At 32.3% G+C, this 57,671-nt stretch carries 56 protein-coding genes and 1 other annotated feature (2 of these 57 only partly in view); of the genes, 45 read left to right on the plus strand and 11 right to left on the minus strand.

All coding sequences use genetic code 11. The features are described from left to right. Both P8V03_RS04235 and P8V03_RS04240 read left to right on the plus strand, forming a co-directional pair. Positions 1–667, plus strand: the final stretch of a protein-coding gene (locus tag P8V03_RS04235; protein ID WP_318796926.1) for a PAS domain S-box protein. 1,643 nt of this gene lie to the left of the window's left edge; the window shows 667 of its 2,310 coding nt (coding positions 1,644–2,310); its start codon lies beyond the left edge, outside the window; its stop codon occupies positions 665–667. A gap of 174 nt (positions 668–841) precedes the next feature. Beyond that, positions 842–1,396 carry a hypothetical protein gene (locus P8V03_RS04240; protein WP_318796893.1) on the plus strand — a complete coding sequence of 185 codons (555 nt, stop codon included), beginning with the start codon at positions 842–844 and terminating at the stop codon, positions 1,394–1,396. A gap of 153 nt (positions 1,397–1,549) precedes the next feature. Here P8V03_RS04240 and P8V03_RS04245 read toward each other — a convergent pair whose 3' ends face one another. Continuing rightward, on the minus strand, positions 1,550–3,091 hold the full coding sequence (locus P8V03_RS04245; RefSeq protein WP_318796894.1) for a hypothetical protein: 1,542 nt from the start codon (positions 3,089–3,091) through the stop codon (positions 1,550–1,552). A gap of 312 nt (positions 3,092–3,403) precedes the next feature. On the opposite strand from P8V03_RS04245, the gene P8V03_RS04250 reads away from it, so the two are divergent. The 4 genes from P8V03_RS04250 to P8V03_RS04265 all read left to right on the plus strand — a co-directional run bounded on the left by P8V03_RS04250 (position 3,404) and on the right by P8V03_RS04265 (position 7,468). Then, on the plus strand, positions 3,404–3,784 hold the full coding sequence (locus tag P8V03_RS04250; RefSeq protein ID WP_318796895.1) for a hypothetical protein: 381 nt from the start codon (positions 3,404–3,406) through the stop codon (positions 3,782–3,784). Positions 3,785–3,953: 169 nt separating this feature from the next. Then, positions 3,954–4,181 (plus strand) — a binding site (T-box leader). 121 nt (positions 4,182–4,302) lie between these two features. After that, a complete protein-coding gene (gene argS / locus P8V03_RS04255; RefSeq protein ID WP_318796896.1) occupies positions 4,303–5,994 on the plus strand; it encodes an arginine--tRNA ligase in 1,692 nt (563 codons plus the stop codon). Positions 5,995–6,125: 131 nt separating this feature from the next. Further along, positions 6,126–6,923 carry a ribonuclease H-like domain-containing protein gene (locus P8V03_RS04260; protein ID WP_261672394.1) on the plus strand — a complete coding sequence of 266 codons (798 nt, stop codon included), beginning with the start codon at positions 6,126–6,128 and terminating at the stop codon, positions 6,921–6,923. 161 nt (positions 6,924–7,084) lie between these two features. Beyond that, the gene (locus tag P8V03_RS04265; RefSeq protein ID WP_261672393.1) at positions 7,085–7,468 is read left to right on the plus strand and encodes a CBS domain-containing protein; all 384 of its coding nucleotides are present in this window, start codon (positions 7,085–7,087) and stop codon (positions 7,466–7,468) included. A gap of 45 nt (positions 7,469–7,513) precedes the next feature. On the opposite strand, the gene P8V03_RS04270 is transcribed toward P8V03_RS04265, so the two are convergent. The 3 genes from P8V03_RS04270 to P8V03_RS04280 all read right to left on the minus strand — a co-directional run bounded on the left by P8V03_RS04270 (position 7,514) and on the right by P8V03_RS04280 (position 9,746). Next, positions 7,514–7,654 (minus strand): FeoB-associated Cys-rich membrane protein, encoded by a 141-nt coding sequence (locus tag P8V03_RS04270; protein WP_318796897.1) that lies wholly within the window; start codon positions 7,652–7,654, stop codon positions 7,514–7,516. Between the two features lie 19 nt (positions 7,655–7,673). Next, on the minus strand, positions 7,674–9,437 hold the full coding sequence (gene feoB / locus P8V03_RS04275; RefSeq protein ID WP_318796898.1) for a ferrous iron transport protein B: 1,764 nt from the start codon (positions 9,435–9,437) through the stop codon (positions 7,674–7,676). 90 nt (positions 9,438–9,527) lie between these two features. After that, complete coding sequence (locus P8V03_RS04280) at positions 9,528–9,746, minus strand: FeoA family protein (protein ID WP_261672461.1); 219 nt, start codon at positions 9,744–9,746, stop codon at positions 9,528–9,530. 280 nt (positions 9,747–10,026) lie between these two features. On the opposite strand from P8V03_RS04280, the gene P8V03_RS04285 reads away from it, so the two are divergent. The 19 genes from P8V03_RS04285 to def all read left to right on the plus strand — a co-directional run bounded on the left by P8V03_RS04285 (position 10,027) and on the right by def (position 25,641). Then, entirely contained in the window at positions 10,027–10,419 is a 393-nt protein-coding gene (locus tag P8V03_RS04285) for a PilZ domain-containing protein (protein ID WP_318796899.1), read from the plus strand. 260 nt (positions 10,420–10,679) lie between these two features. Beyond that, entirely contained in the window at positions 10,680–11,405 is a 726-nt protein-coding gene (locus P8V03_RS04290; RefSeq protein WP_261672460.1) for an HAD-IB family hydrolase, read from the plus strand. Between the two features lie 137 nt (positions 11,406–11,542). Then, the gene (locus P8V03_RS04295; protein ID WP_318796927.1) at positions 11,543–12,232 is read left to right on the plus strand and encodes a ribonuclease H-like domain-containing protein; all 690 of its coding nucleotides are present in this window, start codon (positions 11,543–11,545) and stop codon (positions 12,230–12,232) included. A gap of 146 nt (positions 12,233–12,378) precedes the next feature. Further along, entirely contained in the window at positions 12,379–13,071 is a 693-nt protein-coding gene (locus P8V03_RS04300; protein WP_261672388.1) for a FadR/GntR family transcriptional regulator, read from the plus strand. Positions 13,072–13,277: 206 nt separating this feature from the next. Further along, positions 13,278–13,604, plus strand: a complete 327-nt coding sequence (locus P8V03_RS04305; protein WP_261672387.1) for an FAD-dependent oxidoreductase — start codon at positions 13,278–13,280, stop codon at positions 13,602–13,604. 298 nt (positions 13,605–13,902) lie between these two features. Further along, entirely contained in the window at positions 13,903–15,426 is a 1,524-nt protein-coding gene (locus P8V03_RS04310; protein WP_318796900.1) for an L-lactate permease, read from the plus strand. 74 nt (positions 15,427–15,500) lie between these two features. Next, on the plus strand, positions 15,501–16,775 hold the full coding sequence (gene larA, locus P8V03_RS04315) for a nickel-dependent lactate racemase (protein ID WP_318796901.1): 1,275 nt from the start codon (positions 15,501–15,503) through the stop codon (positions 16,773–16,775). Between the two features lie 30 nt (positions 16,776–16,805). Then, the gene (locus P8V03_RS04320) at positions 16,806–17,594 is read left to right on the plus strand and encodes an electron transfer flavoprotein subunit beta/FixA family protein (protein ID WP_318796902.1); all 789 of its coding nucleotides are present in this window, start codon (positions 16,806–16,808) and stop codon (positions 17,592–17,594) included. 76 nt (positions 17,595–17,670) lie between these two features. Beyond that, a complete protein-coding gene (locus P8V03_RS04325) occupies positions 17,671–18,870 on the plus strand; it encodes an FAD-binding protein (protein WP_261672383.1) in 1,200 nt (399 codons plus the stop codon). 13 nt (positions 18,871–18,883) lie between these two features. Beyond that, entirely contained in the window at positions 18,884–20,290 is a 1,407-nt protein-coding gene (locus P8V03_RS04330; RefSeq protein WP_261672382.1) for an FAD-binding oxidoreductase, read from the plus strand. A gap of 154 nt (positions 20,291–20,444) precedes the next feature. Then, entirely contained in the window at positions 20,445–20,651 is a 207-nt protein-coding gene (locus tag P8V03_RS04335; protein WP_261672381.1) for a DUF1657 domain-containing protein, read from the plus strand. 12 nt (positions 20,652–20,663) lie between these two features. Further along, positions 20,664–21,524 (plus strand): DUF421 domain-containing protein, encoded by an 861-nt coding sequence (locus P8V03_RS04340; protein ID WP_318796903.1) that lies wholly within the window; start codon positions 20,664–20,666, stop codon positions 21,522–21,524. Positions 21,525–21,536: 12 nt separating this feature from the next. Beyond that, positions 21,537–22,016: a stage V sporulation protein AC gene (gene spoVAC, locus P8V03_RS04345; protein WP_261672379.1), complete on the plus strand. Its 480-nt coding sequence runs from the start codon at positions 21,537–21,539 to the stop codon at positions 22,014–22,016. Further along, the gene (gene spoVAD / locus P8V03_RS04350; RefSeq protein ID WP_318796904.1) at positions 22,017–23,018 is read left to right on the plus strand and encodes a stage V sporulation protein AD; all 1,002 of its coding nucleotides are present in this window, start codon (positions 22,017–22,019) and stop codon (positions 23,016–23,018) included. 20 nt (positions 23,019–23,038) lie between these two features. After that, entirely contained in the window at positions 23,039–23,392 is a 354-nt protein-coding gene (spoVAE, locus tag P8V03_RS04355; RefSeq protein WP_318796905.1) for a stage V sporulation protein AE, read from the plus strand. A gap of 82 nt (positions 23,393–23,474) precedes the next feature. After that, positions 23,475–23,681 carry a DUF1657 domain-containing protein gene (locus P8V03_RS04360; RefSeq protein WP_261672376.1) on the plus strand — a complete coding sequence of 69 codons (207 nt, stop codon included), beginning with the start codon at positions 23,475–23,477 and terminating at the stop codon, positions 23,679–23,681. 163 nt (positions 23,682–23,844) lie between these two features. Then, positions 23,845–24,546 carry a DUF421 domain-containing protein gene (locus tag P8V03_RS04365; RefSeq protein ID WP_318796906.1) on the plus strand — a complete coding sequence of 234 codons (702 nt, stop codon included), beginning with the start codon at positions 23,845–23,847 and terminating at the stop codon, positions 24,544–24,546. A gap of 80 nt (positions 24,547–24,626) precedes the next feature. Beyond that, complete coding sequence (locus P8V03_RS04370; RefSeq protein WP_261672374.1) at positions 24,627–24,992, plus strand: DUF4363 family protein; 366 nt, start codon at positions 24,627–24,629, stop codon at positions 24,990–24,992. Positions 24,993–25,173: 181 nt separating this feature from the next. Beyond that, on the plus strand, positions 25,174–25,641 hold the full coding sequence (gene def, locus P8V03_RS04375; RefSeq protein WP_318796907.1) for a peptide deformylase: 468 nt from the start codon (positions 25,174–25,176) through the stop codon (positions 25,639–25,641). Positions 25,642–25,932: 291 nt separating this feature from the next. Here def and P8V03_RS04380 read toward each other — a convergent pair whose 3' ends face one another. Then, positions 25,933–26,232: a hypothetical protein gene (locus P8V03_RS04380; protein ID WP_261672372.1), complete on the minus strand. Its 300-nt coding sequence runs from the start codon at positions 26,230–26,232 to the stop codon at positions 25,933–25,935. Positions 26,233–26,399: 167 nt separating this feature from the next. Here P8V03_RS04380 and P8V03_RS04385 point away from each other — a divergent pair, with 167 nt between their 5' ends. The 5 genes from P8V03_RS04385 to P8V03_RS04405 all read left to right on the plus strand — a co-directional run bounded on the left by P8V03_RS04385 (position 26,400) and on the right by P8V03_RS04405 (position 33,832). Continuing rightward, positions 26,400–27,971, plus strand: coding sequence for a sigma 54-interacting transcriptional regulator (locus P8V03_RS04385; RefSeq protein ID WP_318796908.1), 1,572 nt, complete (start codon positions 26,400–26,402; stop codon positions 27,969–27,971). 153 nt (positions 27,972–28,124) lie between these two features. After that, positions 28,125–29,327, plus strand: a complete 1,203-nt coding sequence (megL, locus tag P8V03_RS04390) for a methionine gamma-lyase (RefSeq protein WP_261672370.1) — start codon at positions 28,125–28,127, stop codon at positions 29,325–29,327. A gap of 200 nt (positions 29,328–29,527) precedes the next feature. Further along, a complete protein-coding gene (locus P8V03_RS04395) occupies positions 29,528–30,028 on the plus strand; it encodes an ECF transporter S component (RefSeq protein WP_261672369.1) in 501 nt (166 codons plus the stop codon). Positions 30,029–30,177: 149 nt separating this feature from the next. Then, the gene (gene helD, locus P8V03_RS04400; protein ID WP_318796909.1) at positions 30,178–32,472 is read left to right on the plus strand and encodes an RNA polymerase recycling motor HelD; all 2,295 of its coding nucleotides are present in this window, start codon (positions 30,178–30,180) and stop codon (positions 32,470–32,472) included. Between the two features lie 187 nt (positions 32,473–32,659). After that, positions 32,660–33,832: an FprA family A-type flavoprotein gene (locus tag P8V03_RS04405; RefSeq protein WP_261672367.1), complete on the plus strand. Its 1,173-nt coding sequence runs from the start codon at positions 32,660–32,662 to the stop codon at positions 33,830–33,832. Between the two features lie 42 nt (positions 33,833–33,874). On the opposite strand, the gene rocF is transcribed toward P8V03_RS04405, so the two are convergent. After that, positions 33,875–34,789: an arginase gene (gene rocF / locus P8V03_RS04410; protein ID WP_261672366.1), complete on the minus strand. Its 915-nt coding sequence runs from the start codon at positions 34,787–34,789 to the stop codon at positions 33,875–33,877. 634 nt (positions 34,790–35,423) lie between these two features. Between rocF and P8V03_RS04415 the strand changes: the two genes are divergently transcribed. Next, on the plus strand, positions 35,424–35,819 hold the full coding sequence (locus P8V03_RS04415; protein WP_261672365.1) for a hypothetical protein: 396 nt from the start codon (positions 35,424–35,426) through the stop codon (positions 35,817–35,819). Between the two features lie 117 nt (positions 35,820–35,936). Here the strand turns inward: P8V03_RS04415 and P8V03_RS04420 are convergent, their stop codons facing one another. Continuing rightward, positions 35,937–36,104, minus strand: a complete 168-nt coding sequence (locus P8V03_RS04420) for an aspartyl-phosphate phosphatase Spo0E family protein (protein WP_261672364.1) — start codon at positions 36,102–36,104, stop codon at positions 35,937–35,939. Between the two features lie 604 nt (positions 36,105–36,708). Between P8V03_RS04420 and glpX the strand changes: the two genes are divergently transcribed. From glpX to P8V03_RS04475, 11 genes are all read left to right on the plus strand, one after another. After that, positions 36,709–37,683: a class II fructose-bisphosphatase gene (gene glpX / locus P8V03_RS04425; RefSeq protein ID WP_261672363.1), complete on the plus strand. Its 975-nt coding sequence runs from the start codon at positions 36,709–36,711 to the stop codon at positions 37,681–37,683. A gap of 332 nt (positions 37,684–38,015) precedes the next feature. Then, a complete protein-coding gene (locus tag P8V03_RS04430) occupies positions 38,016–38,690 on the plus strand; it encodes a TIGR04283 family arsenosugar biosynthesis glycosyltransferase (RefSeq protein WP_318796910.1) in 675 nt (224 codons plus the stop codon). Then, entirely contained in the window at positions 38,690–39,403 is a 714-nt protein-coding gene (locus P8V03_RS04435; protein WP_318796911.1) for a TIGR04282 family arsenosugar biosynthesis glycosyltransferase, read from the plus strand. Before P8V03_RS04430 ends, P8V03_RS04435 begins: the two co-directional genes overlap by 1 nt. 16 nt (positions 39,404–39,419) lie before the next feature. After that, entirely contained in the window at positions 39,420–40,424 is a 1,005-nt protein-coding gene (locus P8V03_RS04440) for a phosphotransferase (RefSeq protein WP_318796912.1), read from the plus strand. Between the two features lie 74 nt (positions 40,425–40,498). Beyond that, positions 40,499–41,635 (plus strand): (Fe-S)-binding protein, encoded by a 1,137-nt coding sequence (locus P8V03_RS04445; RefSeq protein ID WP_261672359.1) that lies wholly within the window; start codon positions 40,499–40,501, stop codon positions 41,633–41,635. Between the two features lie 101 nt (positions 41,636–41,736). Further along, positions 41,737–41,910, plus strand: coding sequence for a DUF896 domain-containing protein (locus P8V03_RS04450; protein WP_261672358.1), 174 nt, complete (start codon positions 41,737–41,739; stop codon positions 41,908–41,910). A gap of 26 nt (positions 41,911–41,936) precedes the next feature. Then, entirely contained in the window at positions 41,937–42,866 is a 930-nt protein-coding gene (gene hprK, locus P8V03_RS04455) for an HPr(Ser) kinase/phosphatase (protein WP_261672357.1), read from the plus strand. Beyond that, positions 42,856–43,404, plus strand: a complete 549-nt coding sequence (locus tag P8V03_RS04460; RefSeq protein WP_318796913.1) for a 5-formyltetrahydrofolate cyclo-ligase — start codon at positions 42,856–42,858, stop codon at positions 43,402–43,404. The genes hprK and P8V03_RS04460 overlap by 11 nt, the downstream gene beginning before the upstream one ends. A gap of 129 nt (positions 43,405–43,533) precedes the next feature. Next, complete coding sequence (locus P8V03_RS04465) at positions 43,534–44,472, plus strand: magnesium transporter CorA family protein (protein ID WP_261672355.1); 939 nt, start codon at positions 43,534–43,536, stop codon at positions 44,470–44,472. Positions 44,473–44,510: 38 nt separating this feature from the next. Continuing rightward, positions 44,511–45,911, plus strand: coding sequence for an aminopeptidase (locus P8V03_RS04470; protein ID WP_318796914.1), 1,401 nt, complete (start codon positions 44,511–44,513; stop codon positions 45,909–45,911). Between the two features lie 137 nt (positions 45,912–46,048). Further along, entirely contained in the window at positions 46,049–46,264 is a 216-nt protein-coding gene (locus P8V03_RS04475) for a holin (RefSeq protein WP_261672353.1), read from the plus strand. A 91-nt stretch (positions 46,265–46,355) separates the two neighbouring features. Here the strand turns inward: P8V03_RS04475 and P8V03_RS04480 are convergent, their stop codons facing one another. After that, a complete protein-coding gene (locus P8V03_RS04480; RefSeq protein WP_261672352.1) occupies positions 46,356–47,195 on the minus strand; it encodes a PHP domain-containing protein in 840 nt (279 codons plus the stop codon). Positions 47,196–47,506: 311 nt separating this feature from the next. Here P8V03_RS04480 and P8V03_RS04485 point away from each other — a divergent pair, with 311 nt between their 5' ends. After that, positions 47,507–47,986: a ferritin family protein gene (locus P8V03_RS04485; RefSeq protein ID WP_261672351.1), complete on the plus strand. Its 480-nt coding sequence runs from the start codon at positions 47,507–47,509 to the stop codon at positions 47,984–47,986. A 46-nt stretch (positions 47,987–48,032) separates the two neighbouring features. Here the strand turns inward: P8V03_RS04485 and P8V03_RS04490 are convergent, their stop codons facing one another. Genes P8V03_RS04490 through P8V03_RS04500 form a run of 3 tightly spaced genes read right to left on the minus strand, consistent with a single transcriptional unit; the run spans position 48,033 to position 55,266 of the window. Continuing rightward, positions 48,033–49,085: a flavodoxin family protein gene (locus P8V03_RS04490; RefSeq protein WP_318796915.1), complete on the minus strand. Its 1,053-nt coding sequence runs from the start codon at positions 49,083–49,085 to the stop codon at positions 48,033–48,035. 23 nt (positions 49,086–49,108) lie between these two features. Beyond that, entirely contained in the window at positions 49,109–50,377 is a 1,269-nt protein-coding gene (locus P8V03_RS04495) for a lactate/malate family dehydrogenase (protein ID WP_318796916.1), read from the minus strand. A 29-nt stretch (positions 50,378–50,406) separates the two neighbouring features. Beyond that, complete coding sequence (locus P8V03_RS04500) at positions 50,407–55,266, minus strand: nucleotidyl transferase family protein (protein ID WP_318796917.1); 4,860 nt, start codon at positions 55,264–55,266, stop codon at positions 50,407–50,409. A gap of 234 nt (positions 55,267–55,500) precedes the next feature. Between P8V03_RS04500 and P8V03_RS04505 the strand changes: the two genes are divergently transcribed. Then, positions 55,501–57,036, plus strand: a complete 1,536-nt coding sequence (locus tag P8V03_RS04505) for a DNRLRE domain-containing protein (protein WP_318796918.1) — start codon at positions 55,501–55,503, stop codon at positions 57,034–57,036. A gap of 207 nt (positions 57,037–57,243) precedes the next feature. Next, positions 57,244–57,671: the 5' portion of a phage head spike fiber domain-containing protein gene (locus P8V03_RS04510; protein WP_318796919.1), read on the plus strand. The gene runs 4,117 nt beyond the window's last position; only the first 428 of its 4,545 coding nucleotides appear in the window; it begins with the start codon at positions 57,244–57,246; the stop codon falls past the right edge of the window.

The raw sequence follows: 57,671 nt of genomic DNA on the forward strand, positions 1-57,671 counted from the left end.
CTCTATAGAAGATACAGGAATAGGCATTAAAAGTGAAGATATACCAAAACTATTTAACTATTTTACTCAACTAGAAAATTTTTTAACAAAACGATTTAAGGGTACAGGTTTAGGTCTTGCTATTTCTAAAAGGCTTGTTGAACTAATGGGGGGAGAAATTTCCGTAGAAAGTGAATATGGTAGAGGTAGTACTTTTTATTTTACTTGCGTGGTTGATGTACCTAAAAAGGAATCAGATAACTTTACTTTAGAAGAAAGCTTCACTACTCACAATTCAGCTAAGGGTTTAAATATACTCCTTGTTGAAGATGATTATGTAAGCCAGTTAACTATAAAGCTAATGTGTAAGCAAAATAATTGGAATGTAGAGGTATCTGATAATGGTAAAAAGGCATTAGAAATGATGGAAAAGGTGCAATACGATTTAGTGTTAATGGATATTCAGCTGCCTGAAATAAGTGGATTTGATCTAACAAGGATTATTAGAGAAAAGGAAAAGTTAACTGATACTCACCTGCCAATAATTGCTACAACCGCTTATGCAATGGGCGAGGATAAAGAAAAAAGTTTAAGTTCTGGAATGGATGATTTCATTGGTAAGCCGATAGACATGGAAAAACTACAGGAAATTGTAGAAAAGTGGTCAAAGAAGGGTTATAAGAGATAGTTTTGCTAATATAGCTTCAAGTGTTTATAAATCTGTATTTGAAGCTATGACAAAGTAAATTTACAGTTATGAATAAACGTGTACATAATAGGTACTTAGAATAGCATCCTAGTATTTTGGAATAATAAGTCTATATAATTTTATGTTGGCAAAATACTATAAGGAGGCTAAACTTTGGAAAAATTAGGGAAGGAAATTGATAAGGTTTCAAATTATTTATTACAATTAAGATTGGAAATTTGGAGAAAGTATACACTTTTTACCTGGCAATGGTGGACCTTTGTTGCCATATGTATTATATTTTTAGTGTTGTTTTTTGTCATGATAGACAAAAAAGACTATTTAAAAGCAATTGCTTACTTTGGAATAGTGTACATACTAAACAAAAATTTAGATGATACTGCTACTGCACTAGATTGGTATGATTACCGCATGCAGTTAGAACCGATAATTCCAACCTTTTTGCCTGCTAATCTTTTTGTAATTCCAGTAAGTTTAAGTATAGTATATGAACGGTGTAAAAGCTGGGGGAATTTTACTATAATCACAGCATTATTTGCAGGGTTTGTTTCTTATGGTGCACTTCCCTTAGCCAAAGTTGCAGGTATATATAAAACAAAGTTATGGAACTCACATCTGTCATTTATAAGCTTGTTCTTAATTGCAACTATAGCCAAACTACTGATAGATAAAGCAGAAATCCTTTATGAAAAAGGAAGACAATATTAATTATAAAGTATATAAAAATATACCTCACCGGAATATTAAAAAATTTAAAGGTTTAAATAGAAAAAGAAGACATACCTCTATTTCTGGCTGCTATAATTTCGTTAAGAGGTATGTCCTAGATCAGCAGGCTTCTTCATTATTTATAGACTTATACTATTGTTCATCATCGTTAGTAAATCTATGATAATTATTTTTTTGTATAAATTCAAGAATCACTGGCATGTTTTCACTTACAATACCGTAATTTTCACTTATTACTTTTTCAGCTTTCTTTAGGCATCTAAAATACATTTCATCACAGGATTCTAAGGAGGAGCTTTCAATATTGCAGGCTTTGAAAACTTCACAGCCCTGGAATGGGTTAGCTGTTCCGATATATAATTGATCACAGCTGTCTACATAGAGTATTCTTCCGCCATAGTTATTTGGGTTGTAAATTCCCCTAAGAACTACAGGCTTAAAGTGAACCCCGTCTTCAGATACATATAAATCGAATCCAATAGGATATTTAATGGCTCTCAATATTTCTACTACGCTCCTATATACATCTATTAATTTATTTACTACTCTGGCACCTATTAGATATTCTAAAGCAAGTCTGTTTGCTAAAAGTGTATTTAGTATTACTTCCATATTACTAGAATCATCAAAAGTACTTATCAGCAGCTTATTTTCATATTCTTGTATCTGCCAAGCGTATACATTGAAAGGATTGTTAAAACCAGATCCAAGCCCCGATAGGCTTCTACGTTGTTCTGCTTCTGGTGAAGTTAAAGATATTAGTGGATTTCCACCTACTATCAGTTGCCAGTTATCATGTTTATCAATTCTTATAATATCGCATCCCATAGGAATAAACCAAGCCAATGGCAATTGTTTTGTGCCGCTTACATAAAGATAATCTTTAAATACACCAATACTTAGAGAATACTTATTTGCAGGATTTCCAAAACCTTTATTAACTATAAGTGTCCAGTCATTTAATTTTGGCTCTGCTCCATTTGTTCTCCAAACTTGAACTCCATCGGAATTACTTGTAGCAACATATATTTTGTTGTTAAATACTGCCATATTGCTTATTGATCCTCTTGGATTTTTGTCAGGATCAAAGCCTGGTGCATTATAGTCTATAACAGGCTCCCAAGGATAAAACTCGGGATCTTCACTGCTATATAACAGAGGGATTGGACTTGGGCTTGACTCATTTATAGTAGCTACATATACTTTCCCCTTTTGTACTATCATTGCTCTTGAGGAAGTACCTTGCAAAACACTATCAGGCAATATAGACCAGTTAACACCGTTAGTACTTTTTAGTATTTGCACTCTTCTTCCGAAGGCTGCAGCATAGATGCAGGGGCTTCCGCAAAAAGGTTTATGCTGAATCATAAATCTAAAACCGGAAATGTCGGAACCTATTGGAGCTTTATAAACCTTTTGCCATGGAAGTTTTCCATCCTTTTTATATCTCCATATTTCAGCTAGGTTATCCACAGGGTCTGGATTTATTAATACAGGAATTTGGGTGTTCTCATTAATAGATTTGATAACATTCAATAGTATATTCCTGCCAGTGCCTACATAAATATAGTCTCCTAACTCACTCATGGACCATGCATAATTGTTTTGTCTTGCATTATTAAGATTGTCATAATCAAAACCATTTACTTTGGTTAAGTTGTAAAAGCTAGGCATTTTAATTCCCCCGTTTACTTTTATTAAAGCCTTATTTCACTAATAACATATGTATAATTAATAACAGTGTTACTAAATTTCAAATGATTTCTTAGGGAAAATGCACCGCTAATTTCAATTAAAGTAAGTTCCACTTAAGTTAGGGGAAGCATGTAATGGTATAGTATTAATATGTAATTTACTCATTTAACTATAGGAATAATATCCCTGTTAATGATATAGTTGAAATATAAATAAAATGACTTAGTTTATTTTATATTGGAGTGAAATGTAAAGATTTTTTATAAAATTTAAGAAAAGGAGATTTACCAGATGATTTATAATATGGATTTTAAACCGGTGGTAAAGGAAATTTCTTTGCAGCAGGGAGATGGGGTACAGTATGCCTCTCATGTTTCAGAAATAATTGATGAAGTAATTACTAATTTTATTATTCATTTAAGTGAGGTTCAAGAAACTAAAATTGATGACGAAGAATTACTTTATAACCAGGCATCTAAAGTAATAGAACAGTGGTTGAACTTTATGAGAGAAGAGGTTAACAATAAAAATCAGTCTGTTACCTGGGCGAAAAATGTCCTTATTCTTTTAGCTAAAACCTTAGACTCAGTGAAAGGTTGGCATCCTCATATTATGATATTAGATAAGCAGCTAAAGTCTATACTGCCAAAGCATTATAAATTTGATAAATAGTATAATAACCTTCATCAATTTAAAACTATAGCCTACTAAAGGCCTAGTGGGCTGCAGTGCTTTGCTGAAAATTATGTTAATAGTATAGTTAAGTCTAATAATGAAAAGTTATGGAATAAAATATTGACAAAAGCAAAAATTAGTAATATAATCTGTGGTAAACTAAATAACAAATTCATTGAAAAGAAGAGTACTTTTTAAAAGACCTTAATATTTCAGCGAGCAGGGATGGTGGAAGCCTGTAGGGTATATAAAAAGGAAGAGAGCCTTGGAGAAGCCTGTGAAAAAATTTATTATTAAATCACAAGCAGGACGTTAACTGCGTTAAAGTTTTGAGTGGATTAAGGATATAACCTTATCAAAAAGAGTGGTACCGCGGATATAACCCGTCTCTGTATTTAACAGAAGGCAGGTTTTTTTGTTTTTAAACAAATACTAAAGACAAAATTAATAACTGAAAGTTAGCAAATAAATTACAAGCTGTTAGCTATTCGTAATTTTTAAATGGAGGGATAACATTGGATTATAAAAAATTAGTTGCAGAGAGAATAAAAGAAAACGTAGACTTAGAGTTAGATACTATTGAAAAGCTTATTGAGATTCCACCAAAGGCTGAGATGGGTGACTATGCATTTCCTTGTTTTCAGTTGTCAAAAGCTCTAAGAAAAGCACCAAACATGATATCAGAGGAGCTTAAAGGAAAAATAAATAAAGAGGGCTTTGAAAAGGTAGAGAATTTAGGACCATACCTAAACTTCTTTGTAGATAAAACAGATTTTACAAAAAATACTATAGAAAAGGTGTTAGCTGAGGGAGATAGCTATGGCTCATCAAATATAGGAACTGGTAAAAACATATGTGTTGAATATTCATCACCTAATATAGCAAAGCCATTTCATGTAGGTCATCTATTTACTACAGTTATAGGTAAATCTCTATATCAAATACTTTCTAGTCAGGGATATAATTGCGTAAGAATAAATCATTTAGGAGATTGGGGAACTCAATTTGGAAAGCTAATATCTGCCTATAAGAGATGGGGTAATGAAGAAGCTCTAGAAAAGGACCCAATAAAAGAACTTCTTAGAATTTATGTTAAGTTCCATGATGAGGCAGAGAAAGATTCAGCCTTAGAAGATGAAGGAAGAATGTATTTTAAGAATCTTGAAGAAGGAAAAGAAGAAGAGGTAGCACTATGGCAAAGATTTAAAGATCTAAGCTTAAAGGAGTTTAAGAAAGTTTATGATACTCTAGGAGTAGAGTTTGATTCCTATGCTGGTGAAAGCTTCTATTCAGATAAGATGGATGAAGTTGTAGAAGAAATAGATAGTAAAGGCTTATTAGTTGAAAGTAATGGTGCAAAGGTTGTAATGCTTGATGAGTACAACATGCCTCCTTGTATTGTAAAGAAGGCGGATGGTGCTACTATATATGCTACCCGTGATTTAGCTGCAGCTATGTACAGAAAGAAAACTTATGATTTTGATAAAAGTATATATGTAGTTGGAACAGACCAATCTCTTCACTTTAAACAGGTATTTACTACTATAAAGCTCATGGGACATGAGTGGGCAGATTCCTGTAAGCATATACCTTTTGGCCTTGTAAGATTTGCGGATAAAAAGTTATCTACAAGAAAGGGAGACGTTATCTTCCTTGAAGATTTATTAAATGAATCTGTAGAAAAAACGTTGCAGGTAATAAATGAAAAAAATCCTAATCTTGAAGATAAGGAAGAAGTAGCTAAGAAGGTAGGTATTGGTGCTATAGTATTTACTTATTTAAAGAACAGCAGAGAAAAGGATATAGTATTTGATTGGAATGAGATGCTCAGCTTTGATGGGGAAACAGGACCATATGTTCAGTATAGTTATGCTAGAGGAAAGAGTATACTTAGAAAAGCAGGAGAAGTTAGCGGAGAAGTTGATTATAGCAAGTTAAATTCTAAGGAAGAGTTTGAGTTAGCTAAATCCCTTGACGGTTTTAATAAGGCTGTATTAAATGCTATAGAAAGATTAGAACCTTTTGTGGTAACAAGATATATAATAGAAGTAGCTAAGGGATTTAATAAATTCTACAATGCCTGCAGTATAATGAATGCAGAAGATGAGGAAATAAAGAAAGCTAGATTAAAGCTTGTAGAGGCTGTTTGTCAGGTACTAAAAAATGGCTTAAAGTTAATAGGGTTAGAAACAGTAGAAAAAATGTAGAGCTTATAATAATAAAGGCAGTGAACTTAGCTTCATTGCCTTTTTATAGTGTTTGCAAATTCAAATCATTATTATATAATAAAAGGTATAGTAAATGTAAGCTGTATAAAGAATAATTTGGAGGACGATAAATGCTTATTAGAGAATATACTGACTTTGTTGATATAGATATAAATATATTCAATAGATATGAGATGAAGAGTGTTGCCTATTATGATATAGAAACTACAGGATTTGATAAAGAGGAAGACAATGTAATACTTGTATCTCTTGGAAGATTTATAGATGAGAAAAACTTTTCCATCAAGCAATATTTTGCAGAGTCTTTAGAAGATGAGAATGATATTTTATATGAGTTTGGATTAGATTTAAAAGGTTACAATAAATGGTGTTCTTATAATGGCATAGCCTTTGATGAACCCTTTATTAAGAGAAGAATGGAAAAAAGCAGTATATACTTTCAACCACCTCAGTTTCATATAGATTTGTACAGATTAATAAGACCTTACTATAAGCAGTTGGGTATGGAAAGGTGTAACCTTAAGACTGTAGAGAAACACATAGGAATAGATAGAGAAGATCAAATTGACGGTGGAATAAGTGTAGATATGTATAAGGAATTTTTGGTTACCTTTAATGAAGAACTAAAAGATACTATAATGCTTCATAACTATGAAGATGTTTTAAATTTACCTAAGATACATGAGTATATTTATAAAGTTGAAAATAATGACAAGTTGACTAGAGAAGATAGAATTACAGAAAAGCAGCTAAGATATTTAAAGACTTTAGTGAAAAAGAATAATATACTTTTGGACGTTGAGTTAGATAGAATATCTAAAAAGGCCGCTTCCAGAATAATTGATCATATCTTAAAGGGTTGTAGAGATCATGATCAGATTGAAAGTATAATTAGCAATAGCTATTAACAGTAATTACTGTTAATAGCTATTGCTATATTGGCATTTTAGGCATTTTAATTATAATTTCTTATTAATTTTGAAACATTATGAATATATTGCATAATTTAACAATCAATATTTGGACTTTTAGGAAAATTAAGATATAATATTACTAAGGGGGGGAATTTATGATAAGTAAGATTATGCATTTAAACATAGTGAAGCTAAAACCAGAAGATACTTTAAGTAAGGCTCTAGATATAATGAATGATAATAAAGTGAATGGAGCACCAGTGGCTGATGATAATGGTAGATTGTTAGGTATTATTGTTAAAGCAGACATATATAGATTTTTAATGGAAGAGGGTCATTATGACACCTGTCCTATTGACTGGGTGATGACAAAAAAGGTTATCACTGCATTTAAAGGTGAGGACATACTAGATATTGCTAAAAGGCTTAGAGAGAATGAAATAGAAGCTATTCCAATAGTTGACGAAAAAGATAGTATAGTTGGAATAGTTACTGTTGAAGACATTTTGGATTATATTTTAGAAAAAAACAATAAATAGAAGAAAACCCTGTCCTATAATTGACAGGGTTTTTCTGCTATTTAATTACTCTTTTTTATATCGAGGACAGTGACTGGTACAAGAGCCACAACTGCAGTCGCCAGAGGCTTTTTTCTTAACATTTTTATATAAAATATATGCTGCAGATACTACTATAATTGAGGTTATTATTATTTCAACTGACATTTTAAACACCTCCAGAAGATTAAAAAATTAAGGACCCAATTCTAAATACTATAAAGGATACAATCCAAGCTAGTCCAAATTGGTAAAGTACAGAAAAGGTAGCCATCTTTGTTCCATATTCCTTTTTCATAGCTGCAACAGCAGATACACAAGGTGTATACAATAGAACAAATATTAAAAAGGTATAGGCTGAAAGTGGCGTAAAGTGATTTAATAAAGTTGTAGATAAATCCCCACCATAAATTACTCCCATTGTTCCAAGTACTACTTCTTTAGCCATAAGACCTGTTAGTAATGAAACGGAACTTTGCCAATCGCCAAAACCTAAAGGTGCGAAAATTGGGGCAATGAATTTTCCTATAGATGATAACATACTGCTATTCATTTCTGTCATACCTGAAAAATTAAAATTAGATAGGAACCAAATGATAACTGACATGGAAAATATTATAGTTCCCGCTTTCTTTAAAAATCCTTTACCTTTATCCCAAGTATGATCCACAAGATTTTTAAATTCAGGTAATTTATATTCTGGAAGTTCTATAATAAATGGTTCTTCGTCTTTTTTAAATATAGTATTCTTAAATAAAAGTCCTATAACAAAAGCAGTTACAATTCCTACAGCGTATAGAGATAGTATGATAGTTGCTGCTTTTTTCGGAAAAAAGGCTGCTACAAAAGCTGCGTAAACGGGAAGTCTTGCATTACAAGACATTAGTGGAGCTAGTAGGGCAGTAAGCTTTCTGTCTCTTTCGCTCTCTAAAGTTCTGGCAGACATAATACCAGGAACAGAACATCCAAAACTAATTATAAGTGGTATAAAAGCCTTCCCTGAAAGGCCCATTTTTCTCATAGTCTTATCCATCATAAGCGCTGCTCTTGCCATGTATCCACTATCTTCTATAAAGGATATTCCTAAAAACAGTGCCAGAATAACTGGAAGGAATACTATAACAGAACCTACTCCACCTACAATACCATCAATTAACAAAGAGCTAAACCAAGGGCTTGTAGTCGATAACATAGCTTGTAAATAAGGAACTAGGGAATCAGCTACTAATCCATCCAACATATCTGCCAAAGGTTGTCCTACCCAACTGAAGGTGAATTTAAATATTAACACTAATATTGCAAAGAAAATTGGATAGGCTAGAAATTTATTAAGTACAATTTTGTCAATTTTTTCTGTAATAGAAGTACTATTATTTTTACTATAGGTTAAAGCCTTATTTAAAACTTTACCTATATAATTGTAGGTTTCCTTCTCGTTTTGAAAATGAAACTTATTATCAATTGAAGTTTTTAAAAAATTGCTCTTAAAGAGCACTTCTTTCAGTTTATCGATTCCTTTGCCTTTTGTAGCAACTATAGGAACTATTTTAACATCTAATTCTTTTTCAAGAATAGGGTAGTCTATATTTATACCTTTAGATTCTGCCACATCTATCATATTTAAAACTAATATAATAGGTTTGTTAAATTCCTTTAACTGAGTTGTAAGGTATAGATTTCTTTCTAGGTTTCCTGCATCTACAATATTTATTATAACGTCTGCTTCTCCACCAAGTAGGAACTCCTTTGCTACCTTTTCTTCGTTAGAGTATGTATCCATGGCATAAATTCCAGGTAAATCTACAATTTTTAATGAATTATCTACAAAACCTTCTTTTTTTTCAACAGTTACTCCAGCCCAGTTACCTACGTACTGATTAGAACCTGTTAAGAGATTAAAAAGAGAAGTTTTACCTACATTAGGATTGCCAAGCAATGCTGCTGTAATCATCTTATTCCTCCTGTATAAAATATTTTAAAATAGAGAAGTAAATCTCTAAATTTATGTTTAAGTATTTTTAAATTATATAGAAAATAAATTCTATTTTATAAATATATTTCTGGCGTCTTTTTTACGGATTGCTAAATTAAATCCTCTTAAGTTTATAATTAGTGGATCACCAAAGGGAGCAGAAGTCTTTAAGGAAACCTCAGTACCTTCTATACATCCTAATGCCAAAAGTCTTTTAGCTAATTTCTCATCTCCAACAATATTATCTATTAAAGCTTTTTGTCCTGGTTTTAAATCGCAAATACTCATTATAATCACCTCGTAATGAAAATCATTATCATTTATTGATTTAATAATAACATTTTTCATTTCTACTGTCAATGGTTTTTTTGGCAGTTAAAGGTAAGAGAATTTATTTATTAACATTTAGTATTAATAGAGAGTATAATTAATAGTGAAGGCTTTGATAATAATGTAAAGTTATACTATAATATGCTCTACAGAATTGCAAAATAATTTATTCTTTCACAGATATACATGAGCGGAATTTTAGTATAATATATATTTAATACAAGTAAGGAGGAGTAGAATGTCATCAAAGAGCAGTATTCATAAAAAAGGACAATATATATATAAACCACTAGATAAAAAGCAGTATGGAACAGTAGAATTTATTATGGATATATACTATCCAAGAATCAATAATAAAAGCGTCAAAGTGGAAGAAGATGTGCAGCAGGCTGTTATGAGAGCTACAAGTATTTCTTCAGAAACTATATTAATAGAAAGTAGAATACCTTTAGTCCAAGGAGATTTTATAAATTTTACTTTAACGATAGGTGCAAATCCCTCCTTTTGGTGCTTAGCAAAAGTGAAAAATGTGGAACAGAAGAATAGTCGGTACCATGCTGATTGTGAATTCATTTCTCTAAATATGAATCAAATAAATTTAATAAAGAACTATTGTATGAATAAACATTAAAATTATAATTAATATAACCCTGTAAACTTTGCAAAGCTTTTGCATATATTATATTTAATAAGGTAATTGTAAATATAAATCAAGGAATAAATTCTGCATATATAATAAAACTAATCACATTAAAATGAGATATAATATTAGTTACAAATCAATAGGTAAAGATGAATAAGAGAAATTAACTGTAGTAAAAAAATGATAAAAGAAAGGTAGGTGAAAAGCCTGATTTTAAGACTATACAGCATTTAAAAGTCAGGCATAACATGATAACAGCAGCGTTTTTTGATATTGATGGTACTTTGTACCGAGAGGGATTAATTGCTGAAGTATTCAAAAAGCTAGTTAAGTATGAAATAATACCTTCTGATAGATGGTATAAAGAAGTGAAGCCTGAATACGATAGATGGGATAAAAGGCAGGGGAATTATGACAACTACCTTTTGAAAATGGCAGATATATATATAGAAGCTATAAAGGGTCTGCATAAATCACAAATAGAGTTTATAGCTAAAAATGTAATTTCACAAAAGGGAGATAGGGTATATACTTATACAAGAGACAGAATAAAATGGCATAAGGAAAAAGGACATAAAATTATAACGGTTTCAGGTAGTCCTATAGAGCTGGTGAGGGAGATGTCCTTTAAGTATGGTTTTGATGATTATAGAGGAGCCATATATGTAATGGATAAAGAAGATATATATACTGGCGAAGTTGTGCCTATGTGGGATAGTGATAGTAAAAGAAAAGCAATTAACGAACTAGTTAGAAAATATGATATAAATTTAGATGAAAGTTATGCTTATGGAGATACAGCAGGTGATTTTACAATGTTTCAAATGGTAAAGTATCCGATCTGTGTTAATCCTACAAAGGAAATTCTTCATAAGGTTTTAGGTGATGATGTTATAAAAGAAAAGATTCAAATAATAGTTGAAAGAAAAGATGTAGTATATAATTTGAAGCCAGAATTTATAAAAAACTTTTAAAACTGGCATAAGTTTAAATTTTATTTTTATCAATGAAGGGCTTTTCATTGACTATAGAATTAATGCATGTATAATAGAAAATGGTGCTATGATGCCCTGATGAGTTTTACATGATTAATTTAGAAAAGAGTGGTAGAGTGATTGAAAGACATAAAAGTATAAATATAAATGAGACAGTATACCATAATTCACTTGAAATAGAAGGGGATGGCAGCATATTTAAAGATGCTCTGTTTTTCGATTTAGAACATTATATATATAGAAAACCTATATGTGTTGGCGTCTTCGGTTGCTGTTACTTTGACGAAAAAGAAAATATGCTTAAGGTTACACAATACATGATTGAAAATAGAAAAGATGTAAAAAGTATATTAATACTGGCAAAAAACTATTTTAAATTAATGTCTGATAAGTATGGCAAGAAATATATAATTACTTTCTCAGGAAATAATGATTTTACAGTAATCAATTATCTTTTTCAGAAATATAAAATTGGATACAATATAGAGGAATACTTTAAACATATAGATCTTCAAAAGCAGTATGAAAAAGAAAAAAATGAACCAATAGGCCTAAAAAGTCTTGAGAAACAATTTGATATTTTAAGAGATAGTGAATTAATAAGTGGCTCAAACCTTGCCAAAACCTTTAGTAAAATCATTAAAGATGAACAGTATATTCACAGAATGCCTGTAGACAAAAAAGAAAAGATATTATTGTATAATGAACAAGATGTGGTAAGTCTATTTCATATATATGTGAATTGGGGAAATGTGGTGAATAATGCTTTGTTAGAAGATAACAAAGTGTTGGAAAATGAAAACTAGAGAATACTAGGATTCAGGTGGAGATTTAATCTGCCTGAATTTTATTATTTTTATACATAAGTTTTTCTTTTAAAGTTTTAATAAATAAGGTATCATATAACTGATACAATACCTAATGTATAGGGTTTGACAAGGAGAATGATTTCATGTTTAGTCCGATAAAAAACACAAAGCTTTATGAGCAAGTAATAGAACAAATTAAGGATATGATTGCAAAGGGAATACTTAAAAAAGGAGATAAACTACCATCAGAAAGGGAATTAGTAGACCATCTACAGGTAAGTAGAACTTCTATCAGAGAAGCTTTAAGAGCACTTCAAATTATGGGGTTAATTGAATGTAGACAGGGGGAAGGAAACTTCATTAGTCAGAGCTTTGAACACAGTTTTTTTGAACCTCTATCCATTATGTTTATGCTTCAGGAAACTAATCCTGAGGAAATTATTGAAGTTAGAAAGGTAATTGAAGTTGAAACTGCAGCTATAGCTGCAAAAAAAATAACTGAAGAAGAGTTAGAGAGCCTGGAAATATTGATAAAGGCCTTTAAAAATTCAACAGATGAGAACGATAACGTAAAAATTGATAAGAAATTTCACTATGAGATAGCACAAGCTTCTAGGAACTTTATAATTCTTAATATACTTAATGCTATATCTTCTCTAATAGATTCTTTTATCAAAGATGCAAGAAAAAAAATTCTTACTGACGAAAAAAATAGGGAGGTCTTGGCGATGCAGCATGAAGAGATTTATAATGCTCTTAAAAAAGGTGATTCTAAGAAAGCTGCAGAGGCTATGCGAAAACATCTAGACTTTGCCAATGAATATATGATCAAATAAATTAGTTAAAAAAATCAATCAGTTTATAAACTGATTGATTTTTTTGTGGAAATTTAGAGAATTGTATGATAATATAAAATTATCAGTGGTAATACCATGATGTTATAATTAAGCTAAGTTAACATATATATTTTATATTTACTTGTTATTTTTAAGATTTTTGAAAATGATTACATTTACTTTTATTGGGGTTGGGGGTAATTAATATGACATGGAATTTCAAAAAGGAGTATAAAAAGGTAGATAGAAAAGATTTGGAATTTTTAATGAATTCCTTAGGAATGGATAGAGTCTATGTAACTGATGAGATAAAGGAATATTTCAGTGACCATGACCTATGTGGAATAAGTACTTTACCAGAAGTTGTAGTTGAAGCAGTAAACAGGGAAGAAATTTCAGAAATTACGGCATATGCACAGCAACAAAATATACCTATAGCTGTTAGGGAAGTAGGGGTTAAATCCATAGAGTATTCTGATATAGTTTGCGGAGGAATAATGATAAACTTCAGCACTATAAACAAGGTAAGTTAAGTTACATTACATACTGTTAAAACCAGAGTAAGTTTTTTACTCTGGTTTTTTTACCTATTTCTAAATTTGTTAATGAAATAACCTCTGTATGCTATTTCAATTAATTTGGATAAAAAATATAAAAAATTTTAAAAAATAGAAAAAACTATGAAAACGTTATGACCACAAAGATGAAGTGAAAAGTGAAAAATTTAACTTTGATGTTAACAAAATAACTATTATTTTAATATTAGGAAGATAATGATACTATTTAGCTATGGGAAGTGGTAAGACCATATTACCAAATAGGGGGGTTATTATGAATATGTATTTACTTTTCTTTATAGCATTGCTGCCAGTAGCCTGGCTTATGCTTTCTCTTGGCGCTTTAAAAATGCCGGGACATAAGACTTGTCCAATAGCTTTATTGGCAACAATAATTCTAGCAATGATAGTATGGAAAATGCCGTTAGGTCAAGCTCTTGGGGCAGGAGCAGAAGGGGCGGCAATGGCTCTATGGCCTATTATGATTGTAATTATTGCAGCGGTATTTACCTATAATTTATCATTGCATACTAAGAGTATGGATGTAATAAAAAAGATGATGACTGGTATTACAACAGACCAGAGAATACTAGTTCTTATACTTGCTTGGGGATTTGGTGGATTTTTAGAAGCCATAGCAGGTTTTGGAACAGCGGTAGCAATTCCAGCTAGTATAATGGCAGCACTTGGATTTGACCCAATATTTGCGGCAATTATTTGCTTAATAGCGAATACAACACCTACAGCCTTCGGTGCTATAGGTCTTCCGGTATCAACTCTTGCTAAGATAGCTAACATAGATGTTACTCAGTTAAGCTACGCAGTCGGTCTTCAGTTAACAATTCTTATCATTATCATACCAATAGTGTTAGTGATGCTTACAGGGAAAAGTGTTAAGGCAATAAAGGGCGTTTGGGGAATAGCATTAGTCTCTGGCTTATCCTTTGCCATACCTGAGGTTTTGGCAGCTAAGTATATGGGCGCAGAACTTCCAGCCATACTGGGCTCAGTAGTATGTATGGCTGCAACAGTAGTTATGGCTAAAGTATTCTATAAAGACACAGCAGCTAAAGATGCTGAAAAAATATCTATTCAAAGAGGGGTTCTGGCATGGATTCCATTTATCTTAGTTTTCGTATTTATACTGGCAACTAGTTCCTTAGTTCCTATAGTAAATAAAAATTTAGCATCAGTGCAGACATCAGTGTCATTTTATAGTGGAGAAGGCGGACACCCTTACTCCTTTGCATGGATTGCTAATCCTGGAACAATAATTATTATAGCAACTTTTATAGGTGGAATGATACAGGGGGCTAGATTTGGGGAAATAGTCTCTGTACTCTTCCAAACAGTTAAGCAGATGACAAAGTCTGCAATAACTATAGTTTCCATAGTGGCACTGGCAAAGGTTATGAGTTACAGCGGAATGATTAAAGCAATAGCTTTAGTGTTAGTATCAGTAACAGGAAGTTTTTACCCTTTTATAGCTCCAATAATTGGTGCTCTCGGTACCTTTGTTACAGGTAGTGACACATCAGCAAATGTTCTCTTTGGAGGACTTCAAGTGGAAGTAGCAAAGTCTCTAGGGTTAAATCCATTCTGGCTTGCGGCGGCAAATACCGGTGGAGCTACAGCTGGAAAGATGATATCACCTCAGAGTATTGCTGTTGCAACTGCTGCAACAGGATTAGCAGGATCAGAAGGAAAAATTTTAAATGCTACTTTAAAGTTTTGTTTAGTTTATGTAGCAGTTTTAGGAATAATAGCATATTTTGCAGGGCCTATATTTGGATTTTAACCAAGTTAAATAAAAACTTAAACCCTATAGAGAGTTAATATAAGACTAAATAATAAAGCTTAGGAGGAGTTAAAGTGGCTAAAATAGGATTACCCTATCACAAAAAAATTATGGAAATAGAAATAGAAGATAAGAACCTTGTTGGAATTTTAGAGTCAAAGGCAGCAGAATACAGAACTGATTCGAGTCAGGAACAAATTGTAGAAAGAGCATTAGACAACCCTATATCAAGTGATAAGCTTGAAGATTTAGTAAAAGGCAAAAATAACATGGTTATTATAACCAGTGATCATACAAGACCAGTTCCAAGTAAGATTACAATGCCTATATTACTAAAAAGGATAAGAGACATAAGTCCCAATATTGATATAAAAATTCTTATAGCAACAGGATTTCATAGGGCTTCTACCAGGGAAGAGCTTATAAATAAATTTGGGAAGGAAATTGTAGAGAAGGAACAGATATTAATACATGACTCGCAAGATGATAGCAGCATGGTTAAACTGGGAATACTTCCTTCTGGAGGAGAGCTTATAATAAATAAATTAGCTGTGGAAACCGAGCTATTAATTGCAGAAGGATTTATCGAAGCTCATTTCTTTGCAGGTTTTTCTGGCGGAAGAAAAAGTGTATTACCGGGAATTGCATCAGCAAAGACTGTTATGGCAAATCATTGCTCAGAATTTATAGCTAGTCCTTATGCAAGAACAGGTATACTCAAAAACAATCCCATACACAAAGACATGCTTTATGCCGCAGAAAAGGCTAAATTAGCTTTTATATTAAATGTAGTAATAGATAGTGAAAAGAGAATTATAAATGCAGTAGCAGGACACAGTGAGTTTGCTCATGAGGAAGGCTGTAAATTTGTTATGGAACTATCAGAGATAGATAGAGTTAAGGCAGATATAGTAGTTTCAACTAATGGCGGTTATCCGCTAGATCAGAATATATACCAATCCGTTAAGGGAATGACTGCTGCAGAGGCTACTTGTAATGAAGGTGGAGTGATAATTATGGTATCCGCCTGCAATGATGGACATGGAGGACAATCCTTTTACGATAATCTAGCTAATGCAAAATCACCGAGAGAGCTTTTAGATAGGATAGCTAAAGTGCCGAGAAATGAAACTGTACCAGATCAATGGGAATTTCAAATATTAGCTAGAATGCTTGATAAGTATACAGTTATATTGGTTACAGATATGTGTGACCCTAAAATGATAAAAAATATGCACATGGAACATGCCTACAGCTTTAAGGAGGCACTTAACAGGGCTTATGAATTAAAGGGTAAGGATGCAAAGGTGGCGGTTATTCCTGATGGAGTATCCGTTATAGTTAGATAATTAGGATTTAAAAAAATTGGAGGTATAGATATGGATATTTTAGTATGTATAAAACAGGTGCCAGGAACTACAAAGGTAGAAGTAGACCCAGTAACTGGAGTGTTAAAAAGAGATGGAGTAGATTCAAAGATGAATCCATATGACCTGTATGCTTTAGAAACAGCATTAAGAATAAGGGAAGAAGAAGGTGGTACCGTTAAAGTAATCAGTATGGGACCACCACAGGCAGCGGAAGCAATTAAGGAAGCTTATATGATGGGAGCAGATGAGGGAGTACTTCTTTCAGATAGAAAATTTGCAGGAGCAGACGTAATCGCAACTTCTTATACATTGTCACAAGGTGTAAAGAAAATGGGTAATATAGATTTAATACTTTGTGGAAAACAGACAACAGATGGAGATACAGCTCAGGTAGGACCGGAAATGGCTGAATATTTGGGAATACCCCATATATCAAATGTGTTAAAGATAGAGGAAATAAAGAAGGATTCAATAGTAGTGGAAATGGATATGCCTAATACTATTGAAGTAGCAAGAATAAAGTTTCCTTGCCTACTTACAGTGGAGAAGGAGATATTTCAACCAAGACTTCCATCCTATAGAAAGAAATTAGAGACAAAGGATAGAGAAATTAGAATCCTAGGTTTAAAAGATTTTGAGGACCAAAATGAAAAGAAGTATGGACTAAATGGATCACCAACACAGGTAGAAAGAATATTTCCACCAGAAGTAAATACAGATAAAGAAATGTGGACTGGAACTGGAGAAGAATTGGGAAATAGGTTAACTAAAAAGCTTAAAGAGCTTAAGTTTATTTAAGATAATTATTCCTTTTAAAAAAGAACTTATAATTTAAAAGTAGAAAATATGACAAAAAGATGTGGAGGAATGAAAAGTGGGTAGATTGTTAGTAAATCAGGAGAAGTTAACTCCTTCAATTATAGAAGAATTAATGAATGTATGTCCATTTTCAGCTATGGAAGAAAAGGATGGAAAAATTGAAATCAATGCTGCTTGTAAGATGTGTAAGCTTTGTGTGAAAAAGGGACCAGCAGGAGTAATGGAATTTATTGAAGATGAAGAAGTTGCTATTGATAAGAGCCTATGGAAGGGAATAGCTGTGTACGTAGACCATGTAGAAGGTGAAATACACCCTGTAACCTATGAACTTATAGGTAAAGGAAGGGAATTAGCAGAAAAAATTAATCATCCAGTATATGCTGTATTTGTAGGACAGGGTATTAAGGATAGGGCTAAGGAACTACTACATTATGGAGTAGATGAAGTATTCCTATATGATTATGAAGAATTAAAGGACTTCAGAATAGAGCCATATACAGCAGCAGTGGAAGACTTTATAAATAAGGTTAAACCATCTACACTATTAGTTGGAGCAACAACTGTAGGAAGGTCTCTTGCACCAAGAGTAGCGGCAAGGTTTAGAACTGGATTAACAGCAGACTGTACAGTACTTGATATAAAGGAAAACACAGATTTAGTTCAGATTAGACCAGCCTTTGGCGGAAATATAATGGCACAGATTTTAAATCCAAATAATAGACCACAGCTTGCAACAGTAAGATATAAGGTAATGAATGCACCACAGAGGGCTGAGGAAGAATCAGGAAAAGTAATAGAATGTGAACTAGATAGCTCAAAGCTCCACTCAAATATAGAGGTATTAAAGGTAACTAAAAAAGAAGCAGAAATAGGTATATCTGAGGCAGAAGTTATAGTGGTTGCAGGAAGAGGAATTAAGGCAGAAAGAGACTTAGAAATGATAAGAGAGTTGGCAAACTTACTTGGTGGACAGGTAGCTGTTACAAGGCCTATGATAGAAGCAGGTTGGGGAGATGCAAAACGTCAAATAGGTTTAAGTGGAAGAACAGTAAAACCAAAGCTTATAATAACCTGTGGAGTATCCGGTTCAGTACAGTTTGTAGCAGGAATGAAGGGTTCAGATTGTATAATTGCCATAAACAAAGATCCGAAAGCTTCCATATTCAATGTAGCTCACTATGGAATAGTAGGAGATATTTATGAAGTAGTCCCAAAATTGATAAATAATATTAAAGAAGGAAAAGGGATAGCTTAAGGAGGGAAAGACTATGAGCAATAATGAATATACAAAAATAAATAAAAAGGATATTGAGTTTTTAGTAAGTATAGTAGGGGAAGATAGAGTTTATGTAGGAGAGAATATAAATGAAGATTTTAGCCATGACGAGTTAGGTGGAGTAAGTAGAATGCCAGAAGTTATGGTAGAGGTATTAAGTACAGAAGAGGTTTCCAGTATAATGACTTATGCCTATGAAAATAGTATTCCTGTGGTTGCTAGAGGGTCAGGAACTGGACTAGTTGGAGCATCTGTTCCTATATACGGTGGAATAATGATTAATTTAACTAAAATGAATAGAATTCTTGAGTTAGATGAAGAAAATCTCACATTAACTTTAGAACCGGGAGTTCTTTTAATGGAGATTGGTAAGTTTGTAGAGGAACATGACTTGTTTTATCCACCAGATCCAGGTGAAAAATCAGCAACTATAGGTGGAAACATAAACACAAATGCTGGTGGAATGAGAGCTGTTAAGTATGGAGTTACAAGAGACTATGTAAGAGGGCTAACAGTAGTACTTCCAACAGGAAAGGTAATAGAAGTTGGCGGAAAGGTAGTTAAAAATAGTTCAGGATATAGCATAAAGGACTTAATCTGTGGTTCTGAGGGAACCTTAGGAATAGTTACAAAGGCTGTACTCAGATTACTACCATTGCCAAAGAAATCAATAAGTTTACTTATTCCTTTCCCTAATCTAGATATGGCAATAAATACAGTACCTAAGATTATAAAATCAAAATCAATACCAACAGCAGTAGAGTTTATGCAGAGGGAAGTAATACTTGCAGCAGAAGAGTTTTTAGGCAAGAAGTTCCCAGATAACTCTTCCGATGCATATTTGCTTTTAACTTTCGATGGCAATAGTAAAGAAGATATAGAAAAAGACTATGAAAAGGTTGCTAATATCTGTCTGGAAGAGGGAGCACTAGATGTATATATTACAGATACTGATGAGAGAAAGGAAGCGGTATGGTCAGCTAGAGGTGCTTTCCTTGAAGCGGTAAAGGCCACAACTACAGAAATGGATGAATGTGATGTTGTAGTTCCAAGAAACAGGGTGGCAGAGTTTGTTAAGTATACTGATGAGCTTCAGAAAGAATTTAATGTAAGAATAAGAAGCTTTGGTCATGCCGGTGATGGAAATTTACATGTCTATGTGTTAAGAGACGAATTAGGTCAGCAGCAGTGGGATAAAAAACTTAAAGATGTATTTGAATGTATGTATAAGAAGTCTGTAGAGTTAAATGGACAGGTGTCAGGGGAACACGGTATTGGATATGCTAAGAAATCATATCTATTTGAACAGTATGGTAGTGAATATATGAGTTTAATGAAGGGAATAAAACTAGCTTTTGATCCTAAGAATATTTTAAACCCTGGTAAGGTATGTCAGTAGCCTTCAAAATATAAAATGTAAATTATATTATAAAGCAGGAGTATATAGTTACTCTTGCTTTTTTTATTATGTAGTTATTGTGAATAAAAACAAAAATAAGCGTAAAAATAACTATAGCTTTAAAATAAAAATTCTTCAACAAGGAGGAGATATTTTGACAGTTGGATCAAACGTAAAGCAAACTTTGGTTAACTTGAAGAGTGCTCAAAGTACTTTGAGAATCTATTCTATACAAACACAAGATAGGAAAGCAAAGAATGCCTACAGAGAGGCGTTAAAGATAACTGAAGAAGTCCTTCAGGACTTAGAAAAAAGATTAAAGGCTATACAGCTTCAAGAACCACAGTATAAGGGGAATTAATCGGAGGTAGTCATGAAAACTTGGGTGATTGTGTTATTTAGGTCTATAGGTTTATTTTTTTTGACTCTTATTTTAGTTAAAATTTTAGGAAGAAAAGGTCAGGCTAAAATTACGCCTTTTAGCTTTATTAACTACTCTGTGATTGGTATCTTAGTTTCTTTAGTATCCTTAAATTTAATATCAAACTGGGTATTTGGAGTTATAGCGTTGGCAGTATGGATTTTTATGCCTATAGCATTAGATTATTTAGCTATGAAAAGTAAGTTCATATATGACTTAATAAATGGAAAAGAAGTGGTGGTTATAAAGGAAGGTAAGGTGATGGAGGAAAACCTAAAGTCCTCAAGGTTTACTGGTGAAGACCTTCTAAGGGGATTAAGATCTAAGAATGTATTTAGTTTGGCAGATGTAGAATTTGCGGTAATGGAGTCAACGGGAGACTTAAATGTAATTTTGAAATCAGATAAAAAACCTGTTACTCCAAAGGACTTAGGAATAAAGGTATCTCCTCAAACAGCACCTCAAACAGTTATTTTAGATGGGAACGTAATAAATGAATCTCTAGCTAACCTAGGGTTGAATCAAGGATGGCTAAATGCTCAGTTAGAAAATATGGGAGTAACCTTAGACAACGTGTTTATAGGTCAAGTGAATTCTAGTGGTGAGCTATACGTGGATCTTTTTGATGATGTAATACAACTTCCTCAAACTAATGTTAGGGAGTTATTATATGCAAGCATTGAAAAAAGTGCAGCAGATCTTATGAAGTACGCATTAGAAACAGAAAACCAGAAGGCAAAGGCTATGTATATTAATAATGCTAATAGACTAAAAAAAGTAATGGAAAAATTAGAGCCACATTTACTACGTTAGAAGGTGATAAAAATGTCTAATAAAAAAAAGAAGAAGTTAACACCGGCTCAGCAGCAATATCAAAAACTAGCTCAAGAAAAAGAACCACAAAGAGCTGTCTTACGAAATTGCATTAGAGCATTTATAAGTGGGGGAATAATATGTACTATTGGTCAAGCAATACAATACATATTCATAAAATACTTTCATTTTAGTGAAGCTACAGCTGGAAACCCTACTTCAGCAGTTGTAATTATCGCGACAGTTTTACTAACAGGTTTTGGTGTCTTTGACCATATTGCTCAGTGGGCTGGAGCAGGAACAGCTATTCCAGTAACTGGCTTTGCCAATTCAATAGCTTCCACTGCTATTGAACATAAAAGTGAGGGGTATGTACTAGGAGTCGGTGGAAATATGTTTAAATTAGCAGGTTCAGTAATTACTTTTGGAGTTTTTTCAGCTTTTATAGTTGGAATAATTAAAATTACTTTTAAGTGGTTAGGTGGGATGTAAATGATTAAGGGGCATCAATCATGGGTGTTTAATTCTAAGCCTGTTATTATTTCCTCCTCTGCAGTAGGAGGGCCTTTTGAAGCTAAAGGTAATCTGGCGGAAGATTTTGATATTCTTCATGATGATATATGGCTAGGTCAAGATAGTTTTGAAAAATCAGAAAAAAAGTTATTAGAGGAAGCCTGTGAAATAGCGATTAAAAAGGGAAAAGTTAAAAAAGAGGACATAAATTTCATGATAAGTGGGGATTTAATGAATCAAATAATTACTAGTAGTTTTGCTGCAAGAACTTTAGCTATACCTTATCTTGGCATATTTGGTGCCTGTTCTAGTTCTATGGAAGGCTTAGCTTTGGCAGCACAGTTGGTAGATAGCGGAGCAGCACAATATGTTGTATGTGGCACAGCTAGTCACAATGCTGCAGCAGAAAAGCAATTTAGATATCCTACAGAGTATGGCGGACAAAAGCCACCTACTGCTCAGTGGACTGTAACGGGAGCCGGTGCTGCGCTGGTATCTAGGGAAGGAAATGGTCCTAGAATAACCTCTGCAACTATTGGTAAGGTGGTTGACATGGGAATTTCTGATCCCTTTAATATGGGAGCTGCAATGGCACCAGCAGCAGTGGATACTATAGAAGCTCACTTTAGAGACTTGAATATTGATCCTACCTATTATGACTTAATTTCTACTGGTGATTTAGGCAAGATAGGTCATGAAATTGCAGCAGAATTATTAAGAAAAGATGGTTTGAAAATCCCTGAAGATATTTTAACGGATTGCGGTACTTTAATGTATAGAAAGGATCAGCCAGTATTTGCAGGAGCAAGTGGTTGTGCTTGTGCTGCTACAGTAACTTATGGACACTTTTTAAATAGAATGAAAAAAGGAGAATTAAAAAGAATTTTAGTAATCGCAACAGGTGCTTTACTATCACCAATGTCCTATCAACAAAAGGAAAGTATACCAGGTGTTGCTCATGCAGTTTCCATTGAAATATAAAAGTGAGGTGTTTAACCGTTATGGAAAAATTTATTTGGGCATTCATTATAGGTGGAGGAATATGTGTAATTGGTCAGCTTATGATGGATGTGCTGAAACTTACACCGGCTCACACAACTACTACTTTAGTGGTAATAGGAGCTATACTTGGAGGTTTTGGTTTATATGAGCCTCTGGTAAAGTTTGCTGGCGCTGGGGCATCTCTTCCTATAAGCAGTTTTGGAAATGCTTTAGTAAAAGGGGCTCTTATGGAGGGTGAAAAAAATGGAATAGTAGGAGTGTTAACTGGAATTTTTGAAGTAACCAGTGCCGGCATTTCTGCTGCAATAATATTTGGATTTTTAGGAGCCCTAATTTTTAAACCAAAGGGATAACTAGTTAATACCAGTTATAAACTTCTATTTTCAATATATAAGTTTTATCTGGCAAATATATAATTTTTAGGAGGTCATAAAAATGACAGTAGGAACACAAATGCAACAAGCAATAGCAGGAATTCAAAGTGCTGCAGCTACAATGAAAACTTTTGCTCTACAAACTGAGGATAAACAGGCAAAGCAGGATTTTCAGAACATAGCTAAAACACTTGATGATGCACTGAACACTTTACAGGGAAGACAACAATACATTGAGCAGCAAGAGCCACAGTATAAACAACAGTAATTTTTAATTACATAAGGACTAATTTGCTTTGTTCTTATAAACTTTGAAAGAAAATGGTTTTTACTAGGAGAAAACTGAAGGTACCTGCTTTCAGATTTTCTCTTATTATAAACTACAATTTACATAAATAAGTAAAAACTTTTAAGAATTGAGGTGATTTTCTTTGCATGAAAGCCTTATAGTTTTAGTAAGAGGAATAATTGGTTTCTTTACATTACTTATTTTTGCCCGTCTACTAGGCAAGCAGCAGGTCAGTCAACTTACCTTTTTTGACTATGTACTCGGTATCACCATAGGTTCTACCGCATCCTCCTTAACTACAGACTTGACTTCTACTGCTTGGGCACATTGGGTAGGATTATTTACATGGACAGCAACTTGTTATTGCATTCAATGGATATCGTTAAAATCTAAAAAGGCATCGGTGTATCTTGATGATAAACCTACAATTGTAATGGCAAATGGACAGATATTAGAGGAAGCTATGAAAAACAAAAGATACAGATTATCTGACCTACTGGAACAACTTAGAGAAAAGGGAGTATTTGATTTAGAAGAAGTAGACTTTGCCATATTAGAGAAAGACGGACAGTTATCAGTACTGAAAAAGGCTGAATACCAACCGGTTACACCAAAGGATATGAAACTTCCAACTAATGATGGAAGCGGTATGAGTATTCAACTAATATATGATGGCATAATAATTGAGGAAAATTTAAAATCGATAAAAAAAGATAAGCAGTGGTTAAAAAATGAGCTAAAGAAAAATGGAGTGAAGAGTCCTTCAGAAGTCTTTGCAGTCAGCATAAATACTGGAGGTCAATTATACATAGACAGATATAAGGATAATCGTAAGCCAAACTAATGTCGTCAGATATGAGCAGCCATAACCTCATATTTTTAAAGCAAGTTTTTAATAGATAGAGTTTAAGGGGAGTTGAGATTATGAAAAAGTTGTTATATTATGGAATTCCTATTACTGTGATACTAGTATTTATTTTAGTTATGAAAAGCGGCAATTATCTAAAGCAACCAAGAAGTACAAAAGATGATGTAGTAATGTATATAAAAGAAGTAACGGATGATATTAGAGTAGATAACTGGAGCAAAGCAGAAGAGGATACAAAAAAGTTATCAGAGGCTTGGAAAATGGTTATGCCAAGAATTCAATTTAGCGTAGAGAGAGATGAAATGTCTAATATCAGTATAAACATTGCAAGGCTTAAGGGGATAGTTATGGGCAGAGATAAATCCGCAGCTTTTACAGAGTTAAGCGAACTTTATGAAAATTGGGCAGAGCTTACCAGATAGTATACAGTCTCCATTTAGTACATATAGAAATTAGCTAATAGTTATGATAAAATAGCTATTATAGATTTAAAAGAGGAAAACCTAGAAATCATGTAGCTAATGGTAGCTAATGGTATCTAATTGGTAATAGTAAATGGTGAGGAGGTTTAGTCTAAAATCCAGAGATTTTAGATGAGAGAATATGGCAGTTAAAGAAATATTACAATTTGGAGATAAAACGCTTACTAAGGTAAGCAAAAAAGTTGCAAAAATAGATGAGGAAATATTAAGTCTTGTGCAGGACTTAAAGGATACCTTATATGCATCTTATGGTATTGGACTAGCAGCACCTCAAATAGGTGTATTAAAAAGAGTTATAATAATTGATTTAAGAGACGACTCAGGAGCTATTATACTTGTGAATCCTAAAATAGTTAAGAAAATAGGAAAAGAAGAAGATATAGAAGGCTGCTTAAGCTATCCAGGGTATGAAGGGTCAGTTGTAAGACCTAGAAAGGTCATAGTAACTGGTCAGGAATTAGATGGACAGGAAGTTGAGTATACAGCATCAGGACTCTTAGCAAAGGCTTTTTGTCATGAAATAGACCATTTAGATGGAGTTTTATATACTGATAGAGCAACCAAAATGTACAAGCTTGAAGAAGAATAGCAGCATAATGGGTAACAGAAGTTTGAGTGCACTTAGTACAGGTGTGTTTGGTAGAGTTATACTGTTTGAAAGCCCTCATCTCGGGAAGAAGGTCTAATGCTGGCTCAACTTTGAAAATGAACTCAAACTCAATGCTTTCTGCGAAAGCTGAGTTTGAGTTAACATTTTCAAAATCGCCAACATAAGACCTTCTAGCCCTTATTCGAAGCTTTCTGCACACTACACCTCCACCTACAAACACAGGCCACCAAGTCTAATTTCTAAGCCCATTTTTGTGTACCATCAAACTTATTAGATATACTTAACAGAAATGCCTTTAGAACCAAATATACTTCCTATGAAAGGAAGTTTCATTTTTTGATAAATTAATATGTCTTCCTCTAATTGCAAGTATTTTTCAATGAATACCTTCACTCCCTTGTATTCAAAAGATTTATAATTACTACTTTCTTTAAAATCTACTAGAAATTCAATAGATAAATCCTTAATAGGAACATCACAGCAACCGCCAGAAGCAGAGATAGTTTTAACTATAAAACTTCCATTTCGCTCTTGTGCATATTCAAGAGCCTTCTTGTCTATAGTCAGCATAAAAAGGACCCTCCCATCTTTTAAATTAACAAAATACTAAATTAATAATTTTTATGTAGTAAAATTTAACCTAACTACTTAAGTTTTTTCTGATTTTATTATATCATAAACTCATGGTAATAAATTCTACTTTATTTTATATGAAAATTAAGAAGGAGTAGTTGTTAATGATGGACTATTTGAGGCTTAAGATAACAGCGAAGGATCGAGTAGGTATGGTACTTGATATTTTGAAAAGGCTTTACAAAAATGATATAAGTATACATTCACTAGAAGTTTTCCCAGGTAAAGTATATATTAAAGTTGAAAGTTTAAGAAGGGAAAAAAGACTAAGACTAATGGAGGATATAACTTCTCTAGGAGAGGTATTTAAGGCTGAAAGTGTAGAACTTCTTCCCTATGAGAGGAATGAGAGAAGGCTTCTTGCAATGATAGATGCTGTCCAAGACGGTATTATGGCAATAAATCATAATGAGGAAATCGAAATTTTTAACAGGTATTGTGAAAACATATTCCAGGTAAATAAAGAAAATGTTCTTGGAAGAAATGTTGGTGACTTCTTAGGATTTGAAGCACCTATGATTAAGCTTCTAAAAACTGGCGAAAATTATGATAATGTAGAAGTGCATATAAAAAACAGAAATAATAATATTCATTATATTACCACAGGACGTCCTATAAAAGATGATAAGGGAAAGACAATAGGTGCCGTTGCCTCTCTTAAGGATATTGATGAGGCAATAGAGTTATCAAATGTTATTACAGCCAAGGAAGAAATAGCTTTCAAGGATATCATCGGAAACAGTTCCTCCATTTTAAAAGTAAAAAGAATATGCTCAGCTGTAGCTAGAAGTAATTCTACTATATTGCTTCGAGGCGAAAGTGGTACAGGCAAAGAGCTTTTCGCTAAAGCTATTCATAATTTGAGTTCCAGGATTGATAAAAATTTTGTTGCTATAAATTGTGCTGCCCTTCCTGATAACCTTATAGAGAGTGAACTTTTCGGATATACGAAAGGAAGTTTTACTGGTGCAAAGGAAGATGGAAAAGATGGTCTCTTTAAAATAGCAGATAAGGGAACTATATTTCTAGATGAGATAGGGGAGCTCTCTCTTTCCCTTCAGGCAAAACTTTTAAGAGTGCTTCAAGAAGGAACCATAAGAAAGATAGGAAGTGCCTTAGAAGAAAAAGTAAACGTAAGAGTAATTGCTGCTACAAACAGAAATTTGGAATCTATGATTAAGGATGGAACTTTCAGGGAGGACTTATATTATAGGCTTAATGTAATACCTATATATATTCCTCCCCTCAGAGATAGAATTGAAGATATTCCGATGTTAGTTACTTTTTTTATAAATAAATTAAATAAACAATTAGATAAAAACATAAAGGGGGCCGAAACTGAATTCATTGAGAATCTAGTAAAATATAAATGGCCTGGAAACGTGCGAGAATTAAGAAATGTTGTAGAGAGAGCTATGAATTTATGTTATAGCAGTTTACTTAATGAGGATAACTTAATTTTAGATTTCGTAAGAGATATAGATTACATAAGAGAAGAAAGAAAGAATGATTTTAGCCTTACTCTTAAGGAGGTTGTAGAAGCTGCTGAAAAGAAAGCGCTACTAACAGCAATAGAAAAGTCTTCTAGCTTTAGGAAGGCTGCGAAGGCCTTAGGTATATCTCATACAACTATAATGAATAAAATAAAAAAATATAATATAGAGTGTAAAGAATAATTTACAGTTGTAAGAAAAAGTTGCCATATTTTAATGTTTAGTGGCAACTTTTTTTTGCATATTAGCACAAACATTAGATTAAACAATTGGCATAGATATTGCTTTATATATAATTGAAAATACATTGTTTTAAAATTAAGGGGGATAAATACTATGGAAAATATAAAAAATTTAGGTTTTAATTCAAGAGCAATACATGGCGGACATGTTGGAGATAAGCAATTTGGTTCCTTAGCTACTCCTATATATCAAACATCAACTTTCATATTCGATTCAGCTGAACAAGGTGGTAAGAGATTTGCTGGAGAGGAAAGTGGATACATATACACAAGATTAGGAAATCCAACTTGTACTGAGGTTGAAGAAAAATTAGCATTACTTGAAGGTGGAGAAGCTGCAATATCAGCAGCATCAGGTATGGGAGCAATTGCGTCAGCTCTTTGGACTGCACTGAAAGCTGGAGATCATGTAGTTGCATCTGATACTTTATACGGTTGTACATTTGCACTTTTAAATCACGGACTTACAAGATTTGGTGTTGATGTAACTTTTGTAAATGCATCAAATCTTGAAGAAGTGAAGAAAGCTTTAAAACCAAACACAAAGGTAGTTTATCTTGAAACTCCAGCCAACCCTACATTAAAGGTTAACGATATTAGAAAAATATCTGATATGGCTCATGAAAACAATAAAGAATGTCTTGTATTTGTTGACAATACCTTCTGTACTCCATATATTCAAAGACCATTAGAATTAGGAGCTGACGTTGTAGTTCATTCTGCAACTAAGTACTTAAATGGACACGGAGATGTAATAGCGGGCTTTGCAGTTGGTAAGCAGGAATTTATAAACCAAGTTAGATTCTTTGGCTTAAAAGATATGACTGGTGCTGTACTTAGTCCATTTGATGCATTTCTTATAATAAGAGGTATGAAAACATTACCTATAAGAATGGAAAGACACTGTAAAAATGCTATGGAAGTTGCAAAATTCTTAGAATCTCACCCAGCTGTTGCCAAGGTATACTACCCTGGACTTGAAAGCTTTGAAGATTATGAACTAGCAAAAGAACAAATGAGCCTTCCAGGAGCTATGATTTCCTTTGAATTAAAAGGTGGCGTTGAAGAAGGAATAACTGTAATGAACAATGTTAAACTTGCAATTCTTGCAGTAAGTTTAGGTGATGCAGAAACACTTATTCAACATCCAGCTTCTATGACTCACTCTCCTTACACAGCAGAAGAAAGACATGCTGCAGGTATAAGCGATGGTTTAGTTAGACTATCTGTTGGACTTGAAGATGTTGAAGATATAATAGCAGATTTAAAACAAGCTCTTGATTTAATAGTGAAATAGATAATACAATAAAGTAAGTGTATATACCTAAACAGAAGGGGATTGGCCTTTCTGTTTAGGTTTTTTTATTAGAGAGTAATGCTAGTACTAAAATAGATATTCAGGCAAAAGCTTTTAGCTAACAATTGACTATTTACATTGGGAGGCAAGTAATATATACTAGTGTATATACATGAGTATATATTAGGAGGGGTATTAAAATGAAAAATATAAAAAAACTTACTTATTCAGGTCTCTTAACAGCACTAGCAATTATAATTCCTTTAGCTTTTGGATTTTTAAAGGTACAAGCAGGCCCCTTTAGTGCCACATTAGCTTCCCATGTTCCAATGTTTGTAGCAATGTTATTAGGGCCTTTTGCAGCAGTAATGGTTGGAGTTGGTTCTGCTTTAGGTTTCTTAATTTCAGCACCAGCGGTAATTGCAGCAAGAGCATTTATGCATACCTTTGTTGGACTAGTAGGAGCCCTTCTTTTAAAGAAAGGAGTTTCCTTTAGTAAAGTTGTAGCAATAACTGCTCCCGTTCATGCAATACTTGAAGCTATAGCTGTAATACCTTTTGGATTTACAATGTACAAGGTCCTAGTGGTTGTAGGAGTAGGAACTTTCCTACATCATATGGTAGACGGTGTTATTGCCTTTGCATTAATCAAATCCTTGTCTAAAAGCTTAAAGTTAGATTTGAGAAAGGTAACAACTTAAATAGGATTATATAAAGATATGATGACTGAATTTGGGGTTGTCATATCTTTTTTATATTGAAACACAACTAAACTCATTCTGCCAGTATTGACATATTTTTATATTAAATATAAAATAAAGTTTTGTATATATCACTGGAGGTGAGTGTTTTGGCTTTAGATTCCGAGCAAATGAAATTAGAAAGAGAAAACCTAAGAAACACTAAAAGTTGGATTGAAGATGAAATTTTAAAAAATGAAGAAGAAGATAGAGAACTGAAGAGTAGAATAGATGATCTTAGAAAACAAACTAAAGGTAAATACAATGAAGAGTTAGAAACTAAAGAAAAACTTTATCAAATTACTCATAAAAACTTAGAAAAATATATGGAAGCTAAGGAACAACCTTATTTTGGAAGAATAGATTTTAGGGAGTATAGAAGGGATAAGGAAAGTTTTTATATAGGAAAATTTGGATTAGGTGATATGGCAACTGGAGATGAAAAGGTCATCGATTGGAGATCTCCCCTTGCTGACCTATATTACAGTGGGACCTATGGAGATTCCTTTTACAGAGCACCTATTGGCGTGATAAGCGGAGACTTAAGCCTAAAAAGAAAGTTTCTAGTAAGAAATGGTGAGCTTGTAGATGCCTTTGATGAAGGCATAAATGAAATAATATTAAAGTCTGGAAATGAAGAAGGGAATGCTTTAATAGATGAGTATTTAAGGATAAACCTTGAAGAAAGCGTAAGTAGTAAATTAAAGGATGTAGTAGCTACTATTCAAAAGGAGCAAAATGATGTTATAAGAGCAGAAAAAAATACAGCACTTATAGTTCAGGGATCAGCAGGCTCAGGAAAAACTACAGTAGCGTTGCATAGATTGGCGTACTTACTATACAAATATAAGGAGAAACTAGATGGTAAAGACATACTGGTAATAGCTCCAAACAAGTTGTTTTTAGATTATATATCTGATGTTTTACCAGACCTTGGAGTTGGTAATGTAAAGCAAAATACTTTTGAAGATATGGCCTTTGAAGTATTGGGGATTAAAGGCAAGGTGTTAACCAAGGATAAGAAACTTTCAGCTATTCTAGAAGAAAAGTATGAGGAGAACTTAGAGATAATTACTGAAAGCAGTAATTTAAGAGGAACTATTGACTATAAAAATCTAATAGATAAATATATTCAGATCATTGAAATTAAGGACTTAGAGGTAGAAGATATTAAAGTAAAGAACTATACTCTTTTTGAAGCTGAAGAGATTAAAAGACTATATGGAAAAGATATGGCTCATCTATCTTTAAACAATAGAAAAGATGAAATAAAAAGATACTTCACCTTGAAAATAAATGAAAAGATAAATAATATTCTTGAGAGAATAGATTTTTCCTTTGAGTACCAAATCTCACGAACCAAAAGAACTATGGAAGATGGCGTTGAAAGAAGAAAAAAACTTACAGAGTTATATAATGATAGGGATGTCAAAAAGAAAGAACTTAAAATGGAAGCGAAAAGGAGTTTTGAAGAATATTTTACTAAGTGGAAACAGGTGGATACACAAAAGCTCTATATAAATTTTCTAAGTAATGAAGAGATTTTAAAAGAAACTGTAATTTCTAAAGACGTAAAGAAAATAGTTGATCATATTAGAACAGAGTTTATTGATAACTTTGGAAAAGGAATAATTGATAGTGATGATCTACCTTCTATGATGTATTTAAAGTTTAAAATAGAGGGAGTACCGGATAAACATAAGTATAAGCATATAGTAATTGATGAAGCTCAAGACTATAGTCCTTTTCAAATAGCAGTTATAGCAGAAATGGTATCAAATTATTCTCTAACAATAGTTGGGGATATAGGACAGGGAATTTACTATTATAGAGGAATACAGGACTGGGAAAAGCTCATAGATAAAGTGTTTAAGGATAAAGGCACCTATGTACAGTTAACTCAAAGCTATCGTTCTACAGTAGAAATAATAGACTTTGCTAATAAAGTTTTAGCATTACAGGAAAATAAATTAAAACCTGCTACCCCTGTTTTAAGGCATGGAAAAGCACCAGAGGTATTGGAGTTTAACACAAATAAAGAATTTGCTGCCAGGGTAGATAAGATAGTTGAAGAAGTGGAGAAGATAAATAAGAAAAGTGTAGCAATCATAGGAAGAACCTATGAAGAATGCAAGAAAATTAAAGAGTATATGAAAAAATATAGTAATCATAAGTGGGACGTTATAAAAGATACGGATAAAAACTTAAAATTGGAGAAAATAATAATACCATCCTATATGACAAAGGGTTTGGAATTTGATTGCAGTATAATATACAACTGTAATGAGGCCAGTTATTCAGATAACGAACTAGATAAGAAGATATTATATGTAGCGCTTACAAGGGCTTTACATTTAGAATATATTTTCTACAGTGGAGAGAAATCAAAGCTAATTAGTGATTAATGACCACCCTTTACCTTAGATGTAATTTTTATGGTGAAGGGTAATAAAATTCTAGCAATTAATAATAAAATTTTTTAAAAAATAATAATTATTAGTAGTTGAAAAAAATGAGTTTTATGTTAAAATAAATACATAAGGAAAATGTATACAGTTATATTTAGTGTATGTATCAGGAGGGGTAAAATAAATGAGTAGTGTAAAATTAAAGGATAACATCCACTGGATCGGAGTGGAGGATCCAGATCTTAGAGTCTTTGATATAATAATGGAGACAAAAGAAGGAACAACTTATAATTCTTATCTAATAGATGATGAAAAAATAGCTATAGTTGATATTGTTAAGGAAGGATTTTTTGACACCTATATATCAAATATAAGAGAAGTCATTGGAGACAGAAAAGTTGATTATATTATTGTACAGCATACAGAGTTAGATCACAGCGGGTCAATAGTGAAGCTTATAGAAACTTATCCAGAGGCAACAGTTATTGGTTCAAGAGCTGCTATTATATATCTTAAGGATATAGTTAATAAAGAATTTAAGAGTATGGAGGCACCAAAGGAATTAAGTCTTGGAAATACTACCTTAAAATTTATTATAGCTCCAAATCTTCATTGGCCAGATACAATGTTTACCTATGCCGTAGAGAAGGAAGTAATATTTACTTGTGATTTCTTAGGATGTCACTACTGTCCAAAGGATGGAAACATTAAAAATAATAATGTAGATTACTATGAAGAAATGAAATATTATTTTGATGTAATTATGGGACCTTTTAAGAAGTTTGTATTAGCTGGATTAGATAAAATAAAGGATTTAAAATTTGATATAGTATGTACTAGTCACGGACCAGTGCACATAGATGATATAGAAAAATATATTAGTTTATATAGAGAATGGGCTACAGTGGCAGCACCAGAAGAAAAAAATGTTCAAATATTCTATGTTTCTGCTTATGGAAACACAGAAAAAGTTGGTAAATACATGGCTGAAAAAATAAATTCAAGAGGAATAAAAGCAGAGGCTCATGAAATTACTTCAATGGATATGAATGATATAATAGCTCTAGTTGAAAAATCAACAGGAATATTAGTTGGTTCTCCAACAATAAATCAAGACGCTGTTAAGCCAGTATGGGATATGCTATCTTTAGTTTGTGCAATTACCAACAGAGGTAAAGCTGCAGGCGCTTTTGGTTCCTATGGTTGGAGCGGTGAAGGTGTTCAAATGCTTACTGATAGATTAAAATCTCTAAAATTTAAAGTAGTTGAAGAAGGTCTTAAATTTAAATTTGTACCTAATGAGGATGAATTAAAAAGAGCAGATGAATTTGTAGATAAGTTTATAGAGTTAATGTAAAAAATATGCAGATAGGTTATCTTTTAGCCTATCTGCATATTTTTATATAGTTTCTTTTAAATGTCCAAATACATATGAAATTAAATCGATATATAAGTCTGCAGTTTTATCATCAATATCTAATTCAGGATTAAGTTCAACAATATCCATAGATTTTACTAATTGAGTATCTATTAAATATTTTAATACATATTTTACTTGAATTACGTTCATTCCTTCTGCTACAGGAGTTCCAGTACCTGGAACGAATTCAGGATCTACAGAATCTATATCAAAGCTTAAATGAACTGCTTTTATTCCTTTATCTTGGAGCTTGCAGTGAATTGTTTCCATAATTCTTTCAACGCCCATAGTTTGAACATCTTCAGTAGAGAAAACAGTCATATTATACTGTTTTATCATCTCTTTTTCACCTTCGTCTAGGTCTCTGGCACCTACAATAAATACATTTTCAGGCTTGACCTTTCCACCTATGTGATATAAATCTACTAATTCATCATATCCAATACCCATTGCAGCGGCTAGAGGCATTCCGTGAACATTTCCTGATGGTGTAGTTTCAGGAGTATTAATGTCCCCATGTGCATCTATCCAAATAACAGCTAAATCTTCATCTTTAAAATATTTGCTAGCACCGGAGATGCTGCCAAGTCCTATGGAATGATCTCCACCCATGATAAGTGGAAAACTGCCAGCACAAAGAGAACTATAAACTTGATGGGCTAAATTTCTGTTAACCTCTGCTATTGGCTTTAAATATTTCATCTTAGGATGGAATTCATATTTTCTATCCTCTGGTATATTATCTACGTAAATATCTCCGCAGTCATAAACAGTATGGTTATTTCTGCGTAGAACTTCTACTATATTTTTTTCCCTCAGCTTTTTTGGTCCTAATTCGGCACCTTTCTTATCTGAACCAAAAAATATTGGTACACCAATTAAACTAATATCCATAGTAATACCTCCATTTATAAACAATTTTATTTCTGTAAAAGTTAACTTTTAAGTAACTCATAAATTTAATCCAGCATGTACAAATTAATCGCTTTTTGGTATTAAAATTACTAAGTAATTCTTGGCAGTGAATGGATAAAATTTATGGTACGATACTAGATTATATACTATTCAGAAAAAATAAAAAGAGGTTTTAAGGAAGATGAACTATTCTGAATATTTGAAAAAGTTATCAATATACATTATTCGGTAAAATATACGAAGTTTATTAATTTTATATTTGAATATAGTAAATATAAAATTGATTTTGTTATTAGAGTCTTATTTTAAATTTCCCCTTTTTAATAAATTTTATAGAGCAAAACATTGATTTTTAAACACCAATCCATGAATATAATAACATAAGGTGAAAATAATATGTTATTGGAAATATTCTGTAGAAAATTATAAAAAGTGATAAACAGGATTAATTATACATGAAATTTTTTTGCACTATAGTATATAATATAAAATATTAGTAAAAATGACTCATATATGATAAAATCAATACATTAAATATTAGGTTAAAAAAACTATATAAAGCATTAATTAGTAACAAACTAATAAGAATGACTTTTAGTAAGGAGATGTTTTTATGGATAAGGAAAAGATAATTAGATTTTTGTTAGATAACGGCTTGGAAGATGTAGAGGAATTAAGCTATGAAGATTTAGTGGTGCTAAGATTTTATTTTGATTTTGATGATAGTGAGCTAAATGCAGCTAGAGCTTATGCTAATGATGAAAGTGAGGAAGAAGAGGAAAGTGACCCTTGGTATAATGAATACTATTTAACATATTTAAGCGAATTAGCAGTAGATAGCGTAGGAGAAATTGTTGAGGATCTAATGGATGAATTAAATATTGAAGCTCAATATACCTCTTACGAAATTGACAAGGAAAATTGCGACTACAGTGAGTTTGTAGCTGTATTCTATGAAAAAGGCAAGGCTGTCGATTTAGATGAGATATTAGAGAAAATAGAAGCTTAATTTCTAGAGAATACTTGAATAAAAAGTATAAAAATAAGAACTTACAAAACCACAGTTTAAATAACCTGTGGTTTTTTTAACGAACAAATGTAAAAGTACAGTATGTTCGAATTTACATTACTGTACTTTTACAAAATCTCTATGTTTTTGATATTCAACGATAAGCTTGTCTAATTTTTGACTATAATTAACTACATTTTCATTTGTAAGGCTATTACTATCTAACAAACGATAAAGAAGCTCCTTTAAATTATCTATTTCTTTATCTAAAATTTTTATATCCATATTATTACCTCATTTATACACTTTATTTTGACACTATTTTATTCTAGCAGATTATTGAGAATTTATCATATATTTTACTAGTCAATAAAGTACAGTTTGTTACAAAAACTTACCTAATATCTGTAGATAAACTGTGAATTAATATGTGGAGAAAATGTGGAAAAATAGAAAAATGTGTCTTGAAATATTGATATAAGACTAAATGGATAAAAATTAAAGAAAAAAATAATGTCTAAAAGTTTTTTTTGTTACTTTATATTGTAAGCAAACTTATAATATAAATAAAAATCTCCTTTTCAAGTTGCCCTATATATATAACGGAGAAAGATAATTGTCAGCTATGTATTATAGTTATTCCTTAAGTATTTTTCGCCTTAAATATAAGTTAAGAGTAAACTATTTCAAATAATTTGTTATAATCTGAAGTTAGCAATGGTAATATTGTATATTATATCTTGAGTTATCGACGAAATGTGATATAATATTTAATTGAAAAGAGAAAAAAATGTGTAAGATAATCAAATAATATATACAATAAATCAGAAGTAATAGAATTTTAATAGATAATATTAATCTCTTTTAGAGTAATTGGAGGTAATGTAATATGCTAAATACAGATATAGCTATGGGACTTGCTAGAGTTACAGAGGCAGCTGCACTTTGTTCAGCTGGGTTTATGGGAAGAGGAGATAAAATAGCAGCAGATCAAGCAGCAGTAGACGGAATGGAAAAGGCATTTGAAATGATGCCAGTAAGAGGGACTGTAGTTATTGGAGAAGGAGAATTAGACAATGCTCCTATGCTTTATATAGGTCAGAAAGTAGGAATTGGCGAAGAAAATATGCCAGAGATGGATATAGCAGTAGATCCTCTAGATGGTACAAGTTTAATAGCAAAGGGATTACCTAATGCAATAGCAGTGCTTGCAATGGGACCAAAGGGAAGCTTATTTCATGCTCCAGATATGTATATGAAAAAGTTAGCAGTGGGACCAGGTGCTAAAGGTGCCATAGATTTAGATAAGTCTCCAAAAGAGAATATGCTTAGTGTAGCTAAGGCTTTAAATAAAGATATAACAGAACTTACAGTAATAGTTCAAGAGAGAGAAAGACATGAATATATAGTACAAGCTGCTAGAGAAGTAGGAGCAAGAGTTAAACTATTTGGAGAAGGCGATGTAGCAGCTGTTCTTGCTTGTGGTTTTGAGAGTACAGGTGTTGATATGTTTATGGGAACCGGTGGAGCTCCTGAAGGAGTTATTGCCGCTGCAGCAATAAAATGTATGGGTGGAGAGATGCAGGCAAAGCTAGAACCTCATACTGATGAAGAAAAAATCAGATGTCACTCAATGGGTATAGAAGATGTAGATAAAACTTTATTTATAGATGATTTAGTAAAAAGCGACGATGTATATTTTGCAGCAACGGGAATAACAGACTGTGACTTGCTTAAAGGTGTTATATTTTCAAAAAATGATTGGGCTACAACACATTCAGTAGTTATGAGATCTAAAACAGGAACTATAAGATTTGTAGAAGCTCTTCACGATTTAAAGAGAAGCAGTTTGGTGGTAAAGTAAGATAAAATATTACAGAGATATTAAAATTATTATAGACTTCCTTGAACTTAGTTCAAGGAAGCTTTTTTTGTAAAAATAGCAAATTAAGAAATACTATTAGTATCAATGGTGTACTTAGTGGTATGTACTATGGAAAAGATATATCCATTATTTACAAATAACAAAAACTGATAGAAGTATGTATAAGTATTTTAAAATTTTATACAACTGAGATTTTAAGTTTATAAAAGTTATAATTATTATGGACAGTAGTAAGTTAAATGTAGTATTTATAGGATTCTAGAGAAATACAAAATATAAGGTTAACAAAATAATATTTGGTCGGTGATAAAATGGTTTCTATAATAATACCTGTATTAAATGAGGAAAAAAATATAGTGAATTTTCTCCAAAGTTTAGATAAATTGCAGGGCCATAAGGAATTGATAGTTGTAGATGGATATAGCGAAGATAATACTGCAGTTCTAGCTTCTCAATTTGCTAAGGTAGTTTTATCCAAGAGAGGAAGAGCCTTTCAAATGAATGAAGGTGCAAAGGTAGCTAAAGGCAATATCCTATGGTTTCTTCATAGTGATTCCATAGTAAAGGATATTTCTATATTAGCTATTGAAGAGTTAATAGGAAATAGGGCCATTGCCGGAGGATTCCCTATTTATTTTTATGATTATAAAACCTTATTTATGAAATATATTTGGAAAACTTCTAACTTAAGGGCAGGAATATTTAATATATTTTATGGTGATCAAGGTATATTTGTTAGAAAGGATATCTTTATGAAAGTAGGTGGATATCCTGAAATAGAGATTATGGAAGATATAGAACTATCTCTAAAACTTAAAAAACTTGGCAAATTAACTATGGCAAAATATCCTATTGGAACTTCAGGAAGAAGATTTAAGAAAGGTGGACCCCTTAGAACTCATTTATTGATGCATAAGCTTAGGATTTTATATATGCTTGGTGTGTCACCAAAACAATTAAACAAACTTTACAGGGAGGTAAGATGATGAATGCATTAATTTTAATGACTAGGATACCTATTCCTGGTAAAACCAAAACTAGGCTTATGGATATATTATCTGGGGAAGAATGTGCTGAAATACATAAAAACTTCCTTAAGGACTTGTTTTCATCCTGTGAAAAATTAAAAAATAAGGTGGATATTTACCTAACTTATACACCAGAAGGAAAGATTTTTTTGATAGAAGATATTTTGCCAGAGTATATAAAACTCTTTCCTCAACAAGGTGAAAGTTTAGGAGATAGAATGAGCAATGCAATAGATAAATTGCTAGATGAAGATTATAAAAAGGTAGTGCTAATAGGAAGTGATATACCGGAGCTCCAGCCTAAAGATATAGAAATAGCCTTTAATATACTGGAGGATAATGATATTTGCATTGGTCCCACATCAGATGGGGGATATTACTTGGTAGGTATGAAAGAGATACATAGTGAAATATTTTGTGACAATATAGCCTGGGGAAAGAAGTCTGTGTTAGAAGGAACTATTGATATTGCCAACAGAGCTAATTTAACAGTGGGGCTTTCAGAGAAGCATATGGATATAGATACAAAGGAAGACTTATTAAATTTTATAAAAAGAATTGAAGAGAAAAAACGTAGCTATGAGGTCTTTCCACATAATACTGTTAATTTTTTAGAAAAGCACAGTAAAAGAGTGAGATGTCAGGAAGTAAGAAGTCTGTTTATAAAATAATAGTGGAGTGGTAGGAATGCTTAGAAATATATTAAAAGATAAAATTTATGATTATTTAAAAGAAACAGGTTTAGTAAAAGATTTAGGATTAAGTGATAAGTATAGGGTAAAGTTTTTAGCACAGGGAGAATACAACATAAACTATACTATTGAGGATGGAATTAGTAAGTATGTATTTAGAGTAAATACTGGAAGCCAAATAGATGTGGAAAGTCAAATTAGATATGAGTACAATGGGATAAAAAGATTAGAAGTAAGCGGCGTTACCCCAAAGGCTTATTTTGTAGATGATAGTAAAGATTACCTTGAATATGGACTATTAATAATGGAGTTTTTAGAAGGCAAACCTCTTAACTATTCTACAGATTTAAATAGAGCTGCTAATATATTTTCAAAAATACATTCTATAGATTTAAAAGACACTGACTTCAACATCTTTATTGAGGAAAAGGAAGTTCTAAGGGATAGAATTAAGGAAGGAAAAAAACTTTTAAAGGATTTTTTAGCATCACCTATTGTTAGTTGTGAACTAAAGAACTTTTTTTATAAATTTTTGCAGTGGGCAGAGGATAATAAGGCCAATGAAAGGTATTTTAAAGAAAATAAATGGCAGGTAATAAACAATACAGAGGTAAATTCTCATAATTTTATTATTGGACAGGAAAAAAGTTATTTAATAGATTGGGAAAAGCCTGTGATTAGTGACCCCTGCCAAGACATTACACAATTTTTAGCAGATACTACAACCTTATGGAAGACAGATTATATCTTAAGTAAGGATGAAAAGGAAAACTTCTTTAGAAATTATGAAAGAGAAGTGAAAAGTAATTATAAAGATATAAGAGAGAGAGTAAATATATATACGCCCTATCTATATTTAAGAGCATTAGCATGGTGTGCTTATGCATGGCTGGAATACAGAAATCCAGAGAAGGATATTAAGAACCAAGATACCTTAAATAAAATTGAGAATTACCTACAGTTAGACTTTATGAAAAGGCTTCTCAGTGATTGGTTCTAAATGCATTACCAAAGTTTATTTTAATGTATTTGTAAGCACAGAGTTTCTTTAACTATAGAGAGGAGTTTAGGATTATGGAAAAGAATAAAATATCTATAGATAAACAGAAGACTATGGAAACAATAAGAAACCTTAGTGAAGAATGTATTAATTGTGGAAAATGCAAGAGGGAATGTAGTCTCCTTAGTGGGTTTTCAGTTAAACCAGGAGAATTATTTAAAAACTTATTAGAAGATAGAAAGATAGATCCCTTAATTCCATATTCCTGTAATACATGTTCCCTATGCCTTAAGGTTTGCCCGAAAAATTTAAATATAGGCGATGCTTTTTTAGAAATAAGAAAAGAGCTGGCAGAAAAAAATGGCGGAACATCACCATTAAAGGGGCATAATTCTGTCCACCTGCATCAAAAATTAAGCTTTTCTAGTCTTTTTAATAAGGTGATAAAGGATGAGAAAGCAGAAAAAGTAACTAGAATTTTTATGCCTGGCTGCAGCCTTTGTTCCTATAGTCCAGAGCTTGTTTTTAAGACCTTTGAATATTTAAAGGAAAAGCTTCCAGGAACAGCTATGGTGATTAAATGCTGTGGAAAGCCTACAGCAGCTATAGGAGAAGGAGAACTGTTTAAGAATAGGTATGAAAAGCTTCAGAGAACTATAGAGGAATTAAATGTAGAAGAGATTATAACTGCATGTCAATCCTGCTTTGTAACTATTTCAGAAAATAGTCCCAAGTTAAAAGTTAAGTCTCTTTGGACAGTATTTAAGGAGCTGGGCATACCAGAAAGTTCAAGAAATATTGGAAAAGACAGTGACATAGTCTTTGCTATCCATGATTCCTGCCCTACAAGGGACGAAAAGGAGCTTCAGGATAGTGTAAGATGGATTATAGATCAGTTAGGTTATAAAGTAGAGGAAAGTGAACACTCCAAGGAAAAAACAAGGTGTTGCGGAAATGGTGGTATGGTATTTACCGTAAATAGGGAACTTACATCTAAGGTTGTTAACAAAGCTGTGGAGGAAGTAAAGTCTGATTACATAGTTACCTATTGTGCTAGCTGCAGAGAATCTATGTTAAAAGGAAACAAAAATACTCTTCATATTTTGAATTTAATATTCGACGAAAGATGGACAAGTATTAAAAAATCGCTTCAGAGTACAAGTCTAATGAAAAACTGGAGCAATAGATATAAGGTTAAGATGGGAAAGTAAATTTTATTCTATAATTTAGCAGTAAAAACTTTATATATTGAACAAATTTATGTATAATGTAATATAAAAATGTAATTATAAATATAGTAGGAGTGATAACAATGAATATTGATGAACTAATAGAAAGAATAAACTTTTTATATAAGAAGAGCAAAAATGAAGGTCTTACAGAGGAAGAAAAGGATGAACAGCAAAAACTTAGAAGAAGGTATATTGATAATGTAAAGAGGAACTTTAGAGCACAATTAGAGGGAATAGAGAAGAAATCTAAGTAAATCAGGAAGCTGAGAGGAGAAAATAAATGGGAGTAACAGTTAAAGATCTCATAGAAGATTTAAGTTTAGAAGTAGTTAACGAAGGAGATACAGTTACTGAAATAACCATTAGTGATATAAATAGACCAGGACTTCAGTTTTCAGGCTTCTATAATTACTATGCAAATGAAAGAGTTCAGGTTGTTGGAAAGGCTGAGTGGAGTTTTTTAGATGCAATGCAGCCATCCTTAAGAAGGAAAAGACTGGAAAAATACTTCAAATTTGATAGTCCATGCACCATAATAACTAGAGGTTTAGAGCCTCATGAGGAGTTTATGGAAACAGCGAAAAAAAATAACAGGTGGATTTTAAGGACAGAAAATACTTCTACCAGATTTGTAAATAAGCTTATGAATTACCTAGATGATAAGTTAGCACCGGAGACAAGGCTTCATGGAGTTCTTGTAGATGTTTACGGAATAGGGATTCTTATAACAGGGGAAAGCGGTATAGGTAAAAGTGAAACTGCCCTTGAACTTATAAAAAGAGGCCATAGACTTGTAGCAGATGATGCTGTTGATATTAAAGAAATAGATGGCTCTCTCTATGGAACCTCTCCATACATAACTGCTGGAATGATTGAAGTTAGAGGAATGGGCATAATTGACATTCCTGCTCTTTATGGCTTAAGTTCAATATTAAAAAGCAAGGAAATACACCTTGTTGTGTATATTGAGCAGTGGAAGGAAGAGCAGAACTATGACAGATTAGGTATAGACAAGGAATATATAGACATATTGAACGTACCGGTGAGAAAGCTTAAAATTCCAATAAGACCAGGTAGAAATGTGGCTGTTATAATTGAAGCAGCAGCGGCAAATTATAGATACAGCTTCATAACTAATATAACACCAGTGGATATAATTGGACAGAGGATTAAGGAAGAATCTGAAAGAAGGGGAAATGATGGAAAGTAAAAGGGGAATTAGAAAAATGATAAAAGAAAGGAGGGCTCTTTTAACAGAGGCAGAAAGGGAAAATCTAGATAGTATAATATTTAAAAAGGTTACTAATAGCAAGGAATATCAAGAAGCAAAGGTTATCTTTATTTTTGTAAGTTATGATACAGAATTAGATACACATAAAATCATAAAACAAGCACTTAAGGATGGAAAAAGAGTTTCTGTTCCTAGAATAATTTCTAAGGAAGAGGGAATGGATGTAGTAGAAATAGAAGGTTTTGAAGATTTAAAACCAGGAGCTTATGGTATATTAGAACCTGAAGATAGCAAATTAAAAATAGATGAAAGCCTAATTGATGTTTCTTACCTTCCAGGAGTTGCCTTTGATAGAAAAGGCGGAAGAGTTGGATACGGCGGCGGTTTTTATGATAGGTTTTTAAGGAAGACAAGAAAAGATTCCTTGAAGATAGCTCTCGGATATAGTTTTCAAGTTTTAGAAGAAGTTCCTATGGATGACAATGATGAATTTATAGATGGAATAATTACTGATTAAACCTCACAAAATATAAATACTGGCTTGCAATAAGCAATAATAAAAACTTGGGAATTGAAATTTTAACAGTTCAATTCTCAAGTTTTAATATTCCTATGTTTTTGTCAGTACTTATATTGGGGTGATTCTATGAAAATTTTTGACCTGAATAATAATTTTAAGGATGTTACTAATAATTTTAAGTTTAATGGGAGTCACTACTGGATTTTAGTACATGTAGATGAATTAGAGAAGGTTAAAGAAATTATTTTATTAGATGAAGACAGTTTAGCTGAATGTAAAAATTTTTCTCAGTCTTCTAAAATTAGTTTTTATGAGGATTATGTATTTATCGTCCTGAATATACTAGAGTATTGCAGGGAGATAGTTACCTCAAAAGAGTTAAATGTGTTTTTAGGTGAGGATTATTTAGTAACTATATGTAAAGATAGAATCGATATTGTAGAGAATCTAATAAAGGATATAGGTGACTTTAAAAATTGTTTCATGCTCAGGGATAAACCACGGGTTTGTATATTGCTTTATTACATTTTAGATAGAATAATTGTTAACAATTATAATGTGATTTCTTCTTTAGAATCAGAAGCAGATAAAATTGAAATAAGCATTTTAAAAAATCCAAGACATGAACAAATAGATAACCTAATAACTTTAAGAAGACAGGTATATAAAATAAAAAAGTACCTAAATCCACTTAGATATATAGGTGACAGCTTAGTGAGTAATGATAATCTAATAATAGAAAAAGAGAATATTGGACACTTTGTAAGCTTAAATAAAAAAATTGATAAATTGATGCTGGCTTTAGAAAATCTTGTACAGGATTTAGCATTAGTAAGAGAGGCTTTTGAATCTGAAATTGCTAACAAAACTAATGAACTGATGAAGGTTTTTACTGTAATAGCTACTATATTTTTACCTTTGAATTTAATTACTAGTATGTATGGTATGAATCTAAAGGGAATTCCTTTAATGGAAATAGAACATGGATGTTATTATGTAGTATTTTTTATGATTTCTATTGCCTGCACCTTAATACTTATATTTAAAAAGAAGAAGTGGCTTTAGAGTATATCTATAAATTAAGTTTGAAGGGAGAAAGGAAAATGACAAAGGAATTGACAAAAAAATATGAATATGCTTGGGATAAGTATTCAGAGGAAGATTTAAAAAAAGTATTTAGCTTATCTGATAGGTATAAGGAGTTTGTTTCTAAATGTAAAACAGAAAGAGAATGTGTATTAGAGTTTATAGCTAGAGCAGAAAAAGCAGGATACAAATCCTTAGATGCAATTTTAAAAGAAAAAGGCACTTTAAAAGCTGGAGATAAGGTCTATGCAAATAAAATGGATAAATCCTTGGCTTTATTTGTCATCGGAAGTAATGGTTTTGAACAGGGATTAAGAATACTAGGGGCCCATGTAGATTCTCCAAGACTAGATTTAAAGCAAAATCCATTATATGAAGATACAGATTTAGCTTTATTTGAGACACATTATTATGGAGGTATAAAGAAATATCAGTGGGTTACACTTCCGCTGGCGATTCATGGAGTTGTAATAAAAAAGGACGGAACAAAAGTAGAAGTAGTAATAGGTGAAGATGAAAATGATCCAGTAGTTGGAGTTTCAGATCTTCTTATACATTTAGCTGCAGACCAAATGGACAAAAAAGCCAATAAGGTTATTGAAGGAGAAGATTTAAATATTTTAATTGGAAGTATGCCAATTGCAGATAAAGATGGAAAGGATAGAGTTAAACAAAACATATTAAAGCTATTAAATGATAAGTATGGAATTATAGAGGAAGATTTTGTATCTGCAGAACTTGAGGTGGTTCCTTCAGGAAAGGCTAGAGATTATGGAATAGACAAAAGTATGGTTATGGCCTATGGTCATGATGACAGAATATGTGCATATACATCCTTCGAGTCTATGATGAACATAGAGAACCCTGATAAAACCTGCGTTACCCTATTAGTAGATAAAGAGGAAATAGGAAGTGTAGGTGCTACAGGAATGCATTCTAAGTTTTTTGAAGATACATTAGCGGAAATCATGAACCTCTGCAATGACTATGATGGATTAAAATTAAGAAGAACATTAAGAAATTCAAAGATGTTGTCCTCTGATGTAACTGCAGCCTACGATCCAAACTTTCCATCAGTTATGGAGAAGAAGAACACAGCATACTTTGGAAAGGGTGTAGTATTTAATAAGTATACTGGAGCAAGAGGAAAGAATAGCTCTAATGATGCTAACCCAGAGTATATAGCTGAATTAAGAAATATTATGGATAAACATAATGTAGTATGGCAAACTTCTGAGCTTGGAAAGGTGGACCAAGGCGGTGGCGGAACTATAGCTTATATTTTAGCTGAATACGGAATGAATGTAGTAGACTTTGGAATAGCTCTCCACAATATGCATGCTCCATGGGAGATAGCAAGTAAAGCAGATATTTATGAAGCTGTAAAGGGATATAATGCATTTTTAGTAGAGGCTTAAGGGTAATATTTTCTTTAACATGAAATATTAAAGTTTATATATATAGGATAAAAAATGTTTTGTATTATGGGAAAGTATTGTAAATAATAGTGATAATTTAGTACACCCCTTAATAAATAATATTAAGGGGTGGTAATATGAATAGATTTAGAAACTATGGCCTATGGCTTTCTATTGCTGCATTTATACCTATGTTATTAAAGGCCTTTGGAAAGGACATTCTTCCTGATAACTATGACGAATTAATTAACGCTTTTTTATCTATACTTGTAATAGCAGGAATTTTAAACAATCCTCAGACCAATAATAGGGGATTTCTTGACGATGCTTCTAATAGAAAAAAGCTAAAATAACCATTAAATTAAGAAATAAAAACCTTAAGATCAATGGGAAGAAGATAACAAGTAATGAAAGTTATCTTCTTCCCATTTCTAGTTATTAGGATTACATATCATTAAGCTTATCTAGAAAGGCTTCAATACCATACTTGTCTAAGGATACTTCACCAACCCTAGAGGCATGTTTTGAATCATCCTTAGCTATACCGTGGAAATCAGAGCCTGCAGTAATTATTTTGTTATACTTTTCCGCATAATTTTTAAACCTTTCCGTATCCTCTGCACTATTCATAGAGTATATAGCCTCAATTCCATCAAAAGGAAGAGTCAACAACTCATCTATGTCTAAAGTTTTTATTAAAACAGGATGAGCTAATGAAACAAGGGCATTTACAGACTTTAATAGTCTTATTCCATCCTCTGTAGTTAGCTTCTTATTGGGAACATAGGCTGGACTATCTTCACCAATAAAATGTTCAAAAATATAATCCCAGGTATAGTTATAACCTGCATCCACTATAGCTTTTGCAATATGAGGCCTTGCTACAATGCCATGAGCTCCTTCTAGCATCTTCTTAGAGTCTAGTTTTATATTAAAGATTTTGTATAAGTTTTCTACAATCTTTTCTGCTCTTTGAATCCTATATTCATTCATGTCTTTTAAATAGCTTTTGAATTCCTCACTTATGTCTTCTATAGACCTAAAATATCCCAAGATATGAACAGTTTTATTTCTATGAAGGGTAGAAAGTTCTATTCCGGGAATTACTGTAATTCCAATATGCTTTCCTTCGGAGACAGCTTCATCAATACCTGCCACCGTATCGTGATCTGTAACTGCCATTATATCTACCTCTTCTTTTCTAGCTAGGTTAACTAATTCTTTTGGGGATAGCTTACCATCGGAAGCCTTTGTGTGTAAGTGAAAATCTCCTTTTTTATACAATAAAATCACCTGCTTGTCGAAAATTTTTGTTTTCCTAAATGTTCCATCAAGGCTTTAACATTTTAGAATTTATTCTTTAGTGTAGTAAGTTTATTATAATACAATACATCAACAATTCAAAATGCAAGGGAAAATTATTTGTAATAGTACCAAGTTTTGTTCTACTAATAATAAGAATTTGGCATATATATGGATTAGAGCCTATAACACCCATTACCCTTGTACAACATAGGTGTTATATGATATATTTTATATAAGGTTCAGTATTTTTTAAATTATCTAGTAATTCTGTGGGAAAGGTAGGGGATAGTATGAATAATTTTAACGGACTTGAAATATTAAAAATAGCTATATTAATGGAAGAAGAGGGACAAAAGTTTTATACTAATGGCGCTAAATATACTACAGGAAAAATAAAAGATTTTTTATTAGCTGCTGCAGGTCAGGAGTTTATTCACAAAGAACAGTTTACAAAAATATATAATGACCTATTAGAAAAAAAAGAGGATGACTACGATTATCTATTTGATACAGATGTAACTGCTTATTTAAAGGCATTAATAGAAAATAAGGTATTCGATAAAAAAGAACCGGCAGAGGACGCATTTAAAAGTTTAAAATCTGCTTTAGAATATGCCATAAAGTCGGAAAAGTTAACTGTAGAGGTTTATACAAAGATGTACGAAGGAATTTCTATTGGTGAGGTTAAAGAAGTGCTATCTGGTTTAATAGAGCAGGAAAAAGCCCATGTTGATTATTTTACAAAATTACTTAGTGAAATAGAAGAGTAAATAGTAATAAGCTGTGAATAAAGGAATTTGTTCACAGCTTATCTTTCTATAGACCCTTAGTAATGTATCTTGCAAAGTTTTCTGCCTTAACCTCTATATTCTCCACATTAAATATTGCTTTAGGGTCATTGGCAGTTTCCGTAATAATTGCATAAGGGGGAAGTCTAAAGCCCTTATTAATATTAAGCGCTCCTATAAGTTGCTTTGCTACAGAGTCTCCACCAGAGTTACCAGAAACTATTACTCCAAAAATAGATTTATCATAAAATTTAATTCTATGATATAACACTGTAATTCTATTTATTGTAGCGGTTAAATTAGCTGCTATAGCATCGTTATAGTTAGGGCACAGCCATATTATTGAATCTGATTCTTCGATAGAAGGTAACACATCTTCAACCAGCATACCCCCGTAGAAGCAGCTGTTTTGTTTGCTGTAATGGACACAGAGTTTATAGGAGCAGCCCTTGCAATCCTGAACTTTGCCATTTTCTATTTGTATTTCTTTTATATTTAATCCTTTTAAGTGTTTTGATATCATATTCCATAATTCTAGAGTATTAGAAAATTTATTTGGTGAAGAGTATAATACTGTTACTTTTTTATTTTTCTTTGGTGATGAATCTTTATATTCCAATAATCTTTGGCCTAGTTTATTACATAAATCAATACAAATTTCTTCTAAAGTTAATGGAATAACCTTTTGCCATGTTAGGAAGTTTCTTAGGCTAGAGGTAGCTTCCACTAAAGACTTACCTATAAAATTGCAGCCTAAGCTATTTGCTAAGAAAATAATATCTTGAGCGGTTCCTTTGGTTCCAAGTTCAGAGCTGCTGTGAATTAGCAGTGCACCGGTAGAGCCATAGAAAAAGTCATTTTCCTCATCTTTAAGTTTTTCGAAAAATTTTAGCATTGGCAAGTCATAACCAGTGATACCAACCTCCGCTGCAAAGAGTATCTTTTTATTTTTAAAATTGGAACAATCTGAGGGAGCTTTTACGTATACTGTAGAATGAAAACTATTAGAGAAACTTTGAATCATTCCCTGTAACTGTCCAGAAATACTTTCATTTGGAACTATTACATATAAAGTCTCCATAGATTCACCACCTCTTTTAAAATCTATAAAAAACTGTTGTAGGTATGCTGTAATTTCTTAAAAAGAACATCGTCAATATAATCATAGGTTTCTAGCTCTATACCTGAAGGAAGTAATCTATTTCTGCATCCCATAAATACACCACCTAAGAAGGTAGCGCTGTAATGCCATTCTCCTTTTATAGTAGCTATAAGTGACAGGGAACCAGAGGAAAGAGCAGGGGCTACGTAGGGCTTAAAGCCCAGTGCGCGCACCTCTAAGTTAGCTTTCTTTGTTCTTTCTGTAAGATAGTCTGAAATTTCCTCATTATAATTTTTCATACTGTCAGCTATTATAAGTCCCTCACCATGAGGCCCAAAGGCTCTCCCTTCCTTTAAGTAATGTTTATACTCTAATTTTTCAGAGGCATAGTAGGAAGCTCTGGCATTCATTACTCCTAGGCCATAACCTCTTATTTGTTCTGGTAGAAGGCCCTGAAAATCAAAATTTTTATTTATATCTTTATTACTCTCCAAAAAGGCTGTTTTACAAAGCAAGTCTACAGGATCAGAGACCACTGCAAATATGCCTTTAAAGTTACTTTCTCTGGCAAGCCTAGAGTAATAGCTCACTATCTTGGCATTACCTTCAAATTGAGCCAGTCTTACATCAAAGTCTTCCTTTCCAACTTGAGGAACTCCAATAGAAACACAGAATATAAACATATCACAGTTAAAAAGCTCATCTTCCTTAAGAGGAATTATAGGAGGATATTCTTTATCAGGGGTAGGGGAGAGGATTTGATTACATTCATACTCCCATCTTTTCATTTTATCTTCCCCTTTATCAAAAATATTAATTCTTGATATACAATCTCCACCTAATAAGCGTAATCCAGTAATCAAGGTGCCGCCTACATCTCCAAGGCCAACTACAGTTACAGACCACTTTTTAGTATTAGACTTTTCTCCATTAATTATTGGAAGATCCTTAGATAAAAGCTCCTGCCAATTAGGATAATTAGTATTTACAGCAGTGACCTTTCTATTATCTATCTTCTCAATAAGCCAAGATGGCAGGCTAGAACTTCTATTCCTTCTCAACAGATTTAAGTTTTCTTCCTGAATAAATAAATTACTATCGGAAGTTACAGAAAAGCTTCTCCGAGATTTTTCAGGAGTCAAACTGTTTAATGCAAAAATAGTGCCATTATAATTCTGAGCAAAGTCTTCCGAAAGCTCTTTAAAGTCATATTTTTTATTAGATAATAATAGTTTATTCTGGTGCTCGTAGTAATATAAGTTATTATTCATAATATAACAGTCCTTTCCCTTTTGTCTTATTATTGGAAGGCGTTATTTAGCCTCATTAAAAGCTCTAAGTCATTCTTTAAATAGCTGGATGCACTTAAATTTAAATTATAGTCTACGTTTTCGCCTAAGTCAGCGCATCTTGGGATAGTAAATACTTGACCTAGGGAATGTAAGTTTAGGTTTTTTTCATGTATCACATGGTATTCATCCTCTATAACCTTTAGTATATCAATGGCATTTTCTATACAGGTTTTAGATAAATTGTATATTGCCGACTTAGAAGCATTTCTTATAAAGGATGGATAAGTATAAGGCAAAATTAAATTAATAGAAGGCAGCAAGTTACGTTCAGGGTAAGCACCACGCCATATAGCGTCTCCCCCTATAAAGGGATATAAGGAATTCTCATTAAACCATATTTTCAGTCTTGGAATAAAATACACTGCATCTACGTTTCTGTTTTGCATATCCATTAAATCTTTTCCTCGTCCTGAAAGAACTCCAACTATTATCTTTTGTATCTTTACATTTTCATTTTTTAAAATAGGGTCTAAGGCCTTTATTCTATAGCCTTTATGAAGAAGATTATCTACAAGTATAACCGGTCGCCTAAAGGAATTTATCATTCTAACCTGGGTTTTCAAATCTAGATAATGAGGAAACTCAGCAATTTTAAACTTCTTCATATCAGGATAAAACAATTTTTCTGTATGCAGTGCTTTAGTAACAGTGTTAGGTATTACATACCTATCAAGTATATCTCCGTAAGGTACACACATAGCGTTGCCTAGTTTCTTTGGCTCTGAGGTTTCTGTAGGTACTTTATTTTCACTGCATATTTTTCTTATCATTGATTGGTAAACAAAGTTTACATCAAAGGATAAAATCAATTCACCGGGATAAAGCTTTGTCAACGCTTCTAAAAGCTTTCTTCTGGAATTACCTAAAACCATTTTCACCCTAGGATCACTTCTAAAAGGCTCTTTAATAATATTTTGTATGTCTAAATTTAATATGCAAGGAGTACTCATGTTAACAGCATAAACGGGAGTGGTTTCATCACAAAAGGGTACTTTTACAAAGCCATGAAGCGTCAATGAGTTATAGATTGCTTCTGAATTATAGCTACTGCCCAAAAGATTTCTATAGATAGCATACTCATAGTCCTTAGACACGCAAAGGGATAGAGTTTCATTTAAAAGCAGTTCCTCATATTCTTTAGCTTTATCTACATTTTTTACGTAAATACCGTCAATTAAAATTATCCTTCCAACACTGTTTTCACGGATATACTGTGAAACAGAGGAGTTTTTAAACTCATCGTAGAGCATAGAGGAACGTATCCAGTGGCAAACAGAGAAACCTAAAATTTGATTGTTAATTGCATTCTTTAAAAATACTATCCTTGGAGATGGTTTTAAAGATATTTCTTTTAAAGTCCTTTTAAAGCTATTACTTAGTTCAGGAAGCAGCGTTGTGATTTTATCTACTGTATCTTCCGTAAAGTCTTCTGCAATCTCAATGTCAAGAGATAAAGATTTAATTGTATATTTATCCTGAGCTTCCCTTTGATAAAAACCATTTTCATAGATATATTGTTGAGACATAGGGTCTATGAGACTAGAAATGTCTCTGTTATCATCAATATAACTCCTTATCTGGGTAGAGCTTATTTCTGAATATCTAGAGGATAGAGTTAATACTAAAACATCTCCATCTATATTTTTAACAGAAGTTTCAAACTTTTTATTCTTACCTCTTTCAAAAACTATATGAGAGAAGCTGTGAATAGAGTTTTCACTCTTAACCATTGTGTAGCTGGAGGCGTTAGCTACCACGTCACTGCCTACTGCAATATATACTTCAGAATTTGGAAAGCTCTCTCTTAAGCATTTCAAGTCCTCTACATTTGCTATATTTATGGGATATATGTCTGGGTATATATATATATTAAGTTCATCGGAAATAGACATATTTACTATATTTCTCCTAAGAAGACTTGGCAGAGTTTTTTTGGACCAGGAAAATTCATCTACTGCCAAGTAGACTTCAAAGCCAAGACTTTCTACATATTTTGCAATTTGCTTATGGCTTAAGGAGAAAGGATCAAAGGTTCCAGGGAAGAAGGCTATTTTAGAAGGCACTTCTATATTGATATCACCATGGAAAAACATAAAATCAGAAATAAACCTATAAAAATAATTTAAGCTAGCAGATCTTGTGAGAAATAAAAGCTCTTCATTATCGTTAGCTGTAATAAGGGTGAGTACTTTTTTGGCTATTAGTTTAAAGATAAATTCCTTTCTATCTAAGTTTAAATTAGATACACCAAATATATCCTTTCCTATTACGCTAAAGGCAGACTGCTTCACTTGAGATTCATAGTTTCCAAGGCCATTTAAGAGGATGCCTAACATCTTCTTAAGTCTGCTTAAATAAGATGTTTCACTTTCCTCAAACCTAGTGCTATAGCATTCATAATTAGATAGAGTAATTCCTATAGTTTTAAGAATTAAAGACTTTAGGTTTATATTTGAGGTTTTGATTTTTAGTATACAATCGTCAATAACTTCATCTAGCTCTTTAGGCTGAAGCCATAAAATTGACTGGCCGGCGTATCTTGGAATATACTCTGTAAATTTGTTTCCTTCAATTTCAAGAGCTCTCATTAATTCTACCGCTACCTCATTTCTCTCTGCTAAGGTAAGCTGAGGCATTAACTCCAAAACAGCACTGCCAGCTCTGTTTCTGACACTTTCTACAGCACTTACTTTTAGCAAGTTGCAAAAGTGAATAGTAGTATGAAGTCTACTGGACTGATGATTATGGTATGCATCGTCTAAAAGCAGTTCTATCTGGTTCCTTTTTCTTATCCAGTCTGTTGCAGTTTTTAAATTACTTAAGTATATATCTGAAACGGTCTTTTTAGTTAGCTGGCAATAATGTTTAAAGGCGTCTACATTTATAGCTATATCTAAGGCAGTATTAATCTTAAGTAGCAAAAGGTTTTCTGCAGGTATTTTACTTTTTGAAGTAATTAAGGCAAAGTGATCTTTAAGTTTTTCTATGAACTCATGGTTACTAGGAAGCTTATTAATTATCAATAAGGTAGTTTCCAAAGCTTGCAATCTCAATATACTGCTTCGTTTCTTCAGTCTAGAAAAAACATAAGTAAAAATTAACTGGAGGTTATCTTCATAAGGCTCTAGTGGTACATACTTAGCAGTTTCTAGTAAAAATAGTTCACAATCAGTAGTTTTATAACTTTCATTACTATAATAATCTATAACTGCATCCCTATAGTATTTTACATAGGAGCTTTTGCTGCTATTAAATAGAGAATTTACCATTATACTAATGCTGTATCCTATATTAAACCTATGGGAAGGAATAACTTTATGTCCAGGACACAGCATAAGGTTAAAGTATTCCTTTAGTAGATCTAAGCTATTTGCATCAGGAGAAGGAAGTTTAACGTTTTCCGGAATTTCCTTTCTGTAATCTTCATCATAAATAGCAATTAGGTTTCCGATAAGCTCCGCACAGTGCCTTCTTATGTCGTCTTCAGTATGAGTTAAATTTTCGTACAAGAACTTAATAGTTTGAAGTTTTTGCTGCTGGGTTAGATAAGTGGAGTACTCTTGAAAAATCCTAATATATTCTCTTAGGTTTTTCCAATCGGTTTCACTTCTTGCTTGCTCTAGTATAGATTCAAGAGAATATTCATCACGTAGCTGATACATTACATTAATATTGTGTTTTATAGAAAGAAATTTTAAGTTTTTAACTATATCATTACCCTGTAATAAAGTGTAGTTTCGTTTAGCTTTTTTTATAAGATTAAATTTAATTTTAGGTTCTACATCTACCCCAAGGTCCAAGAGAAAGTTTTCAAAATCCTTTAATTTGGCGTATACCCTTTTGTATCTGTTAGACTTTTTAGTATCTACATTTTCAAGTTTATTTAGGATAACATAAAAGGAATCCTCTAGAGAAAAAAGTTTCATCTCAGCAATTCCATTTACAGTTTCGTTTTTTACTCTAAAGTCAGAATAAATCAAAAGTAAGGATTCTATAGATAGGTTTTCAAGCTCTAAATCCCAGGTAGAGTGATTTAATGCAATATTTCTAATATAGTTTATACCGCACTTTTGGAACCATTGGTCAGTGTAATAGTAGTGAAGATGAGGAACTCTTTTAAGCTCAGCACCTTTACAGCCATATTTTCCTATATCATGTCCTGCTGCCGCACCAGAAACTCTCCCGAGGTCCACAGGAAGCTTTAGAAGTTTTAGCTGTCTAGCTAGAAACAGTGATAAATAGTGAACACCGCATACATGGTCTAAGGTGTTATAGCCTGTTAACTCTCCGTTAATTTTCATCATTTCATAGGTGTAGTTATCATAAAAGGCCTTTATGAATCTTCTATATTCATCGGGATGTTCTAACTCATTTTCTTCCTCTAAGGATAGAAAATTCATTGGATAGCGGCTTTGCCAGCTTTCATCCCAAGAATTTTTCTGAGCCTCGCATAATACTCGAAATATTCTAAGATAAAGTTCACAGGGACCCTTTAAGTTATCCTTAAGTTCTATAGAAGTTGTTTCAGGAAAATTTTTATTAAGTACATATTGATATATATAGTTAAGCCAGTTATCAGGGGCTTCATTTTTGGCTAGCTCATCTAGCAATTCTTTGCATAGAACTAAGGTCCTTTCTCCAGAAAAGTCCTTATCCTCTAAAAGTAGCTTTAGATTATCTGTAAACTCTTTATTTCTAATGTAGTTATCTATTAGTTTTTTTTCTATTCCCCATTTTTGGAGCCACTTTATACTGGTTAGTCTTCTTATTATTTTGTTGTAGATTTCAACAAAGGATAATGTGTTCATTTTAGCCTCCTTAAACATGTGGTTTACAGAAAATTATAAACTTTTACAGTAGATTTTAAAAGGGTATAAAGGAAAAAAATACAAATATATTTTTTGCTAACATGGAAAAGATGAAGAAAATAATGATGTGTTTGAAAATAAGGAGAATGACATTAAAATTAAGATTGCTAAAAAGGTTAAGAATTAAGAAATTAGTAACTATAAAGAAAGATAAATACGAAATATCTTGGGGTATTGACAAATCATCAAATTCAGATATTTACTTTTAATTTGAGTGTAAAAAACTTAGTCCCAAAGCTTCAACAGGATTATTCAATAATATTTTACGATGAAAAAGATTCATCAATTGCTGTATTTAAGATTGACCCTCCATTTATGTATGATGGAAATGGAGAGATAAATAGAGAAGTTACAGTAACTCTTGCTCAGGAAAAGAAAAATTATGTATTATCATGGATTCCTAATAATGGTTGGTTAAATAGTAAAAATAGAAAGTACCCAATTATAATTGACCCTTCTATTGGTACATCTCTAGAGGTTAAAAGCATTGAAGATACCTTTATAGGTTCAGGCATAGCAAGTGAGCCAAGAAAGTATGCAGACCGTCTCGGAGTTGGTAAAGGAATTTATTCAGGAACCACTAGAAGTCTTATAAAATTTACACTGCCAAGTGAGCTAACAACCGGTGATATGATTACTAACGCTGCTCTTTATCTAAATTTACTTACTACCAATTATGAATCACAACAAATTAATGTGCATAAGATAACAACTCCTTGGAGTTCAGATTCTGCTACTTGGAATAATAAACCTTCTTATGAAGAGAATATTTCAGATTATAAATTTATACAGGGAGAAGAAGGAGCATTATTTGACTGGGATATAACTGAAATGGTAAAAGAGTGGAGTAGTACAGGTAATAACTATGGGGTGTTGTTAAAAAATAGTGATGAAAATATAGGTTATAACGAGTTTATTTCCTCAGATTCAACTGAATTGTATATGAAGGGCAGACCGAGGATAAGAATAGAATACGTTAATAGTTCAGGTTTAGAAAATTACTGGACTTACCACAGCCAGGATTTAGGAAGAGCTGGCACAGGCTATGTTAATGATTTTAATGGGAATGTGATATTTATTCATAATGATTTAACTATGACAGGTAGCAGGATGCCTCTTACTTTAAATCACGTATATAACAGTAATGATAGAAGTATTACAAGTAACTATGGTTATGGATGGAGATTAAACCTAAGTCAAAGAGTAGAACCTAAGACTATTGGAGGCAATCAATGGTATGTATATACAGATGAAGACGGAACTAAACATTATTATTACTATGAAAGTTCATCGGGAACTTATAAACAGTATATGGGTACAGACTTAACTTTTACTAAGGGATCAGATGGAAGCTATACTATAAAAGATAAAGATGGAGGAGTTCTTGAGTTTGTACCTGGAGGATATCTATATAAAATTAAAGATAAAAACGGAAATTCTATAACTCTCAGCTATGATGGAATTATATTAAAGAAAATTACTGATGGAGCTGGAAGAGTAACAATTTTAGATGTATTAAGCAATGGATATCTTGTAGGTATAATAGAACCGGATGGTAGTAGAACAAGCTTTGCCTATAACGGAGCACAGTTATCTCAAATTACCTATCCAGATGGAAACTATACTATTTTCACTTATGATAATAGTAATAATCTTACAAATGTAAGAAACTATGATAAGTATAATGTAACCTATAATTATAACACGTAACCGCCTTACAGAGTAAAACAAATACAAGAAATTGGAACAGATGGAGCATTAGGAGGAAATTTAAGTATTGACTATAGGTATAATACAAGTACTTTCACTACTATTTTTCCTGATGGAAGAAGGAGAAATAGTATATACCAATTTAATGATTACGGAAATACCATAAGTATAAGAGATGAGGATGGCAGTGCAGAATACTATAAATATATGACAGGAAACCTTTCAAATAAGCTTTCATTAGCTTCAAAACCTCAAAAGTTTAGTAAAAACTACTTAAAAAATCACAATGTAGAACTTCAAAATTTAGATTGGGGATTGGATTCATGGGGAATTCCTGATGAGCAAATAAGTACTGTAGGTTCAGGTATTATTACTACTGAAGCATCTTATATGGGAAGAAGCAGCTTAAAAATTAATAGAATTGCTGCTGGAGCAAATAGATTGTTTTATAGCCAAGGACTTAGTCTACCAAAGGGAAAAAGTTACGTTTTTTCAGCATACGTTAAAACTGTAGATATAAAGAATGAAAGAGGTAAGGGTGCAGCAATTTTTGTTAACTACTATGATAGCAGTAATATCGTACAAACTGTTGAATCAAGAATGATTCAAGGAACAAGTAACTGGACGAGATATGA

The sequence above is a fragment of the Clostridium tanneri genome (assembly GCF_033659955.1).
Taxonomy (GTDB): Bacteria; Bacillota; Clostridia; order Clostridiales; family Clostridiaceae; genus Clostridium_AM; species Clostridium_AM tanneri.

What these genes read in the sequence shown, in the direction of transcription:
- P8V03_RS04305 (WP_261672387.1), top strand. Translation starts at nt 13,278, where the DNA reads ATGACATGGAATTTCAAAAAGGAGTATAAAAAGGTAGATAGAAAAGAT.
- P8V03_RS04340 (WP_318796903.1), top strand. Translation starts at nt 20,664, where the DNA reads ATGAAAACTTGGGTGATTGTGTTATTTAGGTCTATAGGTTTATTTTTT.
- P8V03_RS04440 (WP_318796912.1), top strand. Translation starts at nt 39,420, where the DNA reads ATGCTTAGAAATATATTAAAAGATAAAATTTATGATTATTTAAAAGAA.
- P8V03_RS04320 (WP_318796902.1), top strand. Translation starts at nt 16,806, where the DNA reads ATGGATATTTTAGTATGTATAAAACAGGTGCCAGGAACTACAAAGGTA.
- P8V03_RS04250 (WP_318796895.1), top strand. Translation starts at nt 3,404, where the DNA reads ATGATTTATAATATGGATTTTAAACCGGTGGTAAAGGAAATTTCTTTG.
- hprK (WP_261672357.1), top strand. Translation starts at nt 41,937, where the DNA reads ATGGGAGTAACAGTTAAAGATCTCATAGAAGATTTAAGTTTAGAAGTA.
- P8V03_RS04310 (WP_318796900.1), top strand. Translation starts at nt 13,903, where the DNA reads ATGAATATGTATTTACTTTTCTTTATAGCATTGCTGCCAGTAGCCTGG.
- rocF (WP_261672366.1), bottom strand. Translation starts at nt 34,789, where the DNA reads ATGGATATTAGTTTAATTGGTGTACCAATATTTTTTGGTTCAGATAAG.
- P8V03_RS04395 (WP_261672369.1), top strand. Translation starts at nt 29,528, where the DNA reads ATGAAAAATATAAAAAAACTTACTTATTCAGGTCTCTTAACAGCACTA.
- P8V03_RS04300 (WP_261672388.1), top strand. Translation starts at nt 12,379, where the DNA reads ATGTTTAGTCCGATAAAAAACACAAAGCTTTATGAGCAAGTAATAGAA.
- P8V03_RS04380 (WP_261672372.1), bottom strand. Translation starts at nt 26,232, where the DNA reads ATGCTGACTATAGACAAGAAGGCTCTTGAATATGCACAAGAGCGAAAT.
- P8V03_RS04385 (WP_318796908.1), top strand. Translation starts at nt 26,400, where the DNA reads ATGATGGACTATTTGAGGCTTAAGATAACAGCGAAGGATCGAGTAGGT.
- P8V03_RS04500 (WP_318796917.1), bottom strand. Translation starts at nt 55,266, where the DNA reads ATGAACACATTATCCTTTGTTGAAATCTACAACAAAATAATAAGAAGA.
- P8V03_RS04460 (WP_318796913.1), top strand. Translation starts at nt 42,856, where the DNA reads ATGGAAAGTAAAAGGGGAATTAGAAAAATGATAAAAGAAAGGAGGGCT.
- P8V03_RS04485 (WP_261672351.1), top strand. Translation starts at nt 47,507, where the DNA reads ATGAATAATTTTAACGGACTTGAAATATTAAAAATAGCTATATTAATG.
- P8V03_RS04445 (WP_261672359.1), top strand. Translation starts at nt 40,499, where the DNA reads ATGGAAAAGAATAAAATATCTATAGATAAACAGAAGACTATGGAAACA.
- P8V03_RS04450 (WP_261672358.1), top strand. Translation starts at nt 41,737, where the DNA reads ATGAATATTGATGAACTAATAGAAAGAATAAACTTTTTATATAAGAAG.
- P8V03_RS04420 (WP_261672364.1), bottom strand. Translation starts at nt 36,104, where the DNA reads ATGGATATAAAAATTTTAGATAAAGAAATAGATAATTTAAAGGAGCTT.
- P8V03_RS04285 (WP_318796899.1), top strand. Translation starts at nt 10,027, where the DNA reads ATGTCATCAAAGAGCAGTATTCATAAAAAAGGACAATATATATATAAA.
- P8V03_RS04370 (WP_261672374.1), top strand. Translation starts at nt 24,627, where the DNA reads ATGAAAAAGTTGTTATATTATGGAATTCCTATTACTGTGATACTAGTA.
- spoVAE (WP_318796905.1), top strand. Translation starts at nt 23,039, where the DNA reads ATGGAAAAATTTATTTGGGCATTCATTATAGGTGGAGGAATATGTGTA.
- P8V03_RS04260 (WP_261672394.1), top strand. Translation starts at nt 6,126, where the DNA reads ATGCTTATTAGAGAATATACTGACTTTGTTGATATAGATATAAATATA.
- P8V03_RS04495 (WP_318796916.1), bottom strand. Translation starts at nt 50,377, where the DNA reads ATGAATAATAACTTATATTACTACGAGCACCAGAATAAACTATTATTA.
- P8V03_RS04290 (WP_261672460.1), top strand. Translation starts at nt 10,680, where the DNA reads ATGATAACAGCAGCGTTTTTTGATATTGATGGTACTTTGTACCGAGAG.
- P8V03_RS04435 (WP_318796911.1), top strand. Translation starts at nt 38,690, where the DNA reads ATGAATGCATTAATTTTAATGACTAGGATACCTATTCCTGGTAAAACC.
- def (WP_318796907.1), top strand. Translation starts at nt 25,174, where the DNA reads ATGGCAGTTAAAGAAATATTACAATTTGGAGATAAAACGCTTACTAAG.
- megL (WP_261672370.1), top strand. Translation starts at nt 28,125, where the DNA reads ATGGAAAATATAAAAAATTTAGGTTTTAATTCAAGAGCAATACATGGC.
- P8V03_RS04465 (WP_261672355.1), top strand. Translation starts at nt 43,534, where the DNA reads ATGAAAATTTTTGACCTGAATAATAATTTTAAGGATGTTACTAATAAT.
- feoB (WP_318796898.1), bottom strand. Translation starts at nt 9,437, where the DNA reads ATGATTACAGCAGCATTGCTTGGCAATCCTAATGTAGGTAAAACTTCT.
- P8V03_RS04415 (WP_261672365.1), top strand. Translation starts at nt 35,424, where the DNA reads ATGGATAAGGAAAAGATAATTAGATTTTTGTTAGATAACGGCTTGGAA.
- glpX (WP_261672363.1), top strand. Translation starts at nt 36,709, where the DNA reads ATGCTAAATACAGATATAGCTATGGGACTTGCTAGAGTTACAGAGGCA.
- P8V03_RS04330 (WP_261672382.1), top strand. Translation starts at nt 18,884, where the DNA reads ATGAGCAATAATGAATATACAAAAATAAATAAAAAGGATATTGAGTTT.
- P8V03_RS04265 (WP_261672393.1), top strand. Translation starts at nt 7,085, where the DNA reads ATGATAAGTAAGATTATGCATTTAAACATAGTGAAGCTAAAACCAGAA.
- P8V03_RS04270 (WP_318796897.1), bottom strand. Translation starts at nt 7,654, where the DNA reads ATGTCAGTTGAAATAATAATAACCTCAATTATAGTAGTATCTGCAGCA.
- P8V03_RS04430 (WP_318796910.1), top strand. Translation starts at nt 38,016, where the DNA reads ATGGTTTCTATAATAATACCTGTATTAAATGAGGAAAAAAATATAGTG.
- P8V03_RS04245 (WP_318796894.1), bottom strand. Translation starts at nt 3,091, where the DNA reads ATGCCTAGCTTTTACAACTTAACCAAAGTAAATGGTTTTGATTATGAC.
- spoVAD (WP_318796904.1), top strand. Translation starts at nt 22,017, where the DNA reads ATGATTAAGGGGCATCAATCATGGGTGTTTAATTCTAAGCCTGTTATT.
- P8V03_RS04475 (WP_261672353.1), top strand. Translation starts at nt 46,049, where the DNA reads ATGAATAGATTTAGAAACTATGGCCTATGGCTTTCTATTGCTGCATTT.
- P8V03_RS04360 (WP_261672376.1), top strand. Translation starts at nt 23,475, where the DNA reads ATGACAGTAGGAACACAAATGCAACAAGCAATAGCAGGAATTCAAAGT.
- P8V03_RS04490 (WP_318796915.1), bottom strand. Translation starts at nt 49,085, where the DNA reads ATGGAGACTTTATATGTAATAGTTCCAAATGAAAGTATTTCTGGACAG.
- P8V03_RS04280 (WP_261672461.1), bottom strand. Translation starts at nt 9,746, where the DNA reads ATGAGTATTTGCGATTTAAAACCAGGACAAAAAGCTTTAATAGATAAT.
- P8V03_RS04470 (WP_318796914.1), top strand. Translation starts at nt 44,511, where the DNA reads ATGACAAAGGAATTGACAAAAAAATATGAATATGCTTGGGATAAGTAT.
- P8V03_RS04405 (WP_261672367.1), top strand. Translation starts at nt 32,660, where the DNA reads ATGAGTAGTGTAAAATTAAAGGATAACATCCACTGGATCGGAGTGGAG.
- spoVAC (WP_261672379.1), top strand. Translation starts at nt 21,537, where the DNA reads ATGTCTAATAAAAAAAAGAAGAAGTTAACACCGGCTCAGCAGCAATAT.